Origin of the sequence: Streptomyces sp. NPDC052225 (assembly GCF_040679615.1) — a bacterium.
GTDB lineage: Bacteria > Actinomycetota > Actinomycetes > Streptomycetales > Streptomycetaceae > Streptomyces.
Window position 1 is genome coordinate 1 of record NZ_JBFAVD010000020.1, and the last position, 56,635, is coordinate 56,635.

General features: G+C 71.5%; 52 protein-coding genes, 1 tRNA gene and 2 pseudogenes (1 of these 55 cut by a window edge). 16 read left to right on the forward strand and 39 right to left on the reverse strand.

All coding sequences use genetic code 11. The features are described 5' to 3' along the window. Positions 1-126 precede the first annotated feature (126 nt). Positions 127-876, reverse strand: coding sequence for a response regulator transcription factor (locus tag AB0L37_RS26195; RefSeq protein ID WP_365510123.1), 750 nt, complete (start codon positions 874-876; stop codon positions 127-129). A 250-nt stretch (positions 877-1,126) separates the two neighbouring features. Between AB0L37_RS26195 and AB0L37_RS26200 the strand changes: the two genes are divergently transcribed. The 3 genes and pseudogenes from AB0L37_RS26200 to AB0L37_RS26210 form a co-directional block, all read left to right on the forward strand. Then, a complete protein-coding gene (locus AB0L37_RS26200) occupies positions 1,127-1,582 on the forward strand; it encodes a GNAT family N-acetyltransferase (RefSeq protein ID WP_365510126.1) in 456 nt (151 codons plus the stop codon). A 64-nt stretch (positions 1,583-1,646) separates the two neighbouring features. Continuing rightward, a pseudogene (locus AB0L37_RS26205) lies at positions 1,647-1,751 on the forward strand (N-acetyltransferase); the annotation flags it as partial. A 64-nt stretch (positions 1,752-1,815) separates the two neighbouring features. Then, a pseudogene (locus AB0L37_RS26210) lies at positions 1,816-1,920 on the forward strand (N-acetyltransferase); the annotation flags it as partial. Between the two features lie 96 nt (positions 1,921-2,016). On the opposite strand, the gene galK reads toward AB0L37_RS26210, so the two are convergent. The 3 genes from galK to galT are packed head-to-tail and all read right to left on the reverse strand — an operon-like array spanning position 2,017 to position 5,246. Beyond that, positions 2,017-3,192: a galactokinase gene (galK, locus tag AB0L37_RS26215; protein WP_365510129.1), complete on the reverse strand. Its 1,176-nt coding sequence runs from the start codon at positions 3,190-3,192 to the stop codon at positions 2,017-2,019. Between the two features lie 27 nt (positions 3,193-3,219). Further along, a complete protein-coding gene (gene galE, locus AB0L37_RS26220) occupies positions 3,220-4,182 on the reverse strand; it encodes a UDP-glucose 4-epimerase GalE (RefSeq protein WP_365510132.1) in 963 nt (320 codons plus the stop codon). Then, positions 4,182-5,246, reverse strand: coding sequence for a galactose-1-phosphate uridylyltransferase (galT, locus tag AB0L37_RS26225; protein ID WP_365510135.1), 1,065 nt, complete (start codon positions 5,244-5,246; stop codon positions 4,182-4,184). Before galT ends, galE begins: the two co-directional genes overlap by 1 nt. A 277-nt stretch (positions 5,247-5,523) precedes the next feature. Between galT and AB0L37_RS26230 the strand changes: the two genes are divergently transcribed. Then, on the forward strand, positions 5,524-7,206 hold the full coding sequence (locus tag AB0L37_RS26230) for a sodium:solute symporter family protein (RefSeq protein WP_365510138.1): 1,683 nt from the start codon (positions 5,524-5,526) through the stop codon (positions 7,204-7,206). A gap of 18 nt (positions 7,207-7,224) precedes the next feature. Next, positions 7,225-7,509, forward strand: coding sequence for a hypothetical protein (locus AB0L37_RS26235; RefSeq protein WP_365510141.1), 285 nt, complete (start codon positions 7,225-7,227; stop codon positions 7,507-7,509). Positions 7,510-7,842: 333 nt separating this feature from the next. Here AB0L37_RS26235 and AB0L37_RS26240 read toward each other — a convergent pair whose 3' ends face one another. The 12 genes from AB0L37_RS26240 to rsmI form a co-directional block, all read right to left on the reverse strand. Continuing rightward, positions 7,843-8,577, reverse strand: coding sequence for a LuxR C-terminal-related transcriptional regulator (locus AB0L37_RS26240; RefSeq protein WP_365510144.1), 735 nt, complete (start codon positions 8,575-8,577; stop codon positions 7,843-7,845). A 261-nt stretch (positions 8,578-8,838) separates the two neighbouring features. Then, a complete protein-coding gene (locus AB0L37_RS26245) occupies positions 8,839-10,740 on the reverse strand; it encodes a PQQ-binding-like beta-propeller repeat protein (RefSeq protein WP_365510147.1) in 1,902 nt (633 codons plus the stop codon). A gap of 65 nt (positions 10,741-10,805) precedes the next feature. Beyond that, positions 10,806-12,626, reverse strand: a complete 1,821-nt coding sequence (locus tag AB0L37_RS26250) for a PQQ-binding-like beta-propeller repeat protein (protein ID WP_365510150.1) — start codon at positions 12,624-12,626, stop codon at positions 10,806-10,808. Positions 12,627-12,873: 247 nt separating this feature from the next. Beyond that, the gene (locus AB0L37_RS26255; RefSeq protein ID WP_365510153.1) at positions 12,874-14,679 is read right to left on the reverse strand and encodes an ABC-F family ATP-binding cassette domain-containing protein; all 1,806 of its coding nucleotides are present in this window, start codon (positions 14,677-14,679) and stop codon (positions 12,874-12,876) included. Between the two features lie 95 nt (positions 14,680-14,774). Further along, the gene (locus AB0L37_RS26260) at positions 14,775-15,704 is read right to left on the reverse strand and encodes a DUF4328 domain-containing protein (protein WP_365510156.1); all 930 of its coding nucleotides are present in this window, start codon (positions 15,702-15,704) and stop codon (positions 14,775-14,777) included. A gap of 2 nt (positions 15,705-15,706) precedes the next feature. Next, entirely contained in the window at positions 15,707-16,000 is a 294-nt protein-coding gene (locus AB0L37_RS26265; protein WP_365510159.1) for a hypothetical protein, read from the reverse strand. 92 nt (positions 16,001-16,092) lie between these two features. Further along, positions 16,093-16,980: a 4-(cytidine 5'-diphospho)-2-C-methyl-D-erythritol kinase gene (locus AB0L37_RS26270; protein WP_365510162.1), complete on the reverse strand. Its 888-nt coding sequence runs from the start codon at positions 16,978-16,980 to the stop codon at positions 16,093-16,095. Next, positions 16,977-17,849: a 16S rRNA (adenine(1518)-N(6)/adenine(1519)-N(6))-dimethyltransferase RsmA gene (gene rsmA, locus AB0L37_RS26275; protein WP_365510165.1), complete on the reverse strand. Its 873-nt coding sequence runs from the start codon at positions 17,847-17,849 to the stop codon at positions 16,977-16,979. Before rsmA ends, AB0L37_RS26270 begins: the two co-directional genes overlap by 4 nt. A 160-nt stretch (positions 17,850-18,009) precedes the next feature. Further along, positions 18,010-19,416: a ubiquitin-like domain-containing protein gene (locus tag AB0L37_RS26280; RefSeq protein ID WP_365510167.1), complete on the reverse strand. Its 1,407-nt coding sequence runs from the start codon at positions 19,414-19,416 to the stop codon at positions 18,010-18,012. 151 nt (positions 19,417-19,567) lie between these two features. Continuing rightward, entirely contained in the window at positions 19,568-20,446 is an 879-nt protein-coding gene (locus tag AB0L37_RS26285) for a TatD family hydrolase (protein ID WP_365510170.1), read from the reverse strand. 19 nt (positions 20,447-20,465) lie between these two features. Beyond that, positions 20,466-20,906, reverse strand: a complete 441-nt coding sequence (locus AB0L37_RS26290; RefSeq protein WP_365510173.1) for a hypothetical protein — start codon at positions 20,904-20,906, stop codon at positions 20,466-20,468. A 198-nt stretch (positions 20,907-21,104) separates the two neighbouring features. Next, positions 21,105-21,998, reverse strand: a complete 894-nt coding sequence (gene rsmI / locus AB0L37_RS26295) for a 16S rRNA (cytidine(1402)-2'-O)-methyltransferase (protein WP_365510175.1) — start codon at positions 21,996-21,998, stop codon at positions 21,105-21,107. A 152-nt stretch (positions 21,999-22,150) separates the two neighbouring features. Here rsmI and AB0L37_RS26300 point away from each other — a divergent pair, with 152 nt between their 5' ends. The 5 genes from AB0L37_RS26300 (at position 22,151) to AB0L37_RS26320 (ending at position 28,854) form a co-directional block, all read left to right on the forward strand. Further along, the gene (locus AB0L37_RS26300; RefSeq protein ID WP_365510497.1) at positions 22,151-23,824 is read left to right on the forward strand and encodes a phospholipid carrier-dependent glycosyltransferase; all 1,674 of its coding nucleotides are present in this window, start codon (positions 22,151-22,153) and stop codon (positions 23,822-23,824) included. A 143-nt stretch (positions 23,825-23,967) separates the two neighbouring features. Continuing rightward, positions 23,968-25,605: a penicillin-binding transpeptidase domain-containing protein gene (locus AB0L37_RS26305; RefSeq protein WP_365510178.1), complete on the forward strand. Its 1,638-nt coding sequence runs from the start codon at positions 23,968-23,970 to the stop codon at positions 25,603-25,605. A 267-nt stretch (positions 25,606-25,872) separates the two neighbouring features. Beyond that, the gene (locus AB0L37_RS26310) at positions 25,873-27,459 is read left to right on the forward strand and encodes a penicillin-binding transpeptidase domain-containing protein (RefSeq protein ID WP_365510500.1); all 1,587 of its coding nucleotides are present in this window, start codon (positions 25,873-25,875) and stop codon (positions 27,457-27,459) included. A gap of 58 nt (positions 27,460-27,517) precedes the next feature. Next, positions 27,518-28,006, forward strand: coding sequence for a YbaK/EbsC family protein (locus tag AB0L37_RS26315; RefSeq protein WP_365510181.1), 489 nt, complete (start codon positions 27,518-27,520; stop codon positions 28,004-28,006). Further along, positions 28,003-28,854, forward strand: a complete 852-nt coding sequence (locus AB0L37_RS26320) for a DMT family transporter (RefSeq protein ID WP_365510184.1) — start codon at positions 28,003-28,005, stop codon at positions 28,852-28,854. Before AB0L37_RS26315 ends, AB0L37_RS26320 begins: the two co-directional genes overlap by 4 nt. Positions 28,855-28,870: 16 nt before the next feature. Here the strand turns inward: AB0L37_RS26320 and AB0L37_RS26325 are convergent, their stop codons facing one another. Next, entirely contained in the window at positions 28,871-29,644 is a 774-nt protein-coding gene (locus tag AB0L37_RS26325) for an SDR family NAD(P)-dependent oxidoreductase (protein ID WP_365510187.1), read from the reverse strand. Positions 29,645-29,753: 109 nt separating this feature from the next. On the opposite strand from AB0L37_RS26325, the gene AB0L37_RS26330 reads away from it, so the two are divergent. Further along, complete coding sequence (locus tag AB0L37_RS26330; RefSeq protein WP_365510190.1) at positions 29,754-30,362, forward strand: hypothetical protein; 609 nt, start codon at positions 29,754-29,756, stop codon at positions 30,360-30,362. Here AB0L37_RS26330 and AB0L37_RS26335 read toward each other — a convergent pair. After that, positions 30,308-31,489: a serine hydrolase domain-containing protein gene (locus tag AB0L37_RS26335; protein WP_365510193.1), complete on the reverse strand. Its 1,182-nt coding sequence runs from the start codon at positions 31,487-31,489 to the stop codon at positions 30,308-30,310. The two genes, AB0L37_RS26330 and AB0L37_RS26335, sit on opposite strands and share 55 nt — an antisense overlap. A 76-nt stretch (positions 31,490-31,565) precedes the next feature. Here AB0L37_RS26335 and AB0L37_RS26340 point away from each other — a divergent pair, with 76 nt between their 5' ends. After that, on the forward strand, positions 31,566-32,054 hold the full coding sequence (locus tag AB0L37_RS26340; protein WP_365510195.1) for a GNAT family N-acetyltransferase: 489 nt from the start codon (positions 31,566-31,568) through the stop codon (positions 32,052-32,054). A gap of 21 nt (positions 32,055-32,075) precedes the next feature. Here AB0L37_RS26340 and AB0L37_RS26345 read toward each other — a convergent pair whose 3' ends face one another. The 6 genes from AB0L37_RS26345 to AB0L37_RS26370 form a co-directional block, all read right to left on the reverse strand. Continuing rightward, positions 32,076-32,501 (reverse strand): hypothetical protein, encoded by a 426-nt coding sequence (locus AB0L37_RS26345; protein WP_365510198.1) that lies wholly within the window; start codon positions 32,499-32,501, stop codon positions 32,076-32,078. Then, complete coding sequence (locus AB0L37_RS26350; protein ID WP_365510201.1) at positions 32,498-32,974, reverse strand: GNAT family N-acetyltransferase; 477 nt, start codon at positions 32,972-32,974, stop codon at positions 32,498-32,500. The genes AB0L37_RS26345 and AB0L37_RS26350 overlap by 4 nt, the downstream gene beginning before the upstream one ends. Continuing rightward, positions 32,971-33,867: an inositol monophosphatase family protein gene (locus AB0L37_RS26355; RefSeq protein ID WP_365510204.1), complete on the reverse strand. Its 897-nt coding sequence runs from the start codon at positions 33,865-33,867 to the stop codon at positions 32,971-32,973. The genes AB0L37_RS26350 and AB0L37_RS26355 overlap by 4 nt, the downstream gene beginning before the upstream one ends. A gap of 64 nt (positions 33,868-33,931) precedes the next feature. Continuing rightward, entirely contained in the window at positions 33,932-34,720 is a 789-nt protein-coding gene (locus tag AB0L37_RS26360; RefSeq protein ID WP_365510207.1) for an ABC transporter ATP-binding protein, read from the reverse strand. Continuing rightward, complete coding sequence (cbiQ, locus tag AB0L37_RS26365; RefSeq protein WP_365510210.1) at positions 34,708-35,469, reverse strand: cobalt ECF transporter T component CbiQ; 762 nt, start codon at positions 35,467-35,469, stop codon at positions 34,708-34,710. Before cbiQ ends, AB0L37_RS26360 begins: the two co-directional genes overlap by 13 nt. 1 nt (position 35,470) lies before the next feature. Continuing rightward, complete coding sequence (locus AB0L37_RS26370; protein WP_365510213.1) at positions 35,471-36,529, reverse strand: energy-coupling factor ABC transporter permease; 1,059 nt, start codon at positions 36,527-36,529, stop codon at positions 35,471-35,473. Positions 36,530-36,686: 157 nt separating this feature from the next. On the opposite strand from AB0L37_RS26370, the gene AB0L37_RS26375 reads away from it, so the two are divergent. Continuing rightward, on the forward strand, positions 36,687-37,106 hold the full coding sequence (locus AB0L37_RS26375) for an SsgA family sporulation/cell division regulator (protein WP_365510216.1): 420 nt from the start codon (positions 36,687-36,689) through the stop codon (positions 37,104-37,106). On the opposite strand, the gene AB0L37_RS26380 is transcribed toward AB0L37_RS26375, so the two are convergent. Further along, positions 37,096-39,318 (reverse strand): MMPL family transporter, encoded by a 2,223-nt coding sequence (locus AB0L37_RS26380; RefSeq protein WP_365510218.1) that lies wholly within the window; start codon positions 39,316-39,318, stop codon positions 37,096-37,098. The two genes, AB0L37_RS26375 and AB0L37_RS26380, sit on opposite strands and share 11 nt — an antisense overlap. 98 nt (positions 39,319-39,416) lie before the next feature. Continuing rightward, a complete protein-coding gene (locus AB0L37_RS26385; protein ID WP_365510220.1) occupies positions 39,417-40,004 on the reverse strand; it encodes a TetR/AcrR family transcriptional regulator in 588 nt (195 codons plus the stop codon). A 144-nt stretch (positions 40,005-40,148) separates the two neighbouring features. Between AB0L37_RS26385 and AB0L37_RS26390 the strand changes: the two genes are divergently transcribed. Then, positions 40,149-43,388 (forward strand): S41 family peptidase, encoded by a 3,240-nt coding sequence (locus AB0L37_RS26390; RefSeq protein WP_365510223.1) that lies wholly within the window; start codon positions 40,149-40,151, stop codon positions 43,386-43,388. A gap of 136 nt (positions 43,389-43,524) precedes the next feature. On the opposite strand, the gene AB0L37_RS26395 is transcribed toward AB0L37_RS26390, so the two are convergent. From AB0L37_RS26395 to AB0L37_RS26410, 4 genes are all read right to left on the reverse strand, one after another. Further along, positions 43,525-43,725, reverse strand: a complete 201-nt coding sequence (locus tag AB0L37_RS26395; RefSeq protein WP_365510226.1) for a hypothetical protein — start codon at positions 43,723-43,725, stop codon at positions 43,525-43,527. A gap of 113 nt (positions 43,726-43,838) precedes the next feature. Then, positions 43,839-44,714 (reverse strand): SDR family oxidoreductase, encoded by an 876-nt coding sequence (locus AB0L37_RS26400; RefSeq protein WP_365510229.1) that lies wholly within the window; start codon positions 44,712-44,714, stop codon positions 43,839-43,841. Continuing rightward, positions 44,711-45,661, reverse strand: coding sequence for an alpha/beta hydrolase (locus tag AB0L37_RS26405; RefSeq protein ID WP_365510232.1), 951 nt, complete (start codon positions 45,659-45,661; stop codon positions 44,711-44,713). Before AB0L37_RS26405 ends, AB0L37_RS26400 begins: the two co-directional genes overlap by 4 nt. Next, positions 45,658-47,208: an NAD(P)/FAD-dependent oxidoreductase gene (locus AB0L37_RS26410; protein WP_365510235.1), complete on the reverse strand. Its 1,551-nt coding sequence runs from the start codon at positions 47,206-47,208 to the stop codon at positions 45,658-45,660. The genes AB0L37_RS26405 and AB0L37_RS26410 overlap by 4 nt, the downstream gene beginning before the upstream one ends. A 130-nt stretch (positions 47,209-47,338) precedes the next feature. On the opposite strand from AB0L37_RS26410, the gene AB0L37_RS26415 reads away from it, so the two are divergent. Beyond that, positions 47,339-48,013, forward strand: coding sequence for a MerR family transcriptional regulator (locus AB0L37_RS26415; RefSeq protein ID WP_365510238.1), 675 nt, complete (start codon positions 47,339-47,341; stop codon positions 48,011-48,013). Here the strand turns inward: AB0L37_RS26415 and AB0L37_RS26420 are convergent. Then, the gene (locus AB0L37_RS26420; RefSeq protein WP_365510241.1) at positions 47,991-48,938 is read right to left on the reverse strand and encodes a DUF6528 family protein; all 948 of its coding nucleotides are present in this window, start codon (positions 48,936-48,938) and stop codon (positions 47,991-47,993) included. The genes AB0L37_RS26415 and AB0L37_RS26420 overlap by 23 nt on opposite strands. Before the next feature lie 193 nt (positions 48,939-49,131). Continuing rightward, a complete protein-coding gene (locus tag AB0L37_RS26425) occupies positions 49,132-49,932 on the reverse strand; it encodes an exodeoxyribonuclease III (protein WP_365510244.1) in 801 nt (266 codons plus the stop codon). A 70-nt stretch (positions 49,933-50,002) separates the two neighbouring features. Here AB0L37_RS26425 and AB0L37_RS26430 point away from each other — a divergent pair, with 70 nt between their 5' ends. Beyond that, positions 50,003-50,524: a GNAT family N-acetyltransferase gene (locus AB0L37_RS26430; RefSeq protein WP_365510247.1), complete on the forward strand. Its 522-nt coding sequence runs from the start codon at positions 50,003-50,005 to the stop codon at positions 50,522-50,524. Positions 50,525-50,528: 4 nt separating this feature from the next. Here the strand turns inward: AB0L37_RS26430 and AB0L37_RS26435 are convergent, their stop codons facing one another. The 7 genes from AB0L37_RS26435 to glp form a co-directional block, all read right to left on the reverse strand. Then, positions 50,529-52,541, reverse strand: a complete 2,013-nt coding sequence (locus AB0L37_RS26435; RefSeq protein WP_365510250.1) for a S9 family peptidase — start codon at positions 52,539-52,541, stop codon at positions 50,529-50,531. Between the two features lie 131 nt (positions 52,542-52,672). After that, positions 52,673-52,746 (reverse strand) — tRNA-Ala (locus AB0L37_RS26440). A 97-nt stretch (positions 52,747-52,843) separates the two neighbouring features. Then, positions 52,844-54,040 (reverse strand): gephyrin-like molybdotransferase receptor GlpR, encoded by a 1,197-nt coding sequence (gene glpR, locus AB0L37_RS26445; RefSeq protein WP_365510253.1) that lies wholly within the window; start codon positions 54,038-54,040, stop codon positions 52,844-52,846. 172 nt (positions 54,041-54,212) lie between these two features. Beyond that, entirely contained in the window at positions 54,213-54,881 is a 669-nt protein-coding gene (locus AB0L37_RS26450; RefSeq protein ID WP_365510502.1) for a GNAT family protein, read from the reverse strand. Continuing rightward, the gene (locus AB0L37_RS26455; protein ID WP_365510255.1) at positions 54,878-55,390 is read right to left on the reverse strand and encodes a MogA/MoaB family molybdenum cofactor biosynthesis protein; all 513 of its coding nucleotides are present in this window, start codon (positions 55,388-55,390) and stop codon (positions 54,878-54,880) included. The genes AB0L37_RS26450 and AB0L37_RS26455 overlap by 4 nt, the downstream gene beginning before the upstream one ends. After that, positions 55,387-55,887: a cyclic pyranopterin monophosphate synthase MoaC gene (gene moaC, locus AB0L37_RS26460; protein WP_365510258.1), complete on the reverse strand. Its 501-nt coding sequence runs from the start codon at positions 55,885-55,887 to the stop codon at positions 55,387-55,389. The genes AB0L37_RS26455 and moaC overlap by 4 nt, the downstream gene beginning before the upstream one ends. Positions 55,888-55,982: 95 nt before the next feature. Further along, a protein-coding gene (gene glp, locus AB0L37_RS26465) for a gephyrin-like molybdotransferase Glp (protein ID WP_365510261.1) crosses the window boundary here: on the reverse strand, positions 55,983-56,635 show its end. 697 nt of this gene lie beyond the right edge of the window; the window shows 653 of its 1,350 coding nt (coding positions 698-1,350); its start codon lies beyond the right edge, outside the window — the gene reads right to left on this strand; it ends in the stop codon at positions 55,983-55,985.

The window sequence follows — 56,635 nt, forward strand, 5'->3', positions numbered from 1 at the left end:
GTTCCCCGCGCCCCTGAAATGCAGACGCTTCGCGTCGCATTTCCCCGATAAAGGCTGAGCGGCGAAGCCGCTCGCCTTTAGGGGCGCGGGGAACTGCGCGACCAGCCCCCACTCACCCGCAGACGATCAGCTGGCGGCCTCCAGATCGACCGGCCCGACCCCCGCCCGCCGCGCCAGAGCGACCGCGGCCAGCGTCGAGTGGACCCCGAGCTTCCCCAGCACGTTCTGCATATGCGTCCGTACCGTGTGCGGGGACAGGAACAGCCGCTCCGCCACCGCCTTGCGGCCGAGCCCCGCCACCATGCAGCGCAGCACCTCGCGCTCGCGGGGCGTGAGGGACTCCACGAGCCGCTCCGACTCCGTACGGTGCTTGCGCGCGGCCGTCAGCTCGCGCAGGACCCCGGTCAGGAGCGCCGGCGGCAGATGCGTCTCGTCCCGCAGCACTCCCCGTATGACGGTCAACAGGCGCGACAGGGAACAGTCCTTGGCGACCCAGCCCGACGCACCGGCCTGGAGCGCGAGCGCCGCCCGGCGCGGATCGTCCCGCTCGGCGAGCACCACCGTACGGACGGCGGGCTGGCCGGAGCGGACGCCGGCGACCAGGGAGATGCCGTCGACCAGGCCGTCCTGCGCGGCACTGTCGGGCACGACGGTGGGCGGGCGCATGCCCTGGAGGGACGCGGCACCGAGGTCCGCGTCGACGAGCAGCACATCGAATCTGCGCCCCTCGGCGGCCGCCCGGTCGAGGCAGCGCAGGGCGGCGGGGCCGCTGCCGGCCGCGGATACGTCGACGTCGGGCTCGGCGGCGAGCGCCGCGGCGAGAGACTCGGCGAAGATGCGATGGTCGTCGACGACAAGTACGCGTATGCGAACCACTGATAACCCCCACTGGTCGGGGGACGGACCAACGCAGGTACGGCGCCCGAAGCGCAGGTCACCGCAGCCGCACGGCCGCCGCCGTACCGAACTGCTACCCCCACTCCGGGCGTCGTACCCGGCTGTCTCGCCCCCTGATCAGCACCGGCCCCCACCGGTGCTGTCCTCAGAGTAGGGCCGACGGCCGGGAGGGGAAGCCAATTCGCAGAACTGGTTGCCGTTGACCGACCCGCGACTGTCCAGCGCGTTTATGGTGAGGCCCATGTTTCGCATTGAGACAGAAGTCGACAAAGAGCGCGGGCTTCTGCTCCGGTCGCTGCTCCAGGAGACCAACACGGCGGCGTCGCCCGCGCTGCGCGAACTGCGCGGCACGCCGGCCGAGCGCGAAACCCCGCTCCAGGTATGGGCATTGGCGGACGACGGCTCACTGGCCGCCGGGCTCGACGCGCACACCTGGGCGACCTGGCTGCATGTGAACCTGCTCTGGGTCGACGCCCGGCACCGCGGTGCGGGCCTCGGCTCGCGCCTGCTCGCGCGGGCCGAGCGGATCGCGCACGAGGAGCGCGACTGCGTCAACTCCCGCGTGGAGACCTGGGACTTCCAGGCGCCCGGCTTCTACCGGCAGCACGGCTACGACGTGGTCGCCGTGGTCCCGGACTACCCACCGGGAGTCAAGGAGTTCACCCTCACCAAACGACTGGCCTGAGCGGCCGCGTCAACTCCCGCGTGGAGACCTGGGCCCGTGCGCGGAGCGCACTACGAGACACAGCCAGGCCCCCGGCTTCTACCGGCAGCACGGCTACGACGTGGTCGCCGTCGTGCCCGACTACCCACCGGGAGTCAAGGAGTTCACCCTCACCAAACGACTGGCCTGAGCCGCTGCGTCAACTCCCGCGTGGAGACCTGGGCCCGTGCGCGGAGCGCACTACGAGACACAGCCAGGCCCCCGGCTTCTACCGGCAGCACGGCTACGACGTGGTCGCCGTCGTGCCCGACTACCCACCGGGAGTCAAGGAGTTCACCCTCACCAAACGACTGGCCTGAGCCGCTGCGTCAACTCCCGCGTGGAGACCTGGGCCCGTGCGCGGAGCGCGGTCGCCGTGGTGCCGGACTACCCGCTGGGAGTCAAGGAGTTCACGCTCACGAAGCGGTTGTGCTCTCCCGGCGGGCGCCCTGCGAAGGCACCGCCGGGAAGACCCGCGGCGTCGTGAACCCGGCCTCGTCGAAGGCGGCGAGGACGGCCTTCGTGACGGCCTCGGCGTCGCCGGTCTCGACCAGGACGATCGCCGAGCCGCCGAAGCCGCCGCCCGTCATCCGGGCGCCGATCGCGCCGGAGGCGTTCGCCGTGGCGACGACCAGGTCCAGCTCGGGGCAGGAGATCCGCAGGTCGTCGCGGAGCGAGACGTGGCCCTCGTTGAGGACCGGGCCGATGGCACGGACGTCGCCGGAGTCGAGCAGATCGATGACGCGCTCGACCCGGTGGTCGTCGGAGACGATGTGCCGGACGTAGCGGACGACCTTCTCGTCCACCCCCGACCGCTCCAACGTCGCGAGGGCGTCGGCCAGTTCGGCGTACGCCACGTCCCGCAGGTGCGAGACGCCGAGGACGCGCGCGCCCTCCTCGCAGCCGGCGCGGCGCTCCGCGTACGCGCCGTCGCCCAGCTCGTGCTTGACGCGGGTGTCGACGACGAGCAGCTGAAGCCCCTGGGAGGCCAGGTCGAACGGGACCTGACGGAGCGACAGGTCACGGCAGTCGAGGTGCAGCGCGTGCCCCTCGGTCGCGCACGCGGACGCCATCTGATCCATCACGCCGCACGGCACACCGACGAAGACGTTCTCGGCGCGCTGCGCGAGGACCGCCAACTCCGGCGCGGTGAGACCGAGTTCGTACAGGTCGTTGAGCGCGAACGCCGTCACGACTTCGAGCGCCGCCGACGAGGACAGGCCCGCACCGGTCGGCACGGTCGAGGCGAGGTGGATGTCCGCGCCGGTGATCGCGTGCCCCGCGTCGCGCAGCGCCCACACGACGCCCGCCGGGTACGCGGCCCAGCCGCCCTGCCCGTACGTGCCGAGCGGGGTCAGTTCGTCGACGCGCAGTTCGGCGACGGGGGCGTCGATGTCGGCGGAGTGCAGGCGCAGCACCCCGTCGGTCCGCCTGGCGACCGCCGCGACCGCGGTGTGCGGCAGCGCGAGCGGCATGACGAAGCCCTCGTTGAAGTCGGTGTACTCGCCGATGAGGTTGACGCGGCCGGGGGCCGCCCACACACCCGAGGGCTCGTACCCGTACAGATCGGTGAACTGCGCGGCGACAGACATGAGTTGGCTCCTAGCCCTGCTTGCGTCTTACGACTGCTGGCGCGCCTGGGCGAACTGCCAGGCGTCGGCGACGATTCCCGCGAGGTCCGCGCGGGACGGGTTCCAGCCGAGGCGCTCGCGCGCGGTGGCGGCCGAGGCGACCAGGACGGCCGGGTCGCCGCCGCGGCGCGGGGCGGCGACCTCGGGGATCGGGTGCCCGGTGACCTGGCGGACGGTCTCGATGACCTCGCGGACGGAGAACCCGTTGCCGTTGCCCAGGTTGCAGATCAGGTGCTCGCCGGGCTGCGCGGCCTCGACGGCGAGGAGGTGGGCCTCGGCGAGGTCGGCGACGTGGATGTAGTCGCGGATGCAGGTGCCGTCCGGCGTCGGGTAGTCGTCGCCGTAGACCGAGATGGCTTCGCGCCTGCCCTGCGCGACCTGAAGGACGAGCGGGATGAGGTGCGACTCGGGGTCGTGGCGCTCGCCGCAACTGCCGTACGCGCCCGCGACGTTGAAGTACCGCAGCGACACCGCGGCGAGCCCGTGCGCGGCCGCCTCACCGGTGATCATGTGGTCGACGGCGAGCTTCGAGGCGCCGTACGGCGAGGTGGGGGCCGTCGGGTCGGACTCGGTGATCGGGGTGTTCACCGGCTCGCCGTAGGTGGCGGCGGTGGAGGAGAAGACCAGCTTCTTCACGCCCGCCGTGCGCATCGCGGCGAGCAGTTCCATCGTGCCGCCGACGTTGTTGTCCCAGTACTTCTCGGGCTTCACGACGGACTCGCCGACCTGCGAGAAGGCGGCGAAGTGCAGCACGGCGTCGTACGAGTCGTCGAGGTGCTTGCCCGCGTCGCGGATGTCGGCCTCGATGAAGGCCGCCCCGGCGGGGACGCCTACGCGGAAGCCGGTGGAGAGGTTGTCGAGGACGGTGACCTCATGGCCCGCCTCAAGGAGGTGCTGCGCGACGACGCTGCCGACATAGCCGGCGCCGCCGGTCACCAGGTACTTACCCATTACTTGCTCGCTACCTCTCGCAGTCGCTCGGCCGCGGTCTCCGGCGGCACGTCGTTGATGAACACGCTCATGCCGGACTCGGAACCCGCGAGGAACTTCAGCTTGCCGGAAGTGCGGCGGATGGTGAAAAGCTCGAGGTGCAGCGCGAAGTCGTCACGGTTGACACCCTCGAACTCGTCCAGCGTGCCGAACGGCGCCTGGTGCCAGGCCGCGATGTACGGCGTCACCGGCTGGTCCTCCCCGAAGATCCGGTCGAAGCGCCTCAAGAGTTCCAGATAGATCTTGGGGAACTCTGTGCGCGCCTCGTCGTCCAGCCCGAGCAGGTCCGGCACCTGGCGCCTGGGGTAGAGGTGCACCTCGTACGGCCAGTGCGCGGCGTACGGCACGAAGGCCACCCAGTGCTCGCCCTCCAGGACGATCCGCGACCCGTCCTCCCGCTCCTTGTCCACGACGTCGGCGAAGAGGTTGCGGCCGCCGGTCTGCTCCTTGTACTCGGCGGCCGAGCGCAGCATCAGTGCCGTACGCGGTGTGGTGAAGGGGTAGCCGTAGATCTGGCCGTGCGGGTGGCCGAGGGTCACGCCGATCTCGGCGCCGCGGTTCTCGAAGCAGAAGACCTGCTCGACGGAGTCGAGGTGGGAGAGCTCCGCGGTGCGGTCGGTCCACGCCTCCAGGACGAGTCCGGCCTGCTCCTCACTGAGGTCGGCGAAGGACTTGTTGTGGTCGGAGGTGAAGCACACCACCTCGCAGCGCCCCGCGTCACCGGCGAGCGAGGGGAAGCGGTTCTCGAAGACGACCACGTCGTACGAGGAGTCGGGGATCTCGCTCAGCCGCTCGCCCTCGGACGGGCACAGCGGGCACTCGTCGGCCGGCGGGTGGTAGGTGCGGCCCTGGCGGTGCGAGGCGATCGCGACCGCGTCGCCGAGCAGCGGGTCACGGCGCACCTCGGACGTGGTGACCGTGGGCTCCAGGGGCCGGCGGTCCACGGCGTCCCGGACGACGTCGTCGCGCGAGTCGTAGTAGATGAGCTCGCGCCCATCGGCAAGGCGGGTCGACGTCTTCTTCACGAGACCGATGCTCCTCATCGCGCCTGCACGGCACACACGGGATAACCAAACAGAACCGAACACAACAAAGCATAAGCCAACAGGCGAGTCAAGAGATGGGCAAGGGACCGGCGCCAAGGAGGGCTGTGCACTTTCTGTGCTGACCTGATCACTTCACCTGGAGGCGTCGATCACAATCAAACAAAGAACACCACTCGAACTGTTCACTTCTTGGAGCCGGAGGCGTAGGTTCCGGGTTGTTTGAGTTCGAAAGTTCGCGCAACGAAGCGAGTTCCCCATGCAGTCCCCCACAACAACGCTGGCGGCAGGGCTACGGCTGCCCACCAACGGCCTCGACTACGCGATCCTCGCGATCTACTTCGTCGTCGTCCTCGGCATCGGCTTCGCGGCCCGCCGCTCGGTGAAGACCAGCCTCGACTTCTTCCTGTCCGGCCGCTCCCTGCCCGCGTGGGTGACCGGCCTCGCCTTCGTCGCGGCCAACCTGGGCGCGACCGAGATCCTCGGCATGGCGGCGACCGGCGCGCAGTACGGCGTCGCGGTCGTCCACTGGTACTGGATCGGCGCCATCCCGGCCATGGTCTTCCTCGGCCTGGTCATGATGCCGTTCTACTACCGCAGCAAGGTCCGCTCGGTGCCGGAGTTCCTGCTCCAGCGCTTCGACAAGTCGGCGCACCTGCTCAGCTCGGTCCTCTTCGCCTTCGCGGCGATCCTGATCGCGGGCGTGAACCTCTACGCCCTGTCGATCGTCGTCGAGGCGCTGCTCGGCTGGCCGCAGTGGGTGGCCATCGTGGTCGCGGGCGTCTTCGTCCTCGCGTACATCACGATCGGCGGCCTCTCCTCGGCCATCTACAACGAGGTCCTCCAGTTCTTCGTGATCCTGGCGGCCCTCATACCGATCTGCATCATCGGCCTCAAGCGCGTCGGCGGCTGGGGCGGCATGACGGACTCCCTGGAGTCCGCGCACGGCCACAACTTCCTCTCGGCGTGGGGCGGCACCGGCATCGGCCAGGCCAACCCGCTCGGCGCGAACTGGCTGACGATCATCCTCGGCCTGGGCTTCGTGCTCTCCTTCGGCTACTGGACCACCAACTTCGCGGAGGTCCAGCGCGCCCTGTCGGCGAAGAACCTGAGCGCGGCCCAGCGCACCCCGCTCATCGCCGCCTTCCCGAAGATCTTCATCGTCTTCCTGGTGATGATCCCGGGCATGGTCGCCGCGGTCCTGGTCCCGAAGATCGGCATGGCCGGCTCGGACCTGACGTACAACGACGCGATCCCGTACCTGATGCAGGAACTGCTCCCCAACGGTGTCCTCGGCATCGCGGTGACGGGCCTCCTGGCCGCCTTCATGGCAGGCATGGCGGCGAACGTGTCGTCCTTCAACACGGTGTTCACGTACGACATCTGGGCCAAGTACGTGAAGACGGACAAGCCCGACGGCTACTACCTGAAGTTCGGTCGTCTGATCACCGCGATCGGCGTGGTGCTCTCCATAGGCACGGCCTTCATCGCCTCGTCCTTCTCGAACATCATGGGTTACCTCCAGACGCTGTTCTCCTTCTTCAACGTCCCGATGTTCGTGGTCTTCATCATCGGCATGTTCTGGAAGCGCGCGTCCATGAAGTCCGGTGTCTGGGGCCTGGTGGCCGGCACCACGGCGGCGATGCTGAACTACTTCTGGATCTACAAGCAGGGCGTCATCGACATCCCGACCGACCAGGGCGCCAACTTCGTCTCGGCGATCGTCGGCTTCGTCGCGGGCGCGGTCGTCATGGTCGTCGTCACCCTCTTCACGGCCCCCAAGCCGGAGGCGGAGCTCGCCGGTCTCGTCTACGGCACGACGGCCCCGGGCCTGGAGGAGCCGCCCGCCGAGGGCGACGACGCCTGGTACCGCAAGCCGGCCCTGCTCGGCTGGGGCGCGATCGTCCTCGCCGCCCTGTGCTACCTCCCCTACTCCCTCTGATCGGAGGCGACGTCTCTCATGTCTGAACTCCAGAACGAAGTCTCCGAGTTGGAGCGCAAGTCGGCGACGGCGGCCCGCCTCTTCGACATCCGTCGCATCATCGGCGGCCTGTTCGTCCTCTACGGAGTCATCGTCACGATCGCCGGCATCACGGCGTCCGACGCGGACCTCAAGAAGGCCGAGAACATCAACATCAACCTCTGGACGGGTCTCGGCATGCTCGTCCTGGGCCTGTTCTTCCTGGTCTGGCTGAAGCTCCGCCCGACGGCCCCGCCGACACCGGAGGAGTCCGAGCAGCCGTAGCGGCCTCGGCAACGCGCCCCTGAGGAGCCGGAGTTCATCTTCCTCCACGGAGATGGGCTCCGGCTCTTTCGGCTCGGCGTGGGCGGTACGGCTCGGCCCGCGCGGGCCCGCCGGTGGCTTGCGGCCATGCCTCTCAAGGCTCCGCGGCCCTGAGAGGCAGCACGCCGAACGCACGACGTCCCGCTGCGCCGAAGCGGAGCGGGACGTGATGTGGAGCGCCGGGCAGGCCTTGCACCTGCATTTCCCCGCAGGAAGCGGGGCGTCTTTCCTTGGACCACCAACGCATCGCCCTGCACCGCGTGTTGCGGTGACGAGCGCAAGATCGACTATAGCTCAGGATTCCGCTTCGGGCGAGGACGAGGGTGCCGTCGAGGGCTGGGCGGATCCGGAGGCGCTCGGCGGGACCGGTCCCGCCCGGTCGAGGAGCCCCGTGCGCGCCGCGAGGGCCGCCGCCTCCAGGCGGGAGCCGACGCCCAGTTTCATCAGGACGCGCTGGACGTGCGTACGGGCCGTGGACGGGGCGATGCCCATGCCGGCCGCGATCAGCCGGGTGTCCTCGCCGTCGGCGACCCTGACCAGGACCTCGACCTCGCGCGGGGTGAGCATCTGGAGGAGCCGCTGCCCCTCGTCGTCGGGCTGCGCGGCCGGGTTCAACAGTTCACTGAACGCGCCCTGGAGCAGGGCGGGGGCCACGGCCGCCTCGCCCGCCCGCGCCTTCATCAGCGCACGCTCGACGCCTTCTATGCGCTCGTCGTGGCGTACGTAACCGGAGGCGCCCGCGGCGAAGGCCGCCGCGATGCCGCGCGGGGACGGGACCGGGCCGAGGACGACCACCGCCACCTGCGGGCGTTCGCGCTTGATGCGGACCACCGGGTCGAACGTGCCCGGTTCCGCCGGGGTCGCCGTGCCCAGGAGACAGACCTCCGGGGCGCGCGAGATGACCAGTTCGGCCGCGCCCGCGGCGGGCGCGGCGGCGGCGAGCACCCGGTGCCCGCGCAGCTTCAGGGCCGAGGCCAGCGCCTCGGCGAGCAGTCGGTGGTCGTCGACCACCATGAGCCGCACTCCCATCGAGCCAACCCCCCAGTTCGCCACAGGAGCCGCACACGACCCCTGGACCCCCCATGGACGAGCGAGCCCCCCGACTCCCCGTCCTTCTTCATCCCCCGGAAGCTACACGCTTGTTCGACGTTGCGCGCCCCCTACCGGTCAGAAGCGGCCCTGAATGCTGAAATCCCCGCCTTTCAGGGGTGATTGGGGCACGGGAGCGCGTACGGCGAGGGCCCCGCGCCCTGGTGACCGGGTGCGGGGCCCTCGCTGCTGCTCAGGCGGCTACTTCGCCACGAAGCCGATCGCCGTGTAGTCCTTCTCGTCCGCCGAGTACGGCGCGCTGATCAGGGCCTTGCCGAAGTACAACCGGCCGTTGGAGTACAGCAGTTCGGAGCCGGAGTTGCCCGGGACCATGCTGCTGATCGCGTCCTTGACCGTCTCCGTCGCCGGGGTCTCCAGAAGCGTCGTCTGCTTCATGGTCTTGGGGTCGAGGGTGACGATCTGGCTGCCCTTGTCGTACGGGCCGTCCTTGTACGCCAGGATGTTGCCGCCGTCCATGCGCATCGGGAAGATCTCGTACTCGCCGCCGTCGGCCCGGTCGCTCGTGGTCTTCCCGGTCTTCAGGTCGTACGACACGATCTCGTTGGTCTGGCCGATGTCGCCGCCCGCGTCGTGCTGGCGGGTGGCCAGGTAGACGCGGCCGTTGCCGACGACGACCTTGGTGCAGCCCTCGATGTGGCCGACCTCGCAGTCGAAGTCGTACTTCTCGTCGTCGATGGAGATCTTCGTGATCAGCTTGCCGTTCTCGTCCATCGAGAAGATGTCGCTGATCGTGCCCGCGGAGTTGTCACCCGCGCCGACGCCGATGACCACCGGGTTCGTCGACAGGAGCTTCGCGTTGTCGACGCCGCTGGCCAGCTTGTACGTCCACTTGGGGCGGCCCGACGTCGGGTCCAGGAGCTGGACCTCGTACTTCTCGTTGTCGTAGTCGCCGCACTTGCGGACCGCGAGGAGCTGCTCGCCGCCGGCGTAGCCGACGTCCTCGCAGGTGCCCTGCTGCGGCTTCCAGAGGATCTTGCCGGACTTGATGTCGAACGCGGCGCCGCCGCGCAGACCGCCGCCGGCCGCCAACGTGTCGCCGGTGATGGACAGTTCCTCGAACGGGATGGCCTCGTCGCCCGAGCCGATGCTCTTCGTCCACTTCTTCTCGCCGCTGTTCACGTCGAAGAGGGTGACCTGGGAGCAGGTCTGGTGCGCGCCGTCCTTGGGACGCTTGGCGTCCTCGCTGACGACGGCGGCCAGGGCGTCCTTGGTGACCGAGGTCGTGGCGCCGCAGGTCTGGCCGGGCAGGTCGAGGGTCCAGGTCTTCTTGCCGGTCGTGGCGTCGTAGCCGACGATCTCGTTGACGCCCGCCTTGGCGTACGTCTTGTCGGTCAGCCAGGAGCCCTTGACGCTGTCGACGTTGTCCTTGCCGACCTTGGGGGCCGGCAACTGCATGGTGATCTGCGCGGAGGTGCTGCCCGGCACCTTCTCCTGCCCCGCGCCGCCGAGGCCGGGGCTGTCCTTGCCCTTGCCGCCGCCCTTCTTGCCGTGGGCGGAGTTCGAGGAGTCGTCCTTGCCGCCGTCGTCGGAACCGGCGTACAGGAAGCCGCCGCCGACGATCAGGGCGATGACGACGACCGCCGCCGTCACGATCCACACGACCGGCGAGACGGACTTCTTGCCGCCACCGCCGCCGGCCGGCGGCATCGGCGCGGTGGGCGGCTGCGGGTAGCCGTACTGCGGCTGCTGGCCGTAGGGCTGCTGGCCGGGGGCGAACTGCTGCTGCCCGTACGGCTGTTGACCGTACGCGGGGGTCGGAGGCTGCTGCGGCTGCTGGCCGGGGTAGCCGTAGCCGGGCTGGCCCTGCGGGGCGGCGGGCGGCTGCGGGTAGCCGTACGCCGGTCCTGCCGGGGCGGCCGGGGCGGCCGGTGCGCCCTGCGGCGGGGGCGGCACGGGGGCGCCGAAGCCGCCGGGCGGGGGCGGGGTGGGCGCGCCGAAGCCACCGGCCGGCGGGGCGGGCGGCGTGTCCTGCGGCTGCTCGGGCTTCTCGGGCTGCTTGCTGAACGCGTCCTGCGGCGGCCCGCTCGGGGGCTGCGGCGGCTGCTGGGGAGGCTGTGGGGGCTGCTGGGGCGGCTGCGTCATGGCGTCGATACCTCGGGGCCTTGCGATATAGGGGACGGGAGGGGGCGGGAGGGGCGTCTGTGACGTCAGTCGCCGTACGCCAGCATCAGCTTCTGCTGACCCTTGGCGCTGCCGGACAGGTTGGTGGCCGAGAGGTAGAAGCGCCCGTCCGCGTACGCGACGTCCTTGGAGTAGAAGCCGCTCTCGATCGACGCCGTACCCGCCGGGTTCTGCAACAGCGTCTTCGGCTGGTGCGTGCCGGACGCCGTCCCGATCTTCAGGACGCGGCCGCCCTCACCCCCGTAACCGGCCTCCATGTACGCGATCACGGCGCCGCCCTCGGTCTTCACCGGGAACATCGACTGGTCCTCGGGGGACTTGACGCGCCACCGCTCCTTGCCGCTGGTGAGGCTGATCGCGACGATCTCGTTGGCGCCGCCGGTCTTGCCCTGCGTCGGCATGTACAGCGTGCTCGTGTCGACGACTGCGCCCTGGCAGCCGCTCAGATCGCGGTTGAGGGAGAAGGAGAACGCGCCCGCGCCGCAGCCCGTGTCGAGCTTGTCGACGCCGACCTCGGCCTGGACCGCGCTCGTGTTCCCCTTGAACGCGGCGATGTTGTACTTCTTGTCGTCCTCGTTGGTGCTGTAGACGACGAGCGGGCTGACCGAGTACACGTTCCCGATCTGCCAGTCCTTGGGGAACTTCTTCGTCCACAGGGCCTTGCCGGTGTCGGGGTCGAGCTGGCGCAGCTCCTCGTGCGGGTTGTTGCCGCCCGCGCCGCAGGACGCCACGGAGAGCAGCTTCTTGCTGTCGCCGGTGTACGCCTTGGGGAAGCAGTCGGTGCCGTACTCCTCGACCGCGAACTTCTTCTTGCCGTCCTTGGCGCTCAGGCCGACACCGGACATCTGGCGGCCGACCATGAGGGTGTCGCCGCCGACGTAGTTGAGGCCGATGCTGGAGCCGGTCCCGTCGAAGAAGCTGTCGTCGTTCTCCTTCTCGGGGATCTTCGCCGTCCAGCCCTTCTTGCCGGTGGCGAGGTCGATCTCCTGCACCTGGTTGCAGTTGGCCTTGTCGGTGTTGCCGCTCATGTACGCCACGACGATCTTCCCGTCGGCGGACGGCGTCTTCGTGACGGAGCAGATCTTCTGCGGCAGCTCGACGGCGGGCCAGCTGATCTTGCCGTCCGCGACGTCGTAGGCCAGGACCTCCTTGTACGCCGCCTTCACCGCGATCTTGTCGGTGATCCACATACCGGGGGCGTCCGCGCCCGAACCGGGCACCTTGGGCGCCGTCTTGTACCAGAGGACCTTCGCCTCGCCGTCCTGGCGGCCCGCGTTGAGGTCCTCCTCGCCGGCGTGGCCGTCGCCCTGGCCGTCGCCCGGGTTGACCGGCGCCGAGGCGGAGGAAGAAGCCTTGGGGTCCTTGTTCTTGCCGGCCTCGTCGTCCTTCTTGTCGTCGTCACCGCCGGACACGGCGACCACCACACCGCCCGCGACGAGCAGCAGCGCGACGGCGCCGCCGACGATCGCCCACGTCCTGCCCTTGATGCCGCCGCCACCGCCGGAGGGCGGGACGGGCGCGCCGGGCGGCTGCTGCGGCGGGTAGCCGTACTGCGGCTGCTGCCCGTAGGGGCCCGGCTGCTGGGCGTACGGGCCCGGCTGCTGGGGCTGGCCGTAGGGGCCCGGCTGCTGCGGCTGGCCGTAGGGTCCGGGCTGCTGGGCGTACGGGCCCGGCTGCGGGGCCTGTCCGTACGGGCCCGGCTGCTGCTGTTGCGGGTAGCCGTACCCGGGCTGCGCCGGGGGCGCCTGCGGCGGGGCCGCCGGCGGTGGCGGCGTCTGCGGGGACCCGGGCTGATCCTGCGGTGCTCCGAAGCCGCCGGACGGCGGCTGGTTGGGCGGCTGAGTCATCAGCGCTCCCCCTTCTCTGCTGATGTACCGGCACGCCTGGGTGTTTTCCGGACGTTCTCAGGTCGGACACGGGGTGCGCTCAGGCCGCCCCCAGCCGCCCTTTCTATCACTCGGTGCACTCGCACACAGGGCCGATCCAACCCCTGTGCCCAAGGGAGGACCGGCCCGTGATGCGTCTGTTACGCGCCTTGCACGCGTCCTTCACGCGTCATGTGCGCCGACTGGCACCCGCCGCCTGCGCCGCCCGTCACGCGTCTTCGGCGAGCTCCAGCCAGCGCATCTCCAACTCCTCGCGCTCCCCCACCAGTTCGCGCAGCTCCGCGTCCAGCTCGGCCACCTTCGCGAAGTCCGTGGCGTTGTCGGCGATCTGGGCGTGCAGCTTGGTCTCGCGGGTGGAGATCTTGTCCAGCTGCCGCTCGATCTTCTGGAGTTCCTTCTTGGCGGCGCGGGCATCGGCGGCGGAGACGCCGGGCTTCTCGGCGGCGGGGGCCGCGGCGGGCGTCGGCACGGCCGCCTCGATCATCCGCTGCCTGCGCTCCAGGTACTCCTCGATGCCGCGCGGCAGCATCCGCAGCGTGGCGTCGCCGAGCAGCGCGAACGTCGTGTCGGTGGTGCGCTCGATGAAGAACCGGTCGTGGGAGATGACGACCATGGACCCGGGCCAGCCGTCGAGCAGGTCCTCCAGCTGGGTCAGGGTCTCGATGTCGAGGTCGTTCGTGGGCTCGTCGAGGAACAGCACGTTCGGCTCGTCCATCAGCAGGCGCAGGAGCTGAAGGCGGCGGCGCTCACCGCCGGAGAGGTCGCCGACCGGCGTCCACTGCTTCTCCTTGCCGAAGCCGAACTGCTCGCACAGCTGGCCCGCGGTCATCTCGCGGCCCTTGCCCAGGTCCACGCGGTCGCGGATCTGCTGCACGGCCTCCAGCACCCGCAGCGCGGGCGGGAGTTCGGTCACGTCCTGCGACAGGTAGGCCAGCCGGACGGTCTTGCCGACGACGATCTTCCCGGCGGCGGGCTGCACATCGCCCTGGCTGGTGGCGGCGTCCGCGAGGGCGCGCAGCAGGGACGTCTTGCCCGCCCCGTTCACCCCGACGAGGCCGACGCGGTCGCCCGGGCCGAGCTGCCAGGTCAGGTGCTTGAGCAGCAGCTTGGGCCCGGCCTGGATCGTCACGTCCTCCAGGTCGAAGACCGTCTTGCCGAGCCGTGCGTTGGCGAACTTCATCAGTTCGCTCTTGTCGCGCGGCTCCGGCACATCGGCGATCAGTTCGTTGGCCGCCTCGATGCGGTAGCGCGGCTTGGAGGTGCGGGCCGGGGCGCCGCGGCGCAGCCAGGCCAGCTCCTTGCGCATCAGGTTCTGCCGCTTGGCCTCCTCGGTCGCGGCGATCCGCTCCCGCTCGGCGCGCGCGAACACGTAGTCCGAGTAGCCGCCCTCGTACTCGTAGACGTCACCGCGCTGGACGTCCCACATGCGGGTGCAGACCTGGTCGAGGAACCAGCGGTCGTGCGTGACGCAGACGAGGGCGGAGCGGCGGGCCTGGAGGTGGCGGGCCAGCCAGGCGATGCCCTCGACGTCGAGGTGGTTGGTCGGCTCGTCGAGGACGAGCAGGTCCGGGTCGTCGATGAGCAGCTTGGCGAGCGCGATACGACGCCGCTCGCCACCGGAGAGCGGACCGATCACGGTGTCCAGGCCCTGCGGGAAGCCGGGCAGGTCGAGACCGCCGAACAGGCCGGTCAGGACGTCGCGGATCTTGGCGCTGCCCGCCCATTCGTGGTCGGCGAGGTCGCCGATCACCTCGTGCCGCACGGTCGCCTCGGGGTCGAGGGAGTCGTGCTGCGTCAGGACGCCCAGGCGCAGGCCGCCGCTGTGCGTGATCCGCCCGGTGTCGGCCTCCTCCAGCTTGGCGAGCATGCGGATGAGGGTCGTCTTCCCGTCTCCGTTGCGCCCGACCACTCCGATCCGGTCACCTTCCGATACGCCGAGGGAGACGCCGTCGAGCAGGGCACGGGTGCCGTAGACCTTCGAGACGTTCTCGACGTTGACCAGATTGACTGCCATTTCGCTCCTGCCACGGTGGGCCCTCGGATGGTGGGCCGACCTTCAAGCGTAGTCGCCGTGGCGGGTGCGACGCGGCGGGCCTCGGTGGCCGGCTCTCAGAACCGCAGCCCGAGGCGGGTGTCCTGGAGGGTGCTGACGGTGCGGACCATGACGATCGCGCAGATGCCCGCGGCCAGGAGTGTCAGGTTCGAGCCGATGAGGACCATCGTCGCGGTGCGGGCGCCTTCCAGCGACGGGTTCGAGTCGTCCATCGCGTTCGCGTACATCGGCCAGCCGAAGCCCGCGAGGACGCTGGAGATCACCCAGCACGCCCACCAGCCGTTGACCACGCCGAGGCCGCCGGGGCGCGGGGCGCCCTGGCTCGCGGCGACGATGTCGTCGGTCATCGCCTTCGGTATCCACCAGTTGGCGAACGGGATGAACCAGGCGCCGACGGCCATCCCCGTGCCGTGCCGGTGGCGGCCGGGGGCGAGGCCCTCCGCGTTGGCCCGCGCCTTGTGGAACCAGACCAGGAACACCGGGGCCGCCGCGAGGAAGCCCAGGAAGATCAGGACGATCGAAGTGCGCCGGAAGTCGTCGATGGACTCCGCCTCGTCCAGGTTCGTCGTCCAGATGCTGCCGAGGGCGTCGTACAGGCGGAAGTCGGCGATCACGCGCAGCAGCGCGAAGGCGCAGACGAGGCCGATGAGGACGGTGACCGCGGTGCTCAGCCCGGACAGACGGGCCGGCGGGCGCATGGCGGCGGCGCCGACGCCCGGGCCCGGGTAGCCGGGGTGGCCGCCGTACTGCGGGGCCGCGTACGGCTGGGCTCCGTGCTGCGGGGTCCCGTGCTGAGGGGTCCCGTGCTGAGGCGCTCCGTACTGCGGGTTCCCGTAGCCGTACGCCGGTGGGGCGGGCGGCGCATAGGGGTTCGGTGCGGGCTGCTGCGGTGGCGGCGGGGCCGCGTAGGCCGTCGGCGTCCCGTCACAGCGCGGGCAGCGTCCGTCCGCCCCCACGAACGCCGATCGGCATCGTGTGCACTCCATGGTCAGGCCCCCCGATTCCCCGTCCCCGCTCCGCTTGTCGGCAACATCAGATTACGGGGACCGGCCGCACGCCGTACCGGCCTGTGGATAACTCTTCCGCACCGGCCCGCCGCCACCCGCCCGAGCACGACGACCTCCCGCGGCCCGGCGATCCGCGCCTGCGGTCCGCCGATGGCCGGCGGCGGCAGCGGGTGGCCGCGCGAGGCGAGCGCCGCGTGCAGGCCGAACAGGGCGACCGTGCCGATCGGGAGTGCGGCGCGGCGCAGGCGGCGACGGCGGCGTCCGGTGGTCTTCATGGACGTAAGAGTGGCGCGGCCGCGATCACCCGGACAGCGCGCACGTACTCAACTCACCACTGAGTACGTGTACGTGGATGCGTGCGTGCGCTTCAGACCAGGGTGGCGCCCGGCGCCGGAGAGGCCGCCACGCGGACCGCCCGGCACGTCCCGGACGCGGCGAGCGCCCCGGCCACCCGGTGCGCCGCCGCCTCGTCCGCCGCGAGGAACGCGGTCGTCGGGCCCGAGCCGGAGACGAGCGCGGCGAGCGCGCCGCCCGCCGTGCCCGCGTCGAGCGTGGCCTTCAGGGACGGGAAGAGGGAGAGCGCGGCGGGCTGGAGGTCGTTGGTGACGGTCGCCGCGAGGGCGTGGACGTCCCCGGTGCGCAGCGCGTCGAGCAGGGCCGGCGAGGCGACCGGTTCGGGGGCCTCGGGGGTGAGCCGGTCGAACTCGCGGTACACGGCGGGGGTGGAGAGCCCGCCGTCCGCGACGGCGAACACCCACCAGAACTGCCCGCCCACGTCGAGGAGTCGGAGCTTCTCGCCGCGCCCGGTGCCGAGCGCCGCCCCGCCGACCAGGCTGAACGGCACGTCGCTGCCCAACTCGGCGCAGATGTCGAGGAGTTCGGCGCGCGACGCGTCGGTGCCCCACAGCGCGTCGCAGGCGACGAGGGCGCCGGCCGCGTCCGCCGAGCCGCCCGCCATGCCGCCCGCGACGGGGATGTCCTTCGCGATGTGGATACGGACGTCAGGGCTGATGCCGTGCCGTTCGGCGAGCGCGATGGCGGCGCGGGCCGCCAAGTTCGTACGGTCCAGGGGGACTTGATCGCTTCCCGGGCCGGTGCACGTAAGAGCGAGGGAGTCGGCGGGGGCCACCGTCACCTCGTCGTACAGGCCGACGGCAAGGAAGACGTTGGCCAGGTCGTGGAAGCCGTCGGGGCGGGCGGCACCGACCGCGAGCTGGACGTTGACCTTGGCGGGGACGCGGACGCTCACGCTCACTGCGCGACCGCCTTGTGCTCGGCGATCCGGGCGAACTCCTCGACCGTCAGGGCCTCGCCGCGCGCCTGCGGCGAGACACCGGCCGCGACGAGCGCCTCCTCGGCGGCGGCGGCCGAACCAGCCCAGCCCGCGAGGGCGGCGCGCAGCGTCTTGCGGCGCTGGGCGAACGCGGCGTCGACGACGGCGAACACCTCCTGCCTCGACGCGGTCGTGGCGATCGGCTCGCTGCGGCGCACGAGCGAGACGAGTCCGCTGTCGACGTTCGGCGCGGGCCAGAAGACGTTGCGGCCGATGGAGCCCGCGCGCTTGACCTCCGCGTACCAGTTGGCCTTCACGGACGGGACGCCGTAGACACGCGAGCCGGGTCCTGCGGCGAGGCGGTCGGCGACCTCGGCCTGGACCATGACGAGGGTGCGCTCGATGGTCGGGAAGGTGTCGAGCATGTGCAGCAGGACGGGGACCGCGACGTTGTACGGCAGGTTCGCGACCAGCGCGGTCGGGGCCGGGCCCGGGAGCTCGGTGACCTGCATCGCGTCGATGTTGACGAGGTCGAACGCGCCCTTCTTCGCCGGGAGGCGGGCCGCGATGGTGGCGGGCAGCGCGGCGGCGAGCGTGTCGTCGATCTCCACCGCGGTGACGTGCCGGGCGACGTCGAGCAGCGCGAGGGTGAGCGAACCGAGGCCCGGGCCGACCTCGACGACCACGTCGTCCTCGGTGACGTCCGCGGTACGGACGATGCGGCGGACCGTGTTGGCGTCGATGACGAAGTTCTGCCCGCGCTGCTTGGTCGGCCGGACGCCGAGGGCTGCCGCGAGCTCGCGGATGTCTGCGGCGCCGAGAAGGGGGCCTTGGGGGTCTGTGGTGCTCACCGGTCAAGGGTAGCCGCGCCCGGGTGGGAGCCTGGCGTGAGCGCTGCCGGGGGGGCGGGGTGCGGGCCCGCTGAAGCGCTCGCCCCGCGCTGGGGGGGGGGGCCGCCTTGCCCACCCTGCCGCCCTTGGCGGCAGATTGCCCGAGGCGGCGAGGCGGAGCCTACCCGTGCAGGCGCGGCCCGCAGTGGGGCCACGGGCTGGCGCCGCGGCGGACGTAGAGCTTCTTCGCGCGGTACGTCTGTTCCGAGGCCGACGCGTCCTGGGGGCGGCCCGAACCGCCGAGGCTCTGCCAGGTCTGGGTGTCGAACTGGTACAGGCCCCCGTACGTGCCGGTCGCGTCCGTCGCGCCCGGGCGCCCGCCCGATTCGCAGGCGGCGAGCCCGGACCAGTTCAGGGAGTCCGCCCCGGCCACGGACGTGGGCATCGGCTTCGTGCCGACCTTCACGAGCTGCGTGCGGGGCTCGCGCACGACCTCGGTCCGCACGCGGCGCGGCTTCTGCTTGACGCCGTTGACGGTGCGCATCGCGTACGTGACCCGCCTCATGCCGGGCTCCCCGGCCCGGGTCACGACCTCCGTGCCCTGGAAGAGCGTGGCGTCCTGGGTGCGCTCGGTGGCGTACGGGATCGGCTCCTCGCGGACTTCCTTGGTGCCGGTCACCCGCATCACGGTGATGGTCTGCCCGTCGCGCGGGAAGCTGTCCTGCGGCACGGACGTGGTGTCCTGGCCGCGCAGCGAGATCCCGGCCTCGTCGACGGCTTCGCGCACGCTCGCCGCGTTGGTGCGGATGGTGCGGCGCCGCCCGTCGGCCATGATCGTGACGCTGCGCTCGGTGCGGACGTCGAGGTCGAGCCCGTGCCGGTCGATGCGCTTGGAGCGGGACGCGGAGACGTAGGCGCCCTCGGCCCGCACCCCGAGCTGTTTCAGTGCCCCCTCGACGGTGCCCGCGGTCGTCCACACCTCGCGGCGCTGCCCGTCGAGGGTGAGCTGGACGGGGCGGCCGTAGCGGACGGCGACCTCGTCGCCGCTGGCCAGGGCGGCACCGGGGGCCGGTGCGACGAGGTCGTGCTCGCCGATCTCGACGCCTTCGTCGGCGAGGAGTTCGGTGACGTCGTCGGCGAAGGTGTACAGGGTGCGTTCCTTGCCGTCGACGGTGAGCTGGATCGCCTTGTCGTTGGCGACGAACGCGGAGGTGCCGCCCGCCAGGAAGGCGACGACGAGCGCCTGCGGGAGCAGCCTGCGCAGGGTCTCGGGCCGCTGGTCGGTCTTCCTGCGCCGCGCGGCACGGCGCGCGGCGGCCCGGCCACCGCCGTCGGAGGCCGACGCGGGCGCGGGCGCCTGGCGCGGCAGCCGCGGCTCGGTGGGCGCGGCCGCCTGCTCCTGCGCGGGCTCGTACGCGTAGGCGGGCCGGTAGGTGTCGGTGCCCTGGGCGGCATACGTCTCGTAGGGCGCGTACGAGTCAGGCGACGGCGGCTGCGGCTCGTACGGGGGCGTCGCACCACCGCCACCACCGCCGCCGCCGTACGACGGCTGGTACGTCTCGTACGTCTCGTACGGCGAACTGCTCACGACGACGCTCCAGGCGCTCCAGGGTTCCGCCCCCGGAGCGAGGGCGGGTCGGGCGAGCAGAACCTAGCGGAGCGCCCCTCACTCTCCAAAGCAGCGCGACTACGCAGTGTCGCGACTCTGCCCGAAGGTGTACGGGTCCGGTCGTTATCGGTCAGTAACCAAAAGCGCGGGCCGTGTTGGCGGACACCGCGGTCGCGAGGGCGTCCTCCCCGATCCCCCGCACCGCGGCCATGGCGCGGAGCGTGACCGGAATGAGATATGGGGCATTAGGCCGACCGCGGTACGGAGCGGGTGTCAGGAAAGGCGCGTCGGTCTCCACGAGGACGAGTTCGAGGGGCGCCACGGCGAGCGCGTCGCGCAACGGCTGCGCGTTCTTGAAGGTCATATTGCCGGCGAACGACATGAAGTAGCCGTTGCGTGCGCAGACTTGGGCCATCTCCGCGTCGCCGGAATAGCAGTGGAAGACGGTGCGCTCGGGCGCGCCCTCTTCCTTCAGGACGCGTAGCACATCCTCGTGGGCCTCGCGGTCGTGGATGACGAGGGCCTTGCCGTGCCGCTTGGCGATCTCGATGTGCGCGCGGAACGACCGCTCCTGGGCGGCCTTGCCCTCGGGTCCCGTACGGAAGTAGTCGAGGCCGGTCTCGCCGACGCCCTTGACCTGCGGGAGCGCGGCGAGCCGGTCGATCTCCGCGAGTGCCTCGTCGAGCCCGGCGTCGCCGAGCGGCTCACGGGCGCCCTGGCGCGACCAGCCGTCGGGGTCGCCGTGGACGATGCGGGGCGCTTCGTTCGGGTGCAGGGCGACGGTCGCGTGCACACGCGCGTGGGCGGCCGCGAGATCGGCGGCCCAGCGCGATCCGTTCAGGTCGCAGCCGACCTGCACGACGGTCGTCACGCCCACCGACGCCGCCTTGGCGAGGCCCTCCTCCACGGTGCCCGCCTGCATGTCCAGGTGGGTGTGGGAGTCGGCGACCTCGACCGAGAGAGGCGCGGGCAGCGGCGGCGGGGTGACGTCCTTGGCGTGGGGGCTCATGCCCCGATCCTACGAAGTCCTACGACGCCGGCGGAGTGTCCTTGTGGTGGTGACTGAAGGGGTGCAGCAGGTCGGAGAGGTGCCAGTGGTGGTGCTTGGTGCGCTCGGCGGAGTCCGGCTCCGGGACCTCGACGGGCCCGGCCTGCGGGACGCGGTGGTGCGGCAGGGCACGCGAGACGGTGCCCGCCTGCATGATCCGTACGACATGGCCGTCGCAGTTGAGGCAGGTGGGACGGGTCAGGGGTGACGGCACGCGCTCGCCGTTCACCACGTACATCACGAACTCCCCGCCGTCCCCGTCGACGTGGTGCTCAATCTCGTAGGACTGCTCCCAGCCGTGCCCGCAGCGCATGCAGGCGAAGGAATACGACTCGTGGGCGATGGATATCGCCGCGCTGCGGTTGGGTACGGAGGGTGCCTGCGCACCGGTGACCGTCTTGGAGACCGCGAACTCGCTCATGCCAGCTCCTCTTGTCCGCTGGACAAGCGCTGCCGTAAAGGCAGCGTGGGGACGGGTGCGTCCCTTCAACCAGTGGACGCCTCCGGCGGGCCGAACGCAAAAGACCTGTCGACTGTTGGAGCCGATTTGGCTTTTCCCTGTCGAAAAGGCCCTGCTGCCCGGTCTTCGCTTTGCATTTCAGGTTAGTCCTTTACGCACCTATGGGGTGGCTCGATCCGCATTCTTTGCCGCCACCACGGCATCGAAGACCTCGCGCTTGGGTAGCCCCGCCTCCTGCGCGACGGCCGCGATGGCCTCCTTGCGCCGCTCCCCCGCCTCCTCGCGCACCCGCACCCTGCGTACCAGCTCATCGGGGGTGAGGTCGTCGCCCGACTTCTCGGGGGCGCCCTCGACGACGACGGTGATCTCGCCGCGTACGCCCTCCGCCGCCCACTCGGCGAGCTCCTTGAGGGGACCGCGCCTGACCTCCTCGTACGTCTTGGTGAGCTCGCGGCACACGGCGGCCCGCCGCGTCTCGCCGAACGCCTCGACCATCGCGGCGAGGGTGTCGTCGAGGCGGTGCGGGGCCTCGAAGTAGACGAGGGTGCGACGCTCGTCGGCAACGTCCTTCAGGCGGCTCAGGCGCTCGCCCGCCTTGCGCGGCAGGAAGCCCTCGAAGCAGAACCGGTCGACGGGCAGACCGGACAGCGCGAGCGCGGTCAGCACGGCGGACGGCCCCGGTACGGCGGTGACCTTGATGTCCCGCTCGACGGCGGCGGCCACGAGCCGGTACCCGGGGTCGGACACGGACGGCATCCCCGCGTCGGTCACGAGCAGTACGCGCGACCCGGCGAGCAGCGCCTCGACGAGTTCGGGGGTGCGGGCGGCCTCGTTGCCCTCGAAGTACGACACGACCCGCCCGCTGACCTGCACACCCAGCGCCTGCGTGAGCCGCTTCATGCGCCGGGTGTCCTCGGCGGCGACGACATCGGCGACGGCCAGCTCCTGGGCGAGCCGCGGCGGCGCGTCCGAGATGGCCCCGATGGGCGTGCCGGCCAGCACGAGCGTTCCGGCCGAGCCGGCGGACTGGGGGGAATCAAGGCTTCCTGTCACGGTTCCATCCTCGCAGGGACGGCGCACGGGACTCGCACAGCGCGGTTCCCTACGATGGCGCGGTGACCAGTACCGCGTCGTCGTCCAAGCCGACCCCGACCAGCGCCTCGTACGAGCAGGACCTCGCAGGTGAGCGGGCGCCGTCCTCGTGGCTGCGCGGCCTGCGCCGGTTCGGGTACCAGGCGCCGGACAGAAGCGGCGACGTGCGGGAGCGGCTTGTGCCGTCGTTCGCGGCGCCGGGGGCGCGGCTGTGGGCGTCGTTCGGGCTGAGCCGGTTCACGGCCGAGCAGGTCAACCGGATCGTCGGCTGGGCGGGGCCGCTGCTCGTCACGCTGATCGCGGGCGTCCTGCGGTTCTGGAACCTCGGCAGCCCGAAGGCCGTGATATTCGACGAGACGTACTACGCGAAGGACGCGTGGGCGCTGATCCACCGCGGCTTCGAGGTCAACTGGGCGAAGAACGCCAACGACCTGATCCTCCAGAAGAACGGTGACGTGCCGATCCCGCACGACGCCTCGTACGTCGTGCATCCGCCGGTCGGCAAGTACGTCATCGGCATCGGCGAATGGATGTTCGGGTTCAACCCGTTCGGCTGGCGGTTCATGACCGCCGTGCTCGGGACGCTGTGCGTGCTCATGGTCTGCCGGATCGGCCGGCGGCTCTTCCGCTCGACGTTCCTGGGCTGCCTGGCCGGGGCGCTCCTGATGGTCGACGGCCTCGCGTTCGTGATGAGCCGCACCGCGCTGCTCGACTCGGTGCTGGTGTTCTTCGTGCTGGCGGCGTTCGGCTGCCTCGTCGTGGACCGGGACCGGGCGCGCGGGAAGCTGGCCGCGGCGCTCCCCGTCGACGAGCACGGCCTGGTCCGCCCGGACGCGCACATCGCCGAGACGCTGCGCCTCGGGTGGCGCCCGTGGCGGCTGCTCGCCGGGCTCTGCCTGGGCCTCGCGGCGGGCACCAAGTGGAACGGCTTCATCTACCTCGCGGCCTTCGCCCTGATGTCGGTCCTGTGGGACGTCGGCTCGCGGCGCGTGGCGGGGGCCAGGCGCCCGTACCTGGCGGTCCTGAAGCGCGACGTGTGCCCGGCGTTCGTCTCGACCGTGCCGGTCGCCGTCGCCACGTACCTGCTGTCCTGGATCGGCTGGATCCTCTCCCCCGCCGACGGCACCGGCGGCTACTTCCGCAACTGGGCGGCGACCGCCGGCAAGGGCGGCGGTCACACGTGGCTGCCGGACTGGGTGCGCAGCCTGTGGCACTACGAGCACGAGGTCTGGGAGTTCAACACCCACCTCACGTCGAAGCACACGTACCAGTCGAACCCGTGGAGCTGGATGGTCGACGGCCGCCCGGTCTCGTACTTCTACGAGTCCCCGTCGGCCGGCTCACAGGGCTGCCCCGCGGACGCCGCCGACAAGTGCGCCCGCGAGGTCCTCGCCCTCGGCACCCCGCTGCTGTGGTGGGCGGCGTGCTTCGCGCTGCTGTACGTGCTGTGGCGCTGGTTCTTCCGGCGCGACTGGCGCGCGGGCGCGATCGTGTGCGGCATCGCGGCCGGCTACCTGCCCTGGTTCAACTACCAGGAGCGGACGATCTTCTACTTCTACGCGGTCGTCTTCGCGCCGTTCCTGTGTCTCGCGCTCGCGATGCTGCTGGGCGCCGTCATCGGGAAACCGGGGTCGAGCGAACGCCGGCGCGTGATCGGCGCGGCGGGCGCGGGTGTGCTGGTCCTGCTCATCGCGTGGAACTTCATCTACTTCTGGCCGATCTACACCGGCAACGCGATCCCGATGGACTCGTGGCGGTCCCGGATGTGGCTCGATACGTGGATCTAGCCGGGCCCCGCTCCTGACACGGTTTCGGCCGTATTTGTGATCACTCTTCGGACACCTTCGGACACCATCTGGAAAACACCGGGTCGGCCGGACCTCTGACGTGTCTACAGTCCCTCGGGTAAACCTTGGGGAGGGGGGCGCTCATGCGCAAGGAGGTCAAGGTCGCCATCGTCGGCGGGGTGTTCACCGTGATGGTGGGCGGCGCGGGCTACGGGGCCTACAACATCGTCACGGCTGTCAGCGGGGGCGGCAGCGATGGCAGTGCGGCGGCGGGCGGGGAGGTCCGCAGGTCCGGGCCGCCGACGGCCGACGAGATCAAGGACACGTCGCGGAAGTTCCTGGCGGCGTGGGCGAAGAACGACGCCGCGGGCGCGGCGGACTACACGAACTACGCGGAGGACGCGAAGTCCGTGCTCTCCGCCTGGCACGAGGACGCACACGTCACGCACACGGTCCTGACGGCGGGCACGCCGTCCGGCGCCAAGGTCCCGTTCAAGGTCAGGGCCACGGTGTCGTTCGACGGCAAGACGAAGAAGATGGCCTACGACTCGTCGCTCACCGTCGTCCGCGGCGCCACCACGGGCCGCGCCCTGGTGAAGTGGTCGCCGGCCGTGCTGCACCCGGAGTTGAAGGACGGCGACGAGCTCGTCACGGGCGAGTCGGCGGCTCCGGCCATCGAGGCCGTGGACCGCAACGGCGCCGTGCTGACCGCGGAGAAGTACCCGTCGCTGCGCCCGGTCCTCGACCAGCTGCGCACCAAGTACGGGGACGAGGCGGGCGGTTCGGCGGGCATCGAGATGTACGTCAAGCGGCAGGGCGCCGACGGCTCGGCGACCACGAAGACGCTCCTGACGCTGGCCGAGGGCAAGCCGGGCAAGCTGCGCACGACGCTCAGCGCGGGCGTGCAGGCGGCGGCCGAGCAGCAGGTGACCAAGTACGGCAAGTCGTCGGTGGTGGCGGTCAAGCCGTCCACCGGCGAGATCCTCGCGGTCGCCAACCAGGAGAAGGGCGACTTCAATCCCGCGTTCCAGGGCGGCACTCCGCCCGGCTCGGTGATGAAGATCGTGACCGCGGCGGCGCTGATCGACAACGGTGTCGCCTCGGAGGGCGGCGCGGCGCCCTGCCCCGACTCGGCGGTCTCGATGAGCCAGACCTTCCGCAATCTGAAAGGCATGACGCCGAACGAGAACGCGACGCTGTCCGAGAGCTTCGCGCGCTCCTGCAACACGGCCTTCATCAAGCTCTCCGACGAACTCGGGGCGGCGAACTTCGCGTCCGAGGCGACGGAACGGTTCGGCCTCGGCAAGGACTGGAAGACCGGGATCGCCTCCAGGGACGGCTCCGTGGAGACCGACGGGACCTCGAACGACGCCGCCGGGATGATCGGCCAGGGCCTGGTGAAGGTCAACGCGCTCAACATGGCGTCGGTGACGGCGACCGCGATGACCGGCACGTTCCACCAGCCGTACCTCGTCTCGCCCGACCTCGACGACCGTCAGATCGCCACCGCCCAGGGCTTGCGCCCCGGCACCTCGCAGCAGCTGCGGAACATGATGGCGCGCACGGCCGTCAGCGGCACGGCGGCCAACGCGATGGCGGGGGTGCCCTCGCCGAAGGGCGCGAAGACGGGTTCCGCGGAGCTCGACGGACAGGGCACGTCCGACTCCTGGTTCGCCGGGTACAGCAACGACATCGCGGCGGCGGCGACCGTGCCGGCCGGCGGCCACGGTGGCGACGCGGCGGGACCGATCGTGGCGGCCGTCCTCAAAGCGGGTCAGTAGCGCAGCAATGGGTGGCCCCTACGGGGGTCATCAATGCGGGCGGCAAGCCCTTACCACGTACCCGTCACCGTGTCTGCGTCGTTCTGAACCTACGACGGGTGCGCACGGCAGCAAGCCGTAACCTAGGCCCCCCGTAGACCCCCGGAGGAAACGTTGGGCAGCAGAGGCAGGCGCCGCGCCCCGGCGCGCCGCAACACGAACGCCGTCGTGATCGGCGCAGCCGCTGTCGTCGCCGTCGTCGGGGCCGGCGTCGGCGCCTACGCCCTGATGGACAGCGGCTCCGGGGCCTCCGCGTCGGCGGACGAGAAGCCCAAGGTCAAGACGGGACCGCCCGCCGCCAAGGAGGTCCGCACCGCCGCCGACCGGTTCCTGACGGCGTGGCAGTCCGGGGACGTGGCGAAGGCGGCGTCGTACACGGACGACGCGGCCGCCGCGAGGACGGCGCTGACCGGCCTGACCAAGGACGCCCACCTCACCGACGTGAAGCTCACGCCGGGTACGAGGTCGGGCGCCAAGGTTCCCTTCCACGTCACGTCCACGGTCTCGTACGAGGAGAAGGGCGGCAGCAACAACAAGCTGAGCAAGCCGTTCGTGTACGACTCCGCGCTCACCGCCGTGCGTCGCAAGAACGACGGGAAGGTGCTCGTGTCGTGGCAGCCGTCCGTCGTGCACCCGGAGTTGAAGGACGGCGACAAGCTCGTCACCGGTGAGGCGGGCGATCCGCCGGTCAAGGCGGTGGACCGCAACGGCACGGAGCTGGACACGAAGAAGTACCCGTCGCTCGCCACCGTCATCGACGGGCTGCGCGAGAAGTACGGCAAGAAGGCGGGCGGCACCGCCGGCGTCGAACTGCGCATCGCCCGCAAGGAGTCGTCGAAGAAGGGCAGCACCGAGAAGAACGCGCTGCCCGACAAGACCCTCGTCACCCTCTCCGAAGGCACCCCGGGCACCGTCAGGACGACGCTCAGCCCGACCCTCCAGGCCGCCGCCGAGAGCCAGGTCGCCGCGCGCAAGCGGGCCTCGGTCGTCGTGATCCGGCCGTCGACCGGCGAGATCCTGGCGGTGGCGAACTCCAGCCCCGGCTTCAACACGGCGTTCCAGGGCTCGCTCGCGCCCGGCTCCACGATGAAGGTCATCACCTCGTCGCTGCTCCTGGAGAAGGGCCTCGCGAACGTCAACAAGGCGCACCCGTGCCCGAAGTACTTCACGTACGGGCACTGGAAGTTCCAGAACGACGACAAGTTCGAGATCAAGAACGGCACGTTCAGGACGAGCTTCGCGGTCTCCTGCAACACGGCCTTCATCAGCCAGGCGCCGAAGCTGGAGAACGACTCGCTGACCAAGCAGGCGCAGCAGGTGTTCGGGCTCGGGCTCGACAACTGGGCGATCGGCGTGCCGAGCTTCGACGGGGCCGTGCCGGTGCAGTCGCAGGCGCAGATGGCGGCGTCGCTGATCGGGCAGGGCGGGGTGCGGATGAACCCGCTGAACATGGCGTCGGTCGCGGCGACCGTGAAGGACGGCACGTTCCACCAGCCGTACCTGGTCTCGCCGGACGTCGACCACCGCACGCTCGCGCACGCGTCGCGCTCGCTGTCCGCCAAGACCCTCGCGGATCTGCGGGAGTTGATGCACTACACGGCGGTCGCGGGCACGGCGGTGAAGCCGATGTCCGGGCTCGGCTCCGACATGGGCGCGAAGACCGGTTCGGCGGAGGTCGACGGGCAGAAGGAGCCCAACGGCTGGTTCACGGCGTACCGGGGCGACCTCGCGTCGGCGGCGGTGGTGCAGGCGGGCGGGCACGGCGGTGACTCGGCGGGCCCGGTCGTCCGGCAGATGCTGCTCGCCGGCGGCTGACTTCCACCCGTCGATACGCGGTCGCGTGGGCGGTACACGGAGGATTAGCGTGCCGCCCATGACTTCTCCCGAAAGTGCGGCCCATCCCCGGTTCGCCGAGGCCGTGACCGAGCTCGGTCTGGCCGAACTCCTGCCGCGCGTGCGCCGCTTCCCCGAAGCGACCCGCACCGCGCAGGAGGCGGCGGACGCGATCGGCTGCGAGCTGAGCGCCATCTGCAAGTCCCTGGTCTTCGCGGCGGACGGCGTGCCGGTCCTCGTCCTGATGGACGGCGCCTCGCGCGTCGACGTCGAGCTGGTGCGGCGCGAGCTGGGCGCCGAGAAGGTGACGCGGGCGAAGGCGGACGTGGTGCGGGAGTTCACCGGGTACACGATCGGCGGCATCCCGCCCTTCGGGCACGCGAACAGGACGAGGGTCCTCGCGGACAGATCGCTGTTGAACCACGCCACGGTGTGGGCGGCGGCCGGAACCCCGTACGCGGTCTTCCCGATGGAGCCCAAGGAACTGATCGCGCACGCGGGCGCCGCGCTCGTGGACGTCCGCGAATGACCCCGATAGTCACCGCGGCGGTGCTGCTCGCCGCGGTCACCCACGCCTCCTGGAACGCGCTCGCCCACCACATCACCGACAAGCTCGTCGGCTTCACGCTGATCGGCGGCGGGGCGACGCTCATCGGCCTGCTGATGGCGCCGTTCGTACCGCTCCCCGCGGCGGGCGCCTGGCCGTATCTGGTCGTGTCCGCCCTCATCCACATCGTCTACTACGTGCTTCTGATGGCGTCGTTCAAGCTCGGCGACTTCGGGCAGGCGTATCCGATCGCGCGCGGCACGGCGCCGCTCGTGGTGACGGTGCTCGCCGCCGTGTTCGTGGGCGAGGTGCCGGGCGGCTGGCAGGCGGCGGGGGTCGCCGTGTCGTGCGCGGGTCTTACGGGTCTTGCGCTGTGGGGTCTACGGGGTTCAGGGCGGCGCCCCGACTGGAAGGCGCTCGGGGCGGCGCTGGCGACCGGGTTCTCCATCGCGGCGTACACCGTCGTGGACGGTGTGGGGGTACGCGCGTCGGGCTCGTCCATGGGGTACATCGTGTGGCTGATGATCCTGGAGGGCCTTGCCGTACCCGCGTACGCGTGGTGGCGCTGGCGGGGTCGATTCGGCGCGCAGCTCAAGCCGTTCGCGGCGGTCGGGCTGCTCGGCGCCGCGCTGTCCATGACGGCGTACGGGCTCGTCCTGTGGGCCCAGACGCGGGCGGAACTGGCCCCGATCTCGGCGCTGCGGGAGTCGTCGATCATCGTGGGCGCGGTGATCGGGGCGGTGTTCTTCAAGGAGCGGTTCGGGGCGCCGCGGATCGTGGCGGCCGGTGTGATGGTGGCGGGGATCGGGCTGATGCTGCACGCGGGGTGAGCCCGTCGTGCCGGATTCAGTCGGCGATGCCTTTGAAGCCGGTGTTGACCGCGGTGATGCCGCCGTCCACCGGCAGCACCGCCCCCGTGATCCACGCGGCGTCCCGCGACGCGAGGAAGGCGACCGCCGCCGCGATGTCCTCCGGCTCCCCGACCCGGCGCAGCGGGTACAACTCCCTTACGTCGTCCGGGTTCCGGCCCCGGTCGGTCCAGGCGGGGGTGCGGACGGTGCCGGAGGCGACGAGGTTGACGCGGACGCCGCGCGGGCCCGCGTGCCCGGCGAGCGTGCGGGTCAGCGAGACCAGGCCGGCCTTGGCGGCGCTGTACGCGTGGCAGCCGAAGTCCTGAAGGCCGTTGACGGACCCGACGCTGACGATCGCGCCCCGGCCGGAGGCGACGAGGTGCGGCAGCGCGGCGCGGGCGCAGCGGTAGGCGCCGGTGAGGCTGATGTCGAGGTCGCGGGCCCACGCCTCGTCGTCCTCGTCCTCGAAGAGCGGGGCGTCGGGGTGGCAGGCGTAGGCGTTGTTGACGAGGACGTCGAGCCGTCCGAAGGTGTCGACGGCGTGCGCGACGGCGGCATCCACGGAGGCCCGTTCGCCGACGTCGCAGACGAACTCCACGGCCCGGTGGCCCAGTTCACGCATTCCGGCCGCGGTCTTGCCCGCCGCTTCCTCATCGACATCGGTCACCAGGACCTGCGCACCTTCGGCGGCGAGACGGTGCGCGACAGCGGCGCCGATACCCTGCCCGGCGGCGGTGACCAGGACTCCGTACCCCTCGAAACGTGTCATGGCGGGGACGCTACCCGGGGGAACCCCGAGGAACGCCTAGGGGTTGCGTGCGGGCCCGACCAGGGTGGTTCCGGAGGGAGTCGGGGGGCCGCGTCGCCAGGATCATCACATGACCTCATCCCGCGCAGCCACACTCACCGCACCCCGCACCGCCTACCTCGTCGGGCCGGTCCTGTTCGGCGCCTACGGTGTGATCCGCCTGCTCGACGGCCTCGACGACGTACGCGGCCCGGGGCTCGCCTGGACCACGGGCCACCTGTGCTTCCTGCTCGGACTCCCCTTCTTCGTACGGGGATTCGCCGCGATGCGGTCGACGGCGGGGCGGCGCGACCGGTGGGCGGCGGCCGGATTCTGGGCGGCGGTGGCGGGAGCGATCGCACTCACCGTGCAGTTCGGGGTGGACATCGTGACGGGCCTGATGGCCGCCGACCACGCCGAAATGGCGCGCCTGTCCGACGACTTCGGGGCGCTGCCCGGCGCGGAGCTCGCGTTCTACGCGATCGGCCCGATGCTCTTCTTCGTCGGCCAGGTGGTCCTGGCCCTGCGCCTCGGCGCACTGCGCAAGCTGCCGCTGTGGTCGCCGTGCCTGGTCTTCGCAACGTCGCTGCTGCCGTTCGCGAGCAAGGACCTGATGCCGTTGGGTGCCGTGCTGCTTCTCCTCGCCTACGCCCCGCTGTGGCGCCCGAGCGCCTCCCGCACCGCCCTGACCAGGGCCTGAGCGCGAGGGTCTGCGGTGACGCCCTTCTGCATGCCGTTGGTGACGTAGCCGAACGCGATGCCGGACTCCGGGTCGGCGAACCCGAGGGCGCCGCCCCGGCCCGGGTGCCCGAACGAGCCGGGACCGAGGAGCGGGGAGGCGACGCCGTGGAGCATGTAGCCGAGGCCGAAGCGGGAGGGGACGACGAGGACGCGGTCGGTGCCGGAGGAGACTTCGGCACGGGCGGCGCGAAGCGTCTCGTCCGTGAACAGGCGTGCACGGCCCGGGAGTTCACCGATCAGCCCGGCATAGAAACGAGCGAGCCCTTCGGCGGTGCCGATGCCGTTCGAACCGGGGAGCTGGGCGGCGCGGTACACCGGGTCGTTCTCGTCCGGCGACGGGGTGATCGCCCCGAAGGCGCGGCGGGTGAGCGACTCGGGGTTCGTGTACGCCTCGGCGATGCCGCGCTTGGGGCGGGCCCGCAGACCGCCGGGCGGGGCGGGCGCCTCGACGGGTCCGACGCGGCCGACCCGGTGGGCCTGCGCGTCCGGGAGCCCGATCCACAGGTCGGCACCGAGCGGCCCGGCGATCTCGTCGGCGACGTACGCCCCGAGGGTCCGGCCGGTGACGCGGCGCACGAGTTCGCCGGTGAGCCAGCTGTACGTCTGCGCGTGGTAACCGTGGTCGGTGCCCGGCGCCCACTCCGGCGCCTGGGCGGCGACGGCCGCGGCGCCGACATCGAGGTCGGCGGCCTCGGCAGGGGTCAGCGGCCGGTCGAGGGCGGGCACCCCGACCCGGTGCGCGAGCACGTCCCGAACGCGGGCGTCCTCCTTGCCGTGGGCCTTGAACTCGGGCCAGTAGGAGGCGACGGGAGCGTCGAGATCGAGCAGCCCGCGCTGATGGAGCAGCAACAGGGCAGCAGCGGAAACGCCCTTGGTGGCCGACCGCAGAATCTGCGCGGTCCCGGACTCCCAGTCCGGCCCGCCGTCGGGGTCGACATCGCGCGACCCCCCGTAGAGCTCGACGACCTTGCGCCCACCGCGATAGACGACGACTCCGGCGCCGCGCTCCCCACGGCCGTCGAAGTTCGCGGCGAAGGCGCCCCGCACGCCTTCGAATCCTTCGGCTACCTGTCCCTGTATGTGCACAGGGAAGAGAACAAGCCGCCGGACCCGAGGATTCCCGGGACGTGCGGCCCCCGGCCGTGCAGGCATCATGCTCCCCATGACCGAACCCACGAACCTGCCGGACGGCTCCGCGCGCGTCCGCAAGGCCCGCCCCGAGGACCTCCCCCGCGTGGCGGAACTGGCCGCGGAACACGCCGCGTACGAAAAGGCGACGCCCCCGGCCCCGGGCCTGGCGGACCGCCTCTCGACCCTCCTCTTCGGCACCCCGGCCCCGCGCCTGCGCTGCTTCGTGGCGGAACTCTCCGGTACGGGCCTGATCGGCTACGCCACGTGCGCCCCGGAACTGTCGACGTGGGACGGCGCGGAGTACCTCCACATGGACTGCCTGTTCCTCGAGAACGGCCACCGCGGCCTTGGCCTGGGCCCCCAACTCGTGGAAGCGGTCAGAGCGGAGGCCGAGGCCCTGGGCCTCACCGAGATCCAGTGGCAGACGCCACCGTGGAACGAGGGCGCGATCCGCTTCTACGACCGCTTGGGCGCGACGGCGAAGGAGAAGCGCCGGTACACGCTGCGGACCGGCGCCTGACGGGGCCGGGGCCCGTGCTGTTCACTTCCGCAGGGTCCGCAGCCTGACAGCGGCCGCGTTCCTGACCCGCTTGGTGCGGCCTCGCCGGGAAAGGAGGTCCAGTAGCGGCGGGTCGGTCCTCTGCTCGACCATTCTTCGCTGGAGCCAGTCAGACCACTCATCGGGGTCGAGCTCCCCTTCAAACTCAAGGGGAGAGTTCAACGTCCGCAGGTCCTGGGACCTGCGCTGTGCGACATCCCGGCCCCGCTCGAAGGCCAGCACTCGGATCCACGACTCGTGCTCGTCCACCGGCAGCCGTTCCAGCATGCGCAGCACGGCCGATGAAGCGACAGCCGGATCGGGTTCGGCCTCCAGGTCCTTCTTCAGGGTCGCCCACGCGTCCGGCGATGCCATCGCCGTCCGATAGCAGGACCAGCGGACATGCTCATCCCCGCTGTCGGCCGTCACCGGCCGGTCCACCGCAGCGTCATGTCCGGCAACCCCTCCATGTTCCCCCGCCCGTCCCCCACGTCGATGACCTGGAAACCGTGATGGGCGTAGAACGCACGCGCCTCGGTGTTCTGCTGGAAGACGTGCAGGGAGAGGCCGGTCGGGCTGTGGCGGCGGGCCTCGGTGAGGAGGCGGGTGCCGAGGCCCTGGCGGCGGGTGTCCGGGCGCAGGTAGAGGTGGTCCAGCATGTCGCCCTCGACGGCGGCGTACCCGAGGATCTCCGCGTCGCGCTCCGCCACCCAGACCCGGCAGGCGGGGAGGACCGCGTGCTCGATCCATTGGGTGACCTGCGCGTGGTCGTGGGCCGGCGGCGGGAGATACGGCATCGTGGCCGCGCGCGAGTCCAGGTGGACGCGCGCGATCTGCGGCGCGTCCGCCACCGTCGCGAGCCGGATGGTCGTCGCGCCGTCACGGGCACCGTCATCGCTCATGACAGCGAACCTAGCGTTCCGGGCCGGGAGAGTTCACCGGAACCGTCGGTCGTCCGGGCAGGCCCTCCGCGTGGGCCCGTGCGGTCACCGCCCTGGCTTCGGCTGTGGATCATCGCCATCAGCAGCCGGTGGGTCTCGTCGTCGGCGGCTGCCACAAGCCCGCGGCCCCCCTCACCGAGGGGAGCGCCATCGATCCCGGTGACCACGCAGCCGGCGGCCCGGCACAAGGCGATGCCGGCCGCGAAGTGCACGCTCGTGGAGAGGTCGCCGCCGTCGGTGACGTACGCGGCGCGCTTACCGGCAGCCACCCAGGCCAGCGCCAGCGTCGTGGACACGACGCGCGGCCGGAACCGTTCGACGAACTCGGGGTGGGCCAGCAGATCCACGCCCCGGAACCCCGGCGCACTCGGGAACGGCCGGTCCAGGTTGACGTCCACCAGCCGGGTGGCGGCCGTGGGCGTCAGCGGTGCGTCGTCGGCCCCGTCGCGCCGCACCCAGGCCGTCTTCCCATCGGTGACGAAGACCTCGCCGCCGAACGGATCGGCCACGGCTGCCGCCCCGTCGCGCAGCGCCACGTTGACGGCCACCAGCATGGTGCCGACGGCGTAGTTCAGCGTGCCGCACAGGGGGTCCACCAGCCACTGGCGCGCGGCGTCGGCGGCGCCGTGCTGCCCGCCTTCCTCGCCGAGCACCGCGTCATCGGGCCGTGCGGCACGGAGGACGCCGAGGATCGCCTCCTCGGCCTCCACATCGGCGGCGGTGGCGAAGTCCCCCGCACCCTTGTCGATGCGGTCGAGCCGCCGGCCGTACAGGGCGCGGACCACGTCCGCACCGGCCTGCGCCCCGGCTGCCGCGACGGCGGCATCGCCGGAACGCGCGTATGAGTTGCTCACGCCGTGCAGACTATCGAGGCGAAAACCAGCGTCCCCGGCGCCCCTTGCAGGGCAGGGAGCCGGCTCAACTCGCCTGCCCCGCAACCGACTTCGGGTCGAATCCGAACGGCAGCTCAAGACGGTGCGCCCCCATCAGCTCCGCGTCGGCGAGCAGGTCACCGGTCGGGCCGTCCGCCGCGATGACGCCGCCGCTGAGGATGAGGGAGCGCGGGCAGAGTTCGAGGGCGTACGGGAGGTCGTGCGTGACCATGAGGACGGTGACGTCCAACGAGCGCAGGATGTCGGCGAGTTCGCGGCGCGAGGCCGGGTCGAGGTTGGAGGACGGCTCGTCCAGGACGAGGATCTCCGGCTCCATCGCGAGCACCGTCGCCACCGCGACGCGGCGGCGCTGCCCGAAGGAGAGGTGGTGCGGGGGCCGGTCCGCGAACTCCTCCATGCCGACCATGGAGAGCGCCGTGCGGACCCGCGCCTCCAGCTCCGGCCCCTTCAGCCCCGACGCGGCCGGGCCGAAGGCGACGTCCTCGCGGACCGTCGGCATGAACAGCTGGTCGTCCGGGTCCTGGAAGACGATGCCGACCCGGCGCCGGATCTCCGCCATGTGGGCCTTTTCCACGGGCACGCCCGCCACGGTGACCGTGCCGGCGCCGCCCGTGAGGATGCCGTTGAGGTGGAGGACGAGGGTCGTCTTGCCGGCGCCGTTGGGACCGAGGAGCGCCACCCGCTCCCCCTTGGCGACGGAGAAGTCCACACCGAAGAGGGCCTGGTGGCCGTCGGGGTAGGCGAAGGCCAGACCCGAGACGGCAAGAGAAGGGGGAGGAGCAGGGGCGGGAGCAGAAGTCGTCACAGGGTCCATCCCATCAGGCACACCACGAAAGCCGCGAGCGGCAGCGTCAGCGCGTACGACCACTGCGCCCGCGACGCCGTCACCTCGTCGATCACCGGCATCGAACCCGCGTAACCGCGGCTGACCATGGCGAGGTGCACGCGCTCGCCGCGCTCGTAGGAGCGGATGAAGAGGGCGCCCGCGGACTTCGCGAGGACGCCCCAGTGCCGTACGCCCTTCGCCTCGAAGCCGCGCGACTCCCGCGCGATCTTCATCCGGCGCATCTCGTCGGTGATGACGTCGCCGTAGCGGATCATGAACGAGGCGATCTGGACGAGGAGCGGCGGCAGCTTCAGGCGTTGCAGGCCGAGGAGGAGTTCGCGCAGTTCGGTCGTCGAGGCGAGGAGGACCGAGGCCGCCACGCCGAGCGTGCCCTTGGCCAGCACGTTCCACGCGCCCCACAGCCCGCTCTCGCTCAGCGACAGGCCGAGGACCTGCACCTTCTCGCCCTCCGCGACGAACGGCATGAGCACCGCGAACGCGACGAACGGGATCTCGATCAGCAGCCGCTTCAGCAGGAAGCCCGCCGGGACGCGGGCCGCGTACGCCACCGCGCCCAGCAGCACCGCGTACAGCGCGAACGCCCACATCGCCTCGCGCGGCGTGGAGACGACCACGACCACGAAGGCGAAGACGGCCGCGAGCTTCGTGTGCGGGGGCAGGGCGTGGACCGGGGACTGCCCGGCCCGGTAGAGACGGTGTGCGTGGCCCGCTCCCATGTCAGGCCACCGGCTCCTGCGCCCGGACCTCGGTCGAGGCCGCGTCGCTCGTACGGCGCCTGCGCAGCGCCCAGAAGACGCCCGTCCCGGCGACGACGGTCACGCCGACGCCGATGACGCCCGCGAGGCCCCCGGAGAGCCGCGAGTCGGTGATGTTCTTGACGCCGTAGTCGGCGAGCGGGGAGTCGGCGGAGGCGTGTTCCTTCGCCGTACGGTCGATGCCCTCGTCGTGGGCGACCTTCTCCAGGCCGTCCGGGTTGGCGGAGGCGTAGAAGGAGACGAAGCCGGCCAGGACGAGGGACGTGACCAGGCCGATCACCCACACCTTGCGGTGCGAGCGCGCGGCGACGGCGGCCGGGGCGGCGGCGGGCGCGTCGACGAGTTCGCCGCCGACCTTCAGCTTCAGCGGCTTCGTCAGGCCGCGTGCCCCGTGGACCAGGTCGGGCCGGACGGCGACGACCGCGCCGACGGTGAGCGCGGTGATGACCGCCTCGCCGATGCCGATCAGGACGTGGACGCCGACCATCGCGGTGGCGACCTTGCCGATCGAGACGTCGGTCGTCCCTCCGATGGCGTAGACGAGGGTGAAGACGATCGCGGCGGCCGGGACGGAGAGCAGGGCCGCGACGAAGGACGAGACCGTGATGGAGCGGCGGCTGCGCGGCAGCACCTTCACCAGGCCGCGGAAGACGAGGTAGGCGACGACCGTCGTGGTGATCGCCATGTCGGTGATGTTCACGCCGAGGGCCGTCAGGCCGCCGTCGGCGAACAGCACACCCTGCATCAGGAGCACCACGGAGACGCAGAGGACCCCGGTGTAGGGGCCGACGAGTATCGCCGCGAGCGCGCCGCCGAGGAGGTGGCCGCTGGTGCCCGCCGCCACCGGGAAGTTGAGCATCTGGACCGCGAAGATGAACGCCGCGACCAGTCCGGCCAGCGGTGCCGTGCGCTCGTCGAGCTCGCGGCGCGCGCCGCGCAGGCTGACGGCGACGGCGCCCGCGGCGACGACACCGGCGGCCGCCGAGACGGGGGCGTTGATGAATCCGTCGGGTACATGCATGGCAGGGCACTCCGGCGAGGCGATGGACGGCGGGCGAACCGTTCGATGATAGTGCCTTGTTGCGAATAGCTTGCAAGAGCGCCTCGGCGCTAATTGAGCACGGGCGGCCGACGGAAACCCTGGCCCACATAACACCCCATATGGGACATTGGAGAACATGAGCGCCACCGAGCCGTCCGCCGAGCCCGCTGTCGACGCGCCCGTCCCCGCGCCCGTCGAGGCGCCCGTCGAGCAGTACGCCCGCGCCCGTGTCGTCACCGACTCCCCGGACGCGGCCCGTGCCGTCCCGGTGATCCTGCGTTACGACGGTCAGGTGCGCGTCACGCTCCCCGACGCCGGCGAGTGGGTCTTCCCGCGCGACCTCCTGGAGCGCGGCCTGCGCGCCCCCGTCTCCGGCGGCGACATCAGGATCTGGCCGTGCGGCCGGGTCCAGGCGGTCATCGAGTTCCACCGGCACGCGAACGGGCACGCGAGCGGGGCGACGGTCGTGCAGTTCGACGTGAAGGCGCTGATCCGCTTCCTGCGTCGTACGTACACGGCCGCCGCCCCGGCAACTGCTCAGCGCGTCACGCGCTGACCAGCTCCTTGTCGCCGTCGGTCGCCGGCGCGTGCCGGGCGAGGCCCTCGCCCTCCACGTCGACGTTCGGCAGCAGGCGGTCCAGCCACTTCGGCAGCCACCAGGCCCTCTTGCCGAGCAGCGCGAGGACGGCCGGCACGATCGTCATGCGGACGACGAACGCGTCGAAGAACACGGCGATGGCCAGGCCGAAGCCGATCATCTTCACCATCTGCTCGCTGGAGCCGATGAAGCCCGCGAACACCGCGATCATGATGATCGCCGCGGCCGTGACCACCCGCGCCCCGTGCCGGAACCCGGTCACGATCGCCTGCGCGGGCCGCTCCCCATGGACGTACGCCTCCCGCATCCGGGTCACGAGGAACACCTCGTAGTCCATCGCGAGGCCGAAGACGACACCCACCATGAAGATCGGCATCATCGACATGACCGGGCCGGTCTGCTCCACGCCGAACACGGATCCGAGCCAGCCCCACTGGTAGACCGCGACGACGGCGCCGAGCGCGGCGAGCACCGAGAGCAGGAAGCCGAGCGCGGCCTTCAGCGGGACCAGGACCGACCGGAAGACGACCATCAGGAGCAGGAAGGCCAGGCCGACGACGAGTGCCAGATACGGCACGAGCGCGTCGTTCAGCTTCTGCGAGACGTCGATGTTCATGGCGGTGGCGCCGGTGACGGACAGCTCCGCGCCGGTGTCCGCCTTGATGTCCTTGCCCTCGTCACGGATGGCGTGGACGACGTCCTCGGTGTCGACCGACGACGGCTTGTACTTCGAGACGACGCTGATGATCGCCGTGTCACCGGCCTTGTTGAACGTGGCCGGGGCGACGGCCGCGACGCCGTCCGTGTCCTTGATCGCGGTGACGACCCGGTCGACGGCGGCCTTCGGGTCGGCCGCGCCCTTGGCGTCGACGACCGTCATCAGCGGACCGTTGAAGCCCGGACCGAAGCCGTCCGACAGCAGGTCGTACGCCTTGCGCTGGGTGGTGTCGGTGGGCTGGACGCCGTCGTCGGGCAGGCCGAGTTCGAGCGAGGCGACCGGTACGGCGAGCGCGCCGAGGCCGATGACACCGGCGACGAGGACGAGCACCGGGCGGCGCAGCACGAAGCGGGCCCAGCGGGTGCCCATGTTCGCCTTCGCCCCGACGGTCTTCTCCACCGCCTTCTCCGCAGAAAGGGAAGCGGCTGCCTTTCGGGCCTTGCGGCCGTGCACCCGCTTGCCCGCGTAGCCGAGCAGCGCCGGGATCAGGGTCAGTGCGATGAGCACCGCGATGGCGACCGTGCCGGCGGCCGCGATGCCCATCTTCGTCAGCATCGGGATGTTCACGACGGCGAGGCCGACCAGCGCGATGACGACGGTCAGGCCGGCGAAGACGACGGCCGACCCGGCGGTGCCGACGGCCCGGCCCGCGGCCTCCTCTCGCTCACGGCCCTCGGCCAGCTCGGCCCGGTACCGGGAGACGATGAACAGCGCGTAGTCGATGCCGACCGCGAGGCCGATCATCATGGCGAGGGTCGAGGTGGTGGTGCCGAGGTCGAGCGCGTTGGCGAGCGCCGTGATCGACGAGACGCCGATCCCCACGCCGATGAGCGCGGTCAGCAGCGGAAGCCCGGCCGCGATCAGCGAGCCGAAGGTCACGACGAGCACGACGGCCGCGACCGCGATGCCGATGATCTCGGTGGCGCCGGTCTCCGGCATGGCCTGGAGCGCGTCACCGCCGACCTCGACGGTGAGCCCCGTCTCCTCGGCCTGGTCGATGACCTTCTGGAGTGCGTCCCGGTCGGCGTCGGTCAGCTCCATCGAGGAGACCTTGTACGAGGCCGAGGCGTAGGCGATCGTGCCGTCCTTGCTGACCGTCTTCGCGGCGAACGGGTCGGCGACGGACGCGACCTGCTTCGAGCTCGACTTGATCGCGGAGACGGTGTCCTTGATGTCGGCCTTGTTGGCCGCGTCGGTGAGCTTCTCGCCGGCCGGGGCCTTGAAGACGACGCGCGCGGTGGCGCCGTCGGCGGCGGACCCCGGGAAGCGCTGGTCGAGCAGGTCGAAGGCCTTCTGGGCTTCGGTGCCCGGGATCGAGAAGGAACTGGAGGCGGCGGTCGGCGCGGAGGCCGCGCCCACGCCCGCGAGCGTGAGCAGCGCCACCCATATCAGCGCGACGAAGTGCCGTCGGCGAAAGGCGAGTTTGCCGAGTTTGTAGAGGAACGTGGCCACGAGGGCGTACTCCCGGGTTGTCGAGGCAGGGGGCATCGCCCGACGGCGGAGCGGTCGCGTCAGGTCAACTGGTGGAGCTGGTGGAGCTGATGAAGGAGTTACGCGCTGAGGGCGGGGAGGACCACAGCGTCGATGTACGCGATGAGGTAGGCCCGGGTGGGCGGCAGCTCGTCGATGAGCGTGCGGGTGGCGAACGCGCCGATGAGCATGTGGATCACATACTCGAGCGCCGGGTTGTCGGCCCGGATCTCGCCTCTGTCGATCGCCCGCTGGAGCATCCGGTCGAGACCGGACAGCTCGGGGGCGACGATCCACTCCTTGAAGGCGGCGAGCAGATCGGGGTTGGCGTGCACGGCCACCATCAGGCCGCGCATCAGCGCGCTGTTCTGCTCCATGTGACAGTCGTCGTCGCGGACGGCCATCGCGTGCAGATCACCGCGCAGGGTGCCGGTGTCGATCTCGTCGAACTGCGGCTTCTGGCTCCGCAGCGCCTTCACGACCAGCTCGGCCTTGCCGCCCCACTGGCGGTAGAGCGTCGCCTTGCTGGACCGGGTCCTGGTGGCCACGGCGTCCATCGTCAGGGCGTCGTAACCGACCTCACGGAGCAGGTCGAGCACGGCCCCGTACAGCTCGGCCTCGCGCTCGGGCGTGATCCGGCTGCGTCGCGTCACCGCTTCTGCGGCCATGACCCGCACCTTCCTCTCCGTGTCCGTACGCCCTGAAACATACCCCTCCCACTAACGAAACGAAACCGTTTCGTACGTGGCAAGCGCCACATCCCGAGCCGACCCCCGGTTGCCGGACACCTCGTCGCGGAAAAGCATGAGGAGGTGACCGAGGACGCAGAGACCCAGGCCTACCTACGATTCCCGCACCTCAGCGGCGACCGCGTCTGTTTCGTGGCGGAGGACGACCTATGGGTCGCCCCCCTGGACGGCTCCGAACGCGCCTGGCGCCTCACCGCCGACCGCACCAAGATCGGACACCCGCGCTTCGCCCCCGACGGCCGCCACATCGCGTACACGACCTGGCGCAGCCTCGACCCGGAGATCCACCTGGCGCCGGTCGACGGCGGCCCGGCGCGCAGGCTCACCTACTGGGGCAGCGCCGACACCCAGGTGCGCGGCTGGACCCCCGACGGGCACATCCTCGCCGTCGCCTCGCACGGCGAACCGTTCTCGTACTTCACGTTCGCCTACGACCTGCCCACCGACGGCTCCCCCGGCGGCAAGCTCCCCTGGGGCCCGGTCTCCGACATCCAGATCGCCGACATCGACGGCGAGCGGCGGACGCTGCTCCTGACCGGTACGCCGCCGCACGAGCCGGCCGCCTGGAAGCGGTACCGGGGCGGTGCGCAGGGCCGCCTGTGGGTGCACGGGCAGCGGATCCTCGCCGACCTCGACGGGCACCTCGACGCCCCGATGTTCGTCGGCGGCCGGATCGCGTTCCTCTCCGACCACGAGGGCGTGGGCAACGTCTACTCGTGCCTGCCCGACGGCTCCGACCTGACCCGGCACACCGACCACGACGCCTTCTACGCCCGGCACGCCGCCGGCGACGGCAGCCGCATCGTCTACCAGTGCGCGGGCGACCTCTGGCTCCTCGACGGCCTCGCCCCCGACGCCCGCCCCACCAAGCTCCACGTCCGGCTCGGCGGCCCGCGCACCGGGCGCCGCAGCTACCAGGTGCCGGCCGCGAACCACATCGACTCGCTCTCGGTCGACGAGACGGGCCGGGCCAGCGCGGTCGTCGTGCGCGGCAGCCTGTACTGGCTGACCCACCGCGACGGCCCGGCCCGCACCATCACCGACACCCCGGGCGTGCGCGTGCGGCTGCCGGAGATGCTGGGCTCCGGCGGGCAGGTCGCGTACGTCACCGACGCCGAGGGCGACGACGCCATCGAGATCGCCTACCTGCCGCGCGCCAGCGGCGACCGCGAGCCGCGCCGCCTCGCCTCGGGCGGGCTCGGCCGCGTCCAGGAGCTGGTCGCCGACCCCGACGGCGAGCGCCTCGCCATCGCCTCGAACGACGGCCGCCTCCTCCTGATCGACGCGACCGAGGAGTCGAACGGCGAGGTCACCGAGTTGATCCGGTCCACGAACGGGCCCGTGCGCGACCTCGCCTTCTCGCCCGACGGCGCCTGGCTGACCTGGGCGCACCCCGGCATCGGGCGTTCCCTGCGGCAGATCAAGATGGCCCGTATCAAGGACCGCACGATCGTCGACGTCACCAACGGCCGCTTCGAGGACGAGAACCCGGTCTTCACACGCGACGGCCGCTACCTCGCGTTCCTGTCGTGGCGCGGCTTCGACCCGGTCTACGACGTGCACACCGGGGACCTCTCCTTCCCGCTGGGCTGCCGCCCCTACCTCGTACCGCTCTCCTCGGCCACCCCCTCCCCCTTCGCGCTCTCGCCCGACGGGCGCACGGCCGCCGGCGGTCTCGACCCCGGCGAGGGCACCGGTGACGGCACGCCGACCGTGGAGATCGAGGGCCTGGCCAACCGCGTCGTGCCGTTCCCGGTCGCCGCGTCCAAGTACTCGGCGCTGCACCCGGTCTCCGGCGGCGGCCTGGTCTGGCTGCGCTGGCCGATCTCGGGCGCGCTCGGCGAGACGTTCGCCAACCCTGCCGACACGTCCTCGCAGCCGACCCTCGAACACTTCAACCTGGCCACCGGCAAGAAGACCCAACTCGTCGTCCACATGGACTGGTTCGCGGTCAGCGGCGACGGCACCCGGCTCGTCGTCGGCGACGAGGGCGACCTCCAGTCGGTGCCGTCCACCGAGGCCGGCGACAACGACTCGACCGTCTGGATCGACCTGCGCCGCATCCTGCACGAGGCCGATCCGCCCGCCGAGTGGCGCGGCGCGTTCGACGAGGCGGGCCGCATCATCCGCGCCTACTTCTGGGCCCCCGACATGTGCGGCATCGACTGGGACGGCGTCCTCGACCAGTACCGCCCGCTCGTCGAACGGGTCGCGTCCCCCGACGACTTCGCCGATCTGCTGCGCGAGGTCCTCGGCGAACTGGGCACCTCGCACGCCTACGTCTCCGCCGCCCGCCGCAACGAAGGCCCGCCGCACTACCAGCGCGCCCAGGGCCTGCTCGGCGCCAACTTCGTCTGCCGTGACGGCAATTGGGCCATCTCGCGGATCCTGCCCGGCGACTCGTCCGACTCCAAGGCCCGCTCCCCGCTGGCCGGCACCGGCATCCGCGAGGGCGCGGTCCTCACCCACGTCGACGGCCGCCCGGTGGACCCCGTCACCGGCCCGTTCCCGCTGCTCGCGGGGTCCGGCGGCACGACGGTGGAGCTGACCTTCACCCCCGCCGAGGGCGAGGGCCGCCCCCGCCGCGTCGCCGTCGTCCCGCTCGTCGACGAACGCCCGCTGCGCTACCAGGACTGGGTCGCCAAACGCCGGGCCGTCGTACGGGAGTTGAGCAACGGCAAGTGCGGCTATCTGCACATCCCCGACATGGGCGGCTCCGGCTGGGCCCAGTTCAACCGCGATCTGCGCATGGAGGTCTCGCGGCCCGCCCTCATCGTCGACGTACGAGGAAACGCGGGCGGCCACATCAGCGAGCTGGTCATCGAGAAGCTCACCCGGAAGATCATCGGCTGGGACCTGACCCGGAACGCGCAGGCGGTGTCGTACGCGTCGAATGCCCCTCGGGGCCCCGTCGTCGCCCTGGCCGACGAGGCGACGTCCTCCGACGGCGACATGATCACCGCCGCGTTCAAGCTGCTCGCGCTCGGCCCGGTCGTCGGCCAGCGCACCTGGGGCGGCGTCGTCGGCATGACCGGACGGCACACCCTCGGCGACGGCACGGTGATCACGGTGCCGATGAACGCGGCCTGGTTCCCCGAGTACGGCTGGTCCATCGAGAACCGGGGCGTCGACCCCGACATCGAGGCGCTGCGCACCCCGCTCGACTGGGCGGAGGGCCGGCACGCACAGCTCGACGACGCGGTGGAGCTCGCCCTGAACCTGCTGAAGGAACAGGGCGCCCTCGACCCGCCGGACTACTCGGACGTACCGGACCGTCGCCGCCCGAAGCTGCCGCCCCGGTAAGGGAGTTCACGGGCCAAAGGGAGTTCACAGGCCGAGCCGGAGGGAGTTCACAGGCCGAGGGGAAAAGCAACCGACCCCCGCCCGGCGTCCCGGGCGGGGGTCGATCACGTGAAGACGGACGGACGCGCGGACGCCGTCAGGAGTCCTGGTCGAACCTGTCCTGCGCGTCCTGGGCGGCCTGCTTCGCCTGGTCCTGGGCCTGCGAGCCGCGCTCGCCCGCCTCGTCCCTGGCCTGCTGCGCGCGGTCGCTCGCCTGGTCCTTGCCGCCGCTCGCGGCGTCCTTGGCCTTGTTGGCGAGCTCTTCGCCCTTGTCCTTGAACTGGTCCATGATGCCCATGCTGGTCACTCCTGTAGTGGGTGAGGGGATCGGGCCTCGACCAGCCTGACATGCCCGGACATTCATCGCATTTCGATCAATAACTGACCGTATCGGGGTGCCAAAACCGCAGGTCAGTGCAGTCGCGCCGACTCGTCGGCCGACCCGCCGGCGCCCACGAGACCCTTCGGCACGGACCCGAGCCGCGGCTCGAACCGCTTCATCTCGCGCTGCCCGACCGCCCCGATCACGCCGGGCAGATAGCCGCGGATCCCCTGCATCCCGCGCAGCCACCACTGCGCGTACACATGCGACGACCGCCGCTCGATCCCCGCCACGATCCGGTCGACGGCCGGGCCCAGCGGGTACGTCTTGTTCGACGGCCACGGAAGGCGCTGGCGCAGCTCGCGCATCACGTCGTCCTGGTCGGCGCCGCGCACCATGTCCGTGTCGGTCCACGACAGATAGCCGACGCCGACCCGCACCCCCTTGTAGCCGACCTCGGCGCGCAGGCTGTGCGCGTACGCCTCGACGCCCGACTTCGACGCGCAGTACGCGGTCATCATCGGGGCCGGGGTGATCGCGGCGAGCGACGCGATCTGGAGCAGGTAGCCGCGCGATTCCATGAGGACGGGGAGGAAGGCGCGGGCGGTGACGGCGGAACCGATCAGGTTCACCTCGATGACCCGGCGCCAGGCGACGGGGTCGGAGTCCACGAAAGGACCGCCGGTCGCGACGCCCGCGTTCGCGACGACGATGTCGACCTTCCCGAACCGCTCCTTCACCTCCCGCGCGACCTGCGCCATCGCCTCGTGGTCGGTGACGTCGGCGTGCCACCAGTCGGCGTCGGAGTGCAGCCGGCCCGCGACCTGCTTCAGCTCGTCCGGCTCCAGGCCGACCAGCGCGATCTTGGCGCCGCGCGCCGACAGCTTGCGGGCGAGCAGCTCGCCGACCCCGCGCGCCGCGCCCGTGACGACCGCGACCTGACCTTCCAGACTGACCCTGCTCATACGACATCAGCCCCCTTCTGAGAGTTCACGTCCGCGTTCCTCACGTACGTGTCGGACAGTTCACGGATCACCGCGGTGACCGCTTCCGGCGCTTCGACCGGCGTCATGTGGCCCATGCCCGCGAGCTCGGTCAGGCCCACGCAGTTCGGCAGCGCGGCGGCGATCCGCCGGGCGTGCACGACGGGCGTCATCCGGTCCACGGTCCCGGCGACCACGGCGACCGGCATCGTCAACTCCGCTACTCCCGCGTCGAGCTGGAGGAGTTCAAGGACGTGCGACCAGCCGTGCCGCACCCCGCGCGGGCAGGCGTGCACGATCCGGGCGCACGCCTCGACCTTCTCCGGCGACGAACCCGGCCCCATGGTCGCGAACCTGAGGACCTTCTTCGCGACGGGGGTGACCGGCCCGAGCGGCGCCTTCGACCCGAGGACCGACCTGGTCAGCCGGGTGCGCAGCGCGCCCGCGCGCAGCAGCGGCACGACGGTCGCCTCGGCGACCAGCGCCGAACTCCCGGTGCTGCACAGCAGCACGGCGGCCGCGTGCTCGCGGAAGGCGGGGCGCCCCGCCGCGGCCATCATCGTCATGCCGCCCATGGAGTGCCCGCCGAGCACGGCCCGCTCCCCCGGCTCCAGGGTCGCACCGAGCACGGCCTCCAGGTCGTCGGCCAACATGTCGGTGGTGTAAGGGAGTTGGGCGGCGGCGGGGCTGCGTCCGTGCCCGCGCTGGTCGTACACGACCACCCGGTGGTCGGTGGCGAGGGCGCGGATCTGCGCGGCCCAGAAGGCGGTGGAGCAGGTCCACCCGTGCGCGAGGACCACCGCCGGGGCGCCCTCGGGCCCGTGCACCTCGACGTGCAGCCGCGCCCCGTCCGCCGAGGTGACGGTCAACTCCCGTGCGGCGGCGGGAGGTTCGTAGGGACCACCGGTCACCTGTGTCAGCCTGCTCACGCGGCACCTGCCTTCTTCTTCGTACGGTCAGGAGTACGGCCAGGGGTACGGGGACGCTGCTCCGGCACGGCGGGCGCGCGCACCACCACGTACTCGCCCACGTCCACATGGCGGGTGGCCTGCCGGAACTCGGTGGTGGTGCCCGGCCAGACGGTGGTGTTCACACCGTTCGCGTCGAGGTACCAGCTGGTGCAGCCGCCGGTGTTCCACACGGTGCGCTTCATCCGGTCCTGGACCCGGTTGTTCCAGCCGGTGACGGCGCTCTCGCGCGGGTCGAGGGCGACCCGGCCGCCGAGGACGTCCAACTGCCGCATGTAGTCGGCAAGATAGTTCAGCTGGGCCTCGATCATCAGGATCATCGAGGAGTTGCCGAGGCCGGTGTTGGGCCCGATGACCGTCATGAAGTTCGGGAAGCCGGTGGCGGTCGCGCCGCGCAGCGCCTTCATCCCGTCCTTCCACGACTGCATCAGCGTCTGCCCGTCGGCGCCGACGACGCGGTCCGCGATCGGCATGTCGGTGACGTGGAACCCGGTGCCGAAGATGATCGCGTCGACCTCGGCCTCGGTCCCGTCGGCCGCCACGAGGGTGTTCCCGCGGATCTCCTTGAGGCCGGACGCCACGAGGTCGACGTTGGGCTGGGCGAGCGCCGGATAGTACGTGTTGGACAGCAGGATCCGCTTGCAGCCGATCCGGTAGTCGGGGGTGAGCTGGGCCCGCGTCCTCGGGTCCTTGATCGCCCGGTACATGTTCCGCTTGGCGAGCTGCTCGACCAGGCCCAGTTCGTTGGGCCGCTTGGTGAACGCCTGGACCTGCAACTCCCTGATGCCCCACAGGAGTCCGCGCCGCGCCTGCGTCGTGACCGGCAGCCGGCGGTGCAGCCAGCGCTCGGCCCTGGTGATGTTCCGGTCGGCGCGCGGCATCACCCACGGCGGCGTGCGCTGGAACAGCGTGAGCGAGCCGACCTCCTTCTGGATCGCGGGCACGATCTGGATGGCGGACGCGCCCGTGCCGATCATGGCGACGCGCTTGCCGCGCAGGTCGTAGTCGTGATCCCAGCGCGCGGAGTGGAACACCTTGCCGGGGAACGTGTCGAGCCCCTCGATGTCCGGCATCTTCGGGTCGGACAGCGGCCCGGTGGCGGACACGACGACATCGGCGGTGAGCGTCCCGCCGCTGGTCTCGATCTCCCACCGCACGTTCTCCGCGTCCCAGCGCGCCTGCGTCACCTCGCAGTTGAACCGGATGTGCGGTCGCAGCCGGAAGGTGTCGGCGACATGCTCCAGGTACTCGCGGATGCGCTCCTGCCCGGAGAAGGTGCGCGGCCAGTCCGGGTTCGGCGCGAACGAGAACGAGTACAGGTGCGAGGGCACGTCGCACGCGCACCCCGGGTAGCTGTTGTCGCGCCAGGTCCCGCCGACCGCGTCGGCCCGCTCCAGGACCACGAAGTCGGTGATGCCCTCACGGCGCAGCCGGACCGCCGCACCGAGCCCGCCGAAGCCGGACCCGATCACCGCCACCCGTACATGCTCGTGCTCCAGCTCAGTCATCCCGGCGCCTCCCTAGCCGCACGACCCTGCCAGTGAACACTGGCGCAATTCGGAGAGTAGAGCAGCTCCCTACCGATGGGTAGGGGGCAGGCGGAGGAAAGTTACCGCCAGTACGACATAGGCTCCACGCGTGGCGAAAGAAGCAGCGGACCCCCGCGACAAGCGGCGCGAGTACCGCATGGAGGACCTGGCGAAGGCGGCCGGCATCACGGTCCGCACCGTGCGCTTCTACCGCGAACGCGGCCTCATCAAGCCCCCGCGCCGCGAGGGCCGCATCGCCTGGTACGACGAGACGCACCTGGCCCGCCTGCACACGATCGCCGCACTCCTGGAGCGCGGGCACACCCTCAACGGCATCGTGGAACTCTCCGAGGCGTTCGACCGCGGCCGCGACGTCGCCGAACTCCTCGGCCTCGGCGAGCCCACGGAGGAGGTCCCGGTCCGCCTGACCGCCGCCGAACTCGCCGACTACTTCTCCGACGACGTCACCCCGGAGAACCTCCAGGCCGCCCTCGACCTCGGCTACCTCGGCACCGACGGCGAGGAGATCGTCCACATCAGCCGCCGTCTCCTCGACGTCTCGGCCGCCCTGGTCCGCGAGGGCATCCCGCTCTCGGAAGTCCTCGCGGCCGCATGGACCGTACGCGAACACGCGAACGCCCTGGCCACCCTCTTCACCGACCTGGTCCTCGCCCACGGCGACGAGAAGGACGTCCAGCGCCTGCGCCCGCTCGCCCGCTCGGTGGTGGAGGCGGAGCTGTCCATGGCCCTGGACCGCAAGATCACCCCACCGTCGAAGCCCTGAACCAGCGCGCCTTGTAGATCCCGCCGCCGACCAGCTCGTACGCGCTCTCGGGCCGGTGCACGCTCACCGTGGTCGTCCACCAGGTCTCACCGAGCCCCTTCTCCGGCACGGTGGTGACGACCTGCCCCGTCCGCGGATCGTCGCCGACACACTTCACGGACTTCCGCGCGATCCGGTCGGCCCCCGCGAAGTCCTGCGCGAAGAGCCCCGTCCCGATGTCGTACTGGAACACGGACGCACTCGTGCTCACCCACATCCGCCCCGGCCGCCCCGCCACCGGGAACAGATCGTGCCCGCCCGCCGACTTCCCCGGGACGGCCACCGGCAGCGGCACGGCGAACCGCCGCACGAGGGCGGGCCGCACCCGTGTCCCGCCCACCCCATAGGCCACCAGCTCGTCGTCCCCCATGGCCCACAGCACGCCCCGCTCACGGTCCCAGTGCAGCCCGTGCGCGCCCTTCAACTCGGCCTCGCCGTAACGCCGTTCATGCGGCCCGAGCGAGGCCGCGTACAACCGCACCCGCGCCCCCGTGCTGCACGCGACGGCGACGTTCCCGTCGGGCAGCATCTCGGCGGTGTGCGGATTGAAGAGATCGTCACCGGGCCCGACGGCCGTGGCCCAGTACCTGCGCCCGGACGGATACTCGACGACCCCCACGAACCCGAACGACGCCGTGGTCAGCAGAAACGTCCGCCCGCGGTACCGCCGCGCCTTCGCCTCGCTCGGATACACCCAGCTCTCATCGGCCCGCGTGTCCCGGTACCGGGCGTCCCCGACCGGCGAGAACGCCCACTTCACGACCTCCGGACGGGCCGCCGGATCCCACACCCGCACCCGCGGGTCCAGCACGAGGATCCGCTTGCTCGCCTGCTCGGTGAGCAGCACGGGCGGCACCCCCGCCCCGTCGCCCGCCGCTTCCCCCACGCCCCCGAACGCGAGCGCGGCCCCGGCACCGGCGGCCCCCAGCAGTACGCCACGACGCGTAGGAACACGGAAATCCTGAGACACGAAATCCCCCCGTACGACCGGCAGTCGACCGCGAACTCCTCATGTACGCGATGCGAAACTGCCATGCCGCACGGGGGGATGTAAGCCCTCTGCGGGACTTTGTGACGGCCTACTCGTAGACGACGGTGACCGGCGCGTGGTCCGACCACCGCTCCTCGTGCGTGGCCGCCCGCTCCACGAACCCCTTGATCGCCCGCCCCGCGAGACCGGGCGTGGAGACGTGATAGTCGATCCGCCACCCCGTGTCGTTGTCGAACGCCCGCCCGCGGTACGACCACCACGAGTACGGCCCCTCGACGTCCGGGTGCAGCGCCCGCACGACGTCGACGTAGCCGCCGTCGTTCGCGTCGAGGACGCGGCCGAGCCACTCCCGCTCCTCGGGCAGGAACCCGGAGTTCTTCTTGTTGCCCTTCCAGTTCTTGAGGTCGGCCTCCTGGTGGGCGATGTTCCAGTCGCCGCAGACGACGACCTCGCGACCGTCGGCGGCAGCGCGCTCGCGCAGACCCTTCAGGTAGCCGAGGAACTCGCCCATGAACCGGATCTTCTCGTCCTGCCGCTCGGTCCCGACCTCACCGGAGGGCAGATACAGGGACGCCACCGTCACGCCCGGCAGATCGGCCTCCACGTACCGGCCGCTGCCGTCGAACTCCTCCGACCCGAACCCGACCTGCACCCGCTCCGGCTCGCGCCGCGTATAGAGGGAGACACCGGCCCGCCCCTTGGCGCCGGCCGGCGCGTGCACGACGTGCCAGCCCTCGGGCTCGCGCACCTCGTCGGGCAGCTGCTGGGGTTCCGCCCGCACCTCCTGGAGGCACACGACGTCGGCGGAGGTCTCGGCCAGCCACTCCACGAAGCCCTTCTTGGCGGCGGCCCGCAGCCCGTTCACATTCACACTGGTCACAGTCAGCACCCGGCAACGGTACCGGCACACTGGACAACTCAGTCGCAACCATCGCAGGCATAGGGATACGATCAGACGCATGACCATACAGTCCGCATCGTCCGGCTCCACAGCCGAGATCACCCTGCATCCGGTCTCCTTCGGGCACCCCGACGCGATCGCCCTGAACGACCGCGTCCAGCTCGAATACGCGGAGCGCTACGGCGACGAGGGCGACGTCACACCCCTCGACCCCACGATGTTCACGCCGCCGCAGGGCCTTTACCTCATCGCGTACGACGCCGAGGGCACCCCGCTCGCCACCGGCGGCTGGCGCGCCCAGGACGAGAACGACGAGAACTACGCGGACGGCGACGCCGAGCTCAAGCGCATGTACGTCACGCCCGAGGCCCGGGGCCTGGGCCTGGCCCGCCGCATCCTCGCCGCTCTGGAGGAGGACGCCCGCACGGCGGGCCGCACCCGCATGGTCCTGGAGACCGGCACCAAGCAGCCGGAGGCCATCGCCCTCTACGAGTCCAGCGGGTACGAGCCCTGCGCCAAGTTCGGCCACTACCGCTTCCACGAGTCGAGCCGCTGCTACGCGAAGCCGCTCAAGCCCTGACAGGTCACACGAGCCCCGGCCGCCGCCACTCGGCGCCGAGCACATGGTGGTCGAGAAAGTTCAGGAACGCCTCGTACCAGACCTGGATGTGGCTCGGGGAGAGGATCCAGTGGTTCTCGTCCGGGAAGTACAGATACTTCGCGGGCACCTCGAACCGTTGCAGGTCCTGGAAGAGCGCCGCACCCTGCCCGACCGGCACCCGGTAGTCCTTCGCGCCGTGGATGACGAGCATCGGCGTACGGATCTTCGCGACGTCCAGGTACGGGGAGTGCTCCTCATACCGCTCGGGCCGGGTCAGCGGGTCCCCGAAGATGCACTGGAAGTACCAGGGCGCATCGGTGTCGCCCTGGAAGGACCGCAGGTCCCACAGGCCCGCGTGGCTCACGATCGCCTTGAACCGGTCGGTGCTCGTGGCGACCCGGTTGGCCATGTAGCCGCCGTAGGAGCCGCCGCCGAGCGCGGTGCGTTCGGCGTCGATGTCGTCGCGGGCCTCGGTGGCGTCGGTCAGCGCCATCACGTCCGTGTACGGGACGCCGCCCCACTGCCCCCAGCCGCGCCGGTGACCCTCCTGCCCGTAGCCGGTGGACAGGGCCGGGTCGGGCAGCAGCACCGCGTAACCGCGGGCCGCGAACGGCCACGGGTTCCACCGCCAGGTCCACGCGTTCCAGCTGCCCTGCGGCCCGCCGTGCACGGCGACCAGCAGCGGCGCCGGGTTCTCGGCCGACGCGCCCTCGGGGAGCACCAGCCAGCCGCGCAGCCGGAACCCGTCGGCCGCGTCGGCGTGCACCTCGGTGAGGGTGCCCGGCAGCGCGTCGAACGCGCCGGGGGCGGGCAGCTCGACCGGCGTCTGTCCGGCCACGCCTGCCTCGAACCGGACCGGCCGCGGCGGCGAGTCGACCGCGTTGCGCAGCGCGTACAGCGTCCGCCCGTCGGGGGCCACGCACAGGGATCCGTACGCCCCCGAGCCGGTGAGCCGGGTCACGGTGCCGTCGCCGTCCCGCCGGAAGACGGGCGCGTGCCCCGCCACGTCGGCGGTGAAGAAGAGCGTGTCGTCGACGGGTGAACAGACGGCCCCCTCAGGCCAGTTGTCGAACCCTGGCAGCAGATCGACCGCCGCGCCGCCGTCCGCACCGACCCGCACGAGCGTGACGTCCATCGGCTCGTCGTACGTCGGCCACGCCGTCCGCGAGCACACGACCGCCGATCCGTCGTGCGTGAACACCGGCGCCTCGTAGAGGTGCTCCCCATCGCCCAGGACGAAGATCTCGTCCCCGGTCGTCGCGTCGGCCACCACCACGGCGGTGCGGTTCCCGGCGGGCACCCTGCCCGGCACGAACCGGGTGTACGCCACCCGCGTCCCGTCCGGCGACAGCGCCACGTCCCCCGGATTCTCGAGGCCGGCCCCCTGCCCGCCGGCGTCGACCACGGCGCCCCCGGCGCCCGCCCTCACGAAGGTGTGCTGCTCCTCGGGCCCCAGATCGCGGTCCCAGGCGCGGGTCGGCCCGGCCTCGTACAGGATCGCGGTGACCTTCGCGTCCTTGCGCGCCGTCCGCAGCTTGCCGTGCGCCTCCGCGTCGGCGGCCCCGGGCAGCAGCCCCGCGGTGTGGGACAGCGCGCCGCCGTCGCGGGCGACGGTGTACGCGGTGATCCCGCCCGGGTGCCGGGCCACGACGGCGGCCTCACCGCGCTCGGGCAGCGCCCACAGCGCGGCGCCCTCGTGCTCGCCCTCGTCGCTGCCGTCCGCGCGCCCCGACAGGAAGTACAGCGTCCCGTCCGGTCCGAACGCGGGCCCCGTCTCGCCCTTGCCGGACCGGGTCAGCCGCACCGCCTCGCGCTCGCCGGCCGGGTCGATCTCCCACAGCCCCGACACGAACCTGGTCCGGTCCTGCGACAGCGTCTGCACGGCGGCGACCAGCCGGCCCCCGTCGGCGGACAGCGCCAGGGAGTTGACGCGCGGCTGGGAGAGGAAGGCGGGCAGCTCGTGGAAGGTGGTGGTGCCACCGGAGGTCGCAGACATGCGGTCGATTCTTGCTCGCGAAGGACACGGCGAACAGGGGACCGGTGAAACGCAGAGATCCCGCCCGATCTAAGCGATCGGACGGGATCTCTTTCATCATCCGCGAGTTGCCCCGCTGATGACGTTGCAGGTGGACCTGTGGGGATTTGAACCCCAGACCCCCTCGATGCGAACGAGGTGCGCTACCAGACTGCGCCACAGGCCCTCGGGCCGTTCGGCCCTTGCAACGAGTGAAACTCTAGCACCCCGATCGGGGTGCTTGGAAATCCGTTCCCGAGCTGGTCAGCCCGAGGGCGTGGGCCCTACTCGTTGGCGGCGCGCGGCCGGCCGTCGGCGCCGGCGCCGTTGTCGTACTGGTCGAACAGCGGCGTGCGGCCGCGCTCGCGGGAGCGGCGGGCGGAGGCGGCGCGGCGCGCGTCGCTGCGCCCGCCGTCGGCCGCCGACTGCTCGTCCTCCTGCGACTGCGGCTGCTGCTGCGACGGGGACTGCGCCTCGGGGGCCGCCTGCTCCGCGGCGGACGAGCGGGCCGAACTCCAGGTCTCCGGCGCGCCGTAGTCGATGCCGCCGCCGGCGCGCGGGGCGACCGGCGCGGTCACGTACGTGGGCAGCGGGACGGGCACCGGGTCCCAGCTGTCGCCGGGGCCGGGGCGGCGCTGCCGCTCGCGCTGCTGGTCGACCCACTCCGCGTGGTCGGTCTGCTCGACGAGCGCGCGCCGGTCGGCGGCGAGCGCCTCGAGGCCGGGGTCGGTGGCCTGCTCGGCGCCTGGTCCTTCCTCCGCGGTGTCGGCGTACTCCGCGTCGGCGCGGTGCGCGGCCGGCTGGCGCCTGCGGGGCTGGCGCTCGCGCAGCCGCTGGGCGGCGATCTCCGCGCGGCGGCGGTCCATCACATAGGCGAAGCGGCGGCGCTCCTGGGCGCGCAGATAGACGATGTACGCGCTGAGCAGCAGGGCGGGCGCGGCGGGCGCCCACAGGAAGGAGACGCCGCCGACCCCGGCGACGACCGCGCCGATGGTGAAGGCGACGAAGAGCAGCACCGTCGTACGGCGACGGCGGGCGAGCACCTTGGTCCGGCGGGCGCGCGCCTGCGCCTCGGCGGAAGCGGCGCTCGTGGGGCGGGACTTGGGCGTCTGCCGGGGCGGGGCGACGGGCTCGGGAGCCGGTTCGCGCTCGGGCTCGGGCTCCGGGCGGCGGCGCTCCGCGGGCGGGGTCCGCTCGGTGGCCGGGGACGTGACAAAGGCCCGGACGTCCACCGCGTCGGTGGTCGCGTCCGGGTCGGCCGGGTCGCCGGGCCGCTCGTCCGCCTCGGGCGCGCGCGCCTGAAGGTCCTTGGCGTAGCGGCGCTCCATGCCCGCCCGGCCGGAGAGGAGCCGGATGGCGGTGCTGAAGCGTTCCGTCGGACGGGCTTCGTTCAGCTCGTCCTGCCTACGGAGCCACATCGGCACCAAGTAGGCGGCCCAGGCCCCGACGATGACTGCGTAGATGAGGCCGCTGCTGCTCACGCCTCACACCGTAGAGGGGTTTGCGTGAGGCCATCCGCCAATTGGGCCGGTGTGTCGCACGATCTGGCTGATATTCCGAACTTTTTTTGCGACTGATGCGATCAACTGCCCGACCGGGACGCGAATTTAATGCCTCCGGCGGTCTCCGGCCGATCAATTTCGAACATTTATTTTATTTCGAGGGGGCGCCGGGGTCCGCCGCACTCGGTGCGCCCGGACCTGCGGCGTTGCCGCGGCGCCTGCGCCGCCAGCGCTTGAGGATGCCTTCCGGCACCTCCTCGGCGGTCAGCGCGAAGACGAGGTGATCACGCCAGCCACCGTCGATGTGAAGATACCGTGGACGAAGCCCCTCCTCGCGGAATCCGAGTTTCTCCACGACCCTGCGGCTCGGCCCGTTCTCCGGGCGAATGCAGACCTCGATGCGGTGCAGGCCCACGGTGCGGAAGCAGTGGTCGACGGCGAGCGCGACGGCGGTCGGCATCACTCCGCGCCCGGCGACCGACTGGTCGACCCAGTAGCCGACGTGCCCCGAGCACATCGAGCCCCAGGTGATCCCGGCGACGGTCAACTGCCCGACCAGACGGCCCTGGTACTCGATGACGAAGGGCAGCATCCGGCCCGCGTTCGCCTCCGCGCGCAGGTGGCGCACCATCTGCCGGTAGGTCGGGCGGTGCGTGATCGGGCCGCTCGGCGTGGGCGGCGGGATGGTCGCCTCCCAGGGGCGCAGCCAGTCGCGGTTGCGCCGGTTCACCTCACGCCAGGTGCGCTGGTCGCGCAGCCTTATGGGACGGAGGACGACATCGCCCTCCGCCAGGACGACGGGCCAGGTCGGGCTGTTCAGTGGGCACCCCCGGCGTGGACATCGGGTCTGGGGTGGTCGCCGCCGCGGATCTGGTCGACGGCGTGGACCAGCAGCGGCTCCAGGACGGCGAGCCCGTCCTTCACGCCTCCGCTCGAACCCGGCAGGTTCACGATCAGTGTGCGCCCGGCGACCCCGGCGAGGCCACGGGAGAGCGCCGCGGTGGGCACCTTCTCGCGCCCGTAGGCGCGGATCGCCTCGGGGATGCCCGGGATCTCGCGGTCGATGACGCGGGCGGTCGCCTCGGGGGTGCGGTCGGTGGGCGAGATCCCGGTGCCGCCGGTGGTGACGACGACGTCGTACGCCGCCTCGGCCGCGGCGCGCAGGGCGGCCTCGACGGGGTCGCCGTCCGGCACGACCTGAGGTCCTTCGACGTGGAAGCCCATCGCCGTGAGCCCGGCCGCGATCAGGGGGCCGCCCTTGTCCTCGTAGACCCCTGCGGCGGCACGGTTGGAGGCGGTGACGACGAGGGCGCGATACGGCTCGCTCATGCGCGGGCCCCGCGGTTCCAGTCGCCGGACTTGCCCCCGGTCTTCTCCTCCACGCGGACGTCCGTGATGACGGCGCCCTTGTCGACCGCCTTGACCATGTCGACAACCGTGAGCGCGGCGACGGACACCGCGGTGAGGGCCTCCATCTCGACGCCCGTACGGTCCGTCGTCCTCACGGTGGCGAGGATCTCCACCGCGTCGTCCGCCACGGACAGGTCGAGCTTCACGCCGGAGACGGCGAGCGGGTGGCAGAGCGGGATCAGGTCGGGGGTGCGCTTGGCTCCCATGATCCCGGCGATGCGCGCGGTCGCGAGGGCGTCGCCCTTCGGGACGCCCTCGCCGCGCAGCAGTTCCACCACGCGCGGCGAGACGAGGACGCGGCCGCTGGCGCGGGCGGTGCGCGCGGTGACGTCCTTCTGCGACACGTCGACCATGCGGGCGGCGCCCGCCTCGTCGATGTGCGTGAGCCGATCAAACCGGTCCTGAGAAGTGCTCATGGTGCTGTGGCGCTCCCGATCCGAGCCGTGCGCGGTGCGGCGCGCCGGACAGTTGTGCGCGACACGGTATCGCGAGCCTCCGACAGGGAGCCCGGTCAGCCCAGCAGGACGACGTCCACCTCGGTGCCGGGCTCCACCGACGTCACGTCCTCGGGGACCACGATCAGCGCGTCCGCGTGGGCGAGCGCCGCGATGAGGTGCGAGCCCGAGCCGCCGACGGGGGCGACCGCGCCGGCCTCCTCGTCGTACGCGCCGCGCAGGAACTGACGGCGGCCCGCGGGCGAGGTGAGCGCCTTGTCGGCGGTGAGGGCGGCGCGCCGCACGGGGCGGTGCACGGTGTCGGCGGGCAGGCCCATCAGCGTGCGGATCGCGGGACGCACGAAGAGCTCGAAGGAGACGTACGAGGAGACCGGGTTGCCCGGCAGGGCGAGCAGGGGGGTGTGGTCGGGGCCGATGGAGCCGAACCCCTGCGGCTTGCCGGGCTGCATGGCGAGCTTGCGGAACTCGACGCCGCTGCCCGCGCCGATGCCGTCCTCCTCGTCGGGGTCGCCGACGGCGGAGAGGGCTTCCTTGACCACGTCGTACGCGCCGACGCTGACGCCGCCGGTCGTGACGATGAGGTCGGCGCGGATCAGCTGGTCCTCGATGGTGGAGCGCAGCGTCTCGGCGTCGTCGGCGACCGCGCCGACCCGGTAGGCGAGGGCTCCGGCGTCCCGCGCGGCGGCGGTGAGCGCGAAGCTGTTGGAGT

Excerpts from the sequence above, each read along its gene's own strand:
- AB0L37_RS26230 (WP_365510138.1), top strand. The coding sequence starts at position 5,524 with ATGCAGTCCCCCACAACAACGCTGGCGGCAGGGCTACGGCTGCCCACC.
- AB0L37_RS26435 (WP_365510250.1), bottom strand. The coding sequence starts at position 52,541 with ATGTCTGCGACCTCCGGTGGCACCACCACCTTCCACGAGCTGCCCGCC.
- AB0L37_RS26250 (WP_365510150.1), bottom strand. The coding sequence starts at position 12,626 with ATGACTCAGCCGCCCAACCAGCCGCCGTCCGGCGGCTTCGGAGCACCG.
- AB0L37_RS26430 (WP_365510247.1), top strand. The coding sequence starts at position 50,003 with ATGACCATACAGTCCGCATCGTCCGGCTCCACAGCCGAGATCACCCTG.
- AB0L37_RS26240 (WP_365510144.1), bottom strand. The coding sequence starts at position 8,577 with ATGGGAGTGCGGCTCATGGTGGTCGACGACCACCGACTGCTCGCCGAG.
- AB0L37_RS26410 (WP_365510235.1), bottom strand. The coding sequence starts at position 47,208 with ATGACTGAGCTGGAGCACGAGCATGTACGGGTGGCGGTGATCGGGTCC.
- AB0L37_RS26385 (WP_365510220.1), bottom strand. The coding sequence starts at position 40,004 with ATGGCCGCAGAAGCGGTGACGCGACGCAGCCGGATCACGCCCGAGCGC.
- cbiQ (WP_365510210.1), bottom strand. The coding sequence starts at position 35,469 with ATGGGAGCGGGCCACGCACACCGTCTCTACCGGGCCGGGCAGTCCCCG.
- AB0L37_RS26320 (WP_365510184.1), top strand. The coding sequence starts at position 28,003 with ATGACCCCGATAGTCACCGCGGCGGTGCTGCTCGCCGCGGTCACCCAC.
- AB0L37_RS26315 (WP_365510181.1), top strand. The coding sequence starts at position 27,518 with ATGACTTCTCCCGAAAGTGCGGCCCATCCCCGGTTCGCCGAGGCCGTG.
- AB0L37_RS26265 (WP_365510159.1), bottom strand. The coding sequence starts at position 16,000 with ATGAAGACCACCGGACGCCGCCGTCGCCGCCTGCGCCGCGCCGCACTC.
- AB0L37_RS26200 (WP_365510126.1), top strand. The coding sequence starts at position 1,127 with ATGGTGAGGCCCATGTTTCGCATTGAGACAGAAGTCGACAAAGAGCGC.
- AB0L37_RS26340 (WP_365510195.1), top strand. The coding sequence starts at position 31,566 with ATGACCGAACCCACGAACCTGCCGGACGGCTCCGCGCGCGTCCGCAAG.
- moaC (WP_365510258.1), bottom strand. The coding sequence starts at position 55,887 with ATGAGCACTTCTCAGGACCGGTTTGATCGGCTCACGCACATCGACGAG.
- AB0L37_RS26260 (WP_365510156.1), bottom strand. The coding sequence starts at position 15,704 with ATGGAGTGCACACGATGCCGATCGGCGTTCGTGGGGGCGGACGGACGC.
- AB0L37_RS26330 (WP_365510190.1), top strand. The coding sequence starts at position 29,754 with ATGACCTCATCCCGCGCAGCCACACTCACCGCACCCCGCACCGCCTAC.
- AB0L37_RS26370 (WP_365510213.1), bottom strand. The coding sequence starts at position 36,529 with ATGCATGTACCCGACGGATTCATCAACGCCCCCGTCTCGGCGGCCGCC.
- AB0L37_RS26395 (WP_365510226.1), bottom strand. The coding sequence starts at position 43,725 with ATGGGCATCATGGACCAGTTCAAGGACAAGGGCGAAGAGCTCGCCAAC.
- AB0L37_RS26325 (WP_365510187.1), bottom strand. The coding sequence starts at position 29,644 with ATGACACGTTTCGAGGGGTACGGAGTCCTGGTCACCGCCGCCGGGCAG.
- AB0L37_RS26235 (WP_365510141.1), top strand. The coding sequence starts at position 7,225 with ATGTCTGAACTCCAGAACGAAGTCTCCGAGTTGGAGCGCAAGTCGGCG.
- AB0L37_RS26360 (WP_365510207.1), bottom strand. The coding sequence starts at position 34,720 with ATGGACCCTGTGACGACTTCTGCTCCCGCCCCTGCTCCTCCCCCTTCT.
- AB0L37_RS26245 (WP_365510147.1), bottom strand. The coding sequence starts at position 10,740 with ATGACGCAGCCGCCCCAGCAGCCCCCACAGCCTCCCCAGCAGCCGCCG.
- AB0L37_RS26255 (WP_365510153.1), bottom strand. The coding sequence starts at position 14,679 with ATGGCAGTCAATCTGGTCAACGTCGAGAACGTCTCGAAGGTCTACGGC.
- AB0L37_RS26455 (WP_365510255.1), bottom strand. The coding sequence starts at position 55,390 with ATGAGCGAGCCGTATCGCGCCCTCGTCGTCACCGCCTCCAACCGTGCC.
- AB0L37_RS26400 (WP_365510229.1), bottom strand. The coding sequence starts at position 44,714 with ATGAGCAGGGTCAGTCTGGAAGGTCAGGTCGCGGTCGTCACGGGCGCG.
- AB0L37_RS26305 (WP_365510178.1), top strand. The coding sequence starts at position 23,968 with ATGCGCAAGGAGGTCAAGGTCGCCATCGTCGGCGGGGTGTTCACCGTG.
- AB0L37_RS26290 (WP_365510173.1), bottom strand. The coding sequence starts at position 20,906 with ATGAGCGAGTTCGCGGTCTCCAAGACGGTCACCGGTGCGCAGGCACCC.
- galK (WP_365510129.1), bottom strand. The coding sequence starts at position 3,192 with ATGTCTGTCGCCGCGCAGTTCACCGATCTGTACGGGTACGAGCCCTCG.
- AB0L37_RS26285 (WP_365510170.1), bottom strand. The coding sequence starts at position 20,446 with ATGAGCCCCCACGCCAAGGACGTCACCCCGCCGCCGCTGCCCGCGCCT.
- AB0L37_RS26375 (WP_365510216.1), top strand. The coding sequence starts at position 36,687 with ATGAGCGCCACCGAGCCGTCCGCCGAGCCCGCTGTCGACGCGCCCGTC.
- AB0L37_RS26350 (WP_365510201.1), bottom strand. The coding sequence starts at position 32,974 with ATGAGCGATGACGGTGCCCGTGACGGCGCGACGACCATCCGGCTCGCG.
- AB0L37_RS26310 (WP_365510500.1), top strand. The coding sequence starts at position 25,873 with ATGGACAGCGGCTCCGGGGCCTCCGCGTCGGCGGACGAGAAGCCCAAG.
- galE (WP_365510132.1), bottom strand. The coding sequence starts at position 4,182 with ATGGGTAAGTACCTGGTGACCGGCGGCGCCGGCTATGTCGGCAGCGTC.